The organism is Gemmatimonas sp. (assembly GCF_021298855.1).
Taxonomy (GTDB): domain Bacteria; phylum Gemmatimonadota; class Gemmatimonadetes; order Gemmatimonadales; family Gemmatimonadaceae; genus Gemmatimonas.
In genome coordinates this window covers 1-56,478 of the sequence record NZ_JAJTHI010000023.1, presented here as the reverse complement: position 1 = coordinate 56,478, position 56,478 = coordinate 1, and the positions used below count along the sequence as shown (strand labels likewise).

At 69.4% G+C, this 56,478-nt stretch carries 52 protein-coding genes and 1 pseudogene; 23 read left to right on the top strand and 30 right to left on the bottom strand.

The features are described from left to right. The first annotated feature begins 25 nt into the window (after positions 1-25). The 3 genes from LW840_RS09305 to LW840_RS09295 all read left to right on the top strand — a co-directional run bounded on the left by LW840_RS09305 (position 26) and on the right by LW840_RS09295 (position 2,103). Positions 26-1,348, top strand: coding sequence for a universal stress protein (locus LW840_RS09305; protein WP_291276862.1), 1,323 nt, complete (start codon positions 26-28; stop codon positions 1,346-1,348). A 126-nt stretch (positions 1,349-1,474) separates the two neighbouring features. Then, positions 1,475-1,702 (top strand): type II toxin-antitoxin system Phd/YefM family antitoxin, encoded by a 228-nt coding sequence (locus tag LW840_RS09300; RefSeq protein ID WP_291267275.1) that lies wholly within the window; start codon positions 1,475-1,477, stop codon positions 1,700-1,702. Further along, on the top strand, positions 1,702-2,103 hold the full coding sequence (locus tag LW840_RS09295) for a type II toxin-antitoxin system VapC family toxin (RefSeq protein WP_291267274.1): 402 nt from the start codon (positions 1,702-1,704) through the stop codon (positions 2,101-2,103). Before LW840_RS09300 ends, LW840_RS09295 begins: the two co-directional genes overlap by 1 nt. Before the next feature lie 10 nt (positions 2,104-2,113). Here LW840_RS09295 and LW840_RS09290 read toward each other — a convergent pair whose 3' ends face one another. Next, positions 2,114-3,775, bottom strand: a complete 1,662-nt coding sequence (locus tag LW840_RS09290; protein WP_291276861.1) for a M20/M25/M40 family metallo-hydrolase — start codon at positions 3,773-3,775, stop codon at positions 2,114-2,116. 155 nt (positions 3,776-3,930) lie between these two features. On the opposite strand from LW840_RS09290, the gene LW840_RS09285 reads away from it, so the two are divergent. Next, on the top strand, positions 3,931-4,806 hold the full coding sequence (locus LW840_RS09285) for an alpha/beta hydrolase (RefSeq protein ID WP_291276860.1): 876 nt from the start codon (positions 3,931-3,933) through the stop codon (positions 4,804-4,806). Here LW840_RS09285 and LW840_RS09280 read toward each other — a convergent pair. The 5 genes from LW840_RS09280 to LW840_RS09260 form a co-directional block, all read right to left on the bottom strand. Further along, entirely contained in the window at positions 4,790-5,170 is a 381-nt protein-coding gene (locus tag LW840_RS09280; protein ID WP_291276859.1) for a VOC family protein, read from the bottom strand. The two genes, LW840_RS09285 and LW840_RS09280, sit on opposite strands and share 17 nt — an antisense overlap. Positions 5,171-5,265: 95 nt before the next feature. Then, a complete protein-coding gene (locus LW840_RS09275; RefSeq protein ID WP_291276858.1) occupies positions 5,266-6,030 on the bottom strand; it encodes an AraC family transcriptional regulator in 765 nt (254 codons plus the stop codon). A gap of 82 nt (positions 6,031-6,112) precedes the next feature. Beyond that, positions 6,113-8,332: a hypothetical protein gene (locus LW840_RS09270; RefSeq protein ID WP_291276857.1), complete on the bottom strand. Its 2,220-nt coding sequence runs from the start codon at positions 8,330-8,332 to the stop codon at positions 6,113-6,115. A 370-nt stretch (positions 8,333-8,702) separates the two neighbouring features. After that, positions 8,703-9,017 carry a hypothetical protein gene (locus LW840_RS09265; protein WP_291276856.1) on the bottom strand — a complete coding sequence of 105 codons (315 nt, stop codon included), beginning with the start codon at positions 9,015-9,017 and terminating at the stop codon, positions 8,703-8,705. 186 nt (positions 9,018-9,203) lie between these two features. Continuing rightward, positions 9,204-9,677 (bottom strand): hypothetical protein, encoded by a 474-nt coding sequence (locus LW840_RS09260; RefSeq protein ID WP_291276855.1) that lies wholly within the window; start codon positions 9,675-9,677, stop codon positions 9,204-9,206. A 153-nt stretch (positions 9,678-9,830) separates the two neighbouring features. On the opposite strand from LW840_RS09260, the gene LW840_RS09255 reads away from it, so the two are divergent. Beyond that, positions 9,831-10,616 (top strand): GNAT family N-acetyltransferase, encoded by a 786-nt coding sequence (locus LW840_RS09255; protein ID WP_291276854.1) that lies wholly within the window; start codon positions 9,831-9,833, stop codon positions 10,614-10,616. Between the two features lie 16 nt (positions 10,617-10,632). Here the strand turns inward: LW840_RS09255 and LW840_RS09250 are convergent, their stop codons facing one another. After that, positions 10,633-12,150, bottom strand: coding sequence for an FAD-binding domain-containing protein (locus LW840_RS09250; RefSeq protein WP_291276853.1), 1,518 nt, complete (start codon positions 12,148-12,150; stop codon positions 10,633-10,635). 92 nt (positions 12,151-12,242) lie between these two features. On the opposite strand from LW840_RS09250, the gene LW840_RS09245 reads away from it, so the two are divergent. The 3 genes from LW840_RS09245 to LW840_RS09235 are packed head-to-tail and all read left to right on the top strand — an operon-like array spanning position 12,243 to position 13,432. Then, the gene (locus tag LW840_RS09245; protein WP_291267269.1) at positions 12,243-12,809 is read left to right on the top strand and encodes a hypothetical protein; all 567 of its coding nucleotides are present in this window, start codon (positions 12,243-12,245) and stop codon (positions 12,807-12,809) included. Positions 12,810-12,869: 60 nt separating this feature from the next. Continuing rightward, positions 12,870-13,127 (top strand): type II toxin-antitoxin system prevent-host-death family antitoxin, encoded by a 258-nt coding sequence (locus LW840_RS09240; protein WP_291260645.1) that lies wholly within the window; start codon positions 12,870-12,872, stop codon positions 13,125-13,127. Further along, entirely contained in the window at positions 13,115-13,432 is a 318-nt protein-coding gene (locus LW840_RS09235) for a type II toxin-antitoxin system RelE/ParE family toxin (RefSeq protein WP_291260646.1), read from the top strand. The genes LW840_RS09240 and LW840_RS09235 overlap by 13 nt, the downstream gene beginning before the upstream one ends. Here the strand turns inward: LW840_RS09235 and LW840_RS09230 are convergent. The 4 genes from LW840_RS09230 to LW840_RS09215 all read right to left on the bottom strand — a co-directional run bounded on the left by LW840_RS09230 (position 13,429) and on the right by LW840_RS09215 (position 18,781). Next, positions 13,429-14,577, bottom strand: coding sequence for a hypothetical protein (locus tag LW840_RS09230; protein ID WP_291267267.1), 1,149 nt, complete (start codon positions 14,575-14,577; stop codon positions 13,429-13,431). The genes LW840_RS09235 and LW840_RS09230 overlap by 4 nt on opposite strands. Further along, positions 14,565-14,813, bottom strand: a complete 249-nt coding sequence (locus LW840_RS09225) for a hypothetical protein (RefSeq protein ID WP_291260648.1) — start codon at positions 14,811-14,813, stop codon at positions 14,565-14,567. The genes LW840_RS09230 and LW840_RS09225 overlap by 13 nt, the downstream gene beginning before the upstream one ends. 81 nt (positions 14,814-14,894) lie before the next feature. Beyond that, complete coding sequence (locus LW840_RS09220; protein WP_291273576.1) at positions 14,895-17,135, bottom strand: prolyl oligopeptidase family serine peptidase; 2,241 nt, start codon at positions 17,133-17,135, stop codon at positions 14,895-14,897. After that, positions 17,132-18,781: a DUF885 family protein gene (locus LW840_RS09215; RefSeq protein WP_291273575.1), complete on the bottom strand. Its 1,650-nt coding sequence runs from the start codon at positions 18,779-18,781 to the stop codon at positions 17,132-17,134. The genes LW840_RS09220 and LW840_RS09215 overlap by 4 nt, the downstream gene beginning before the upstream one ends. A 372-nt stretch (positions 18,782-19,153) precedes the next feature. Between LW840_RS09215 and LW840_RS09210 the strand changes: the two genes are divergently transcribed. Further along, on the top strand, positions 19,154-19,969 hold the full coding sequence (locus LW840_RS09210) for a hypothetical protein (RefSeq protein WP_291260651.1): 816 nt from the start codon (positions 19,154-19,156) through the stop codon (positions 19,967-19,969). 24 nt (positions 19,970-19,993) lie between these two features. Here the strand turns inward: LW840_RS09210 and LW840_RS09205 are convergent, their stop codons facing one another. The 5 genes from LW840_RS09205 to LW840_RS09185 all read right to left on the bottom strand — a co-directional run bounded on the left by LW840_RS09205 (position 19,994) and on the right by LW840_RS09185 (position 27,458). After that, complete coding sequence (locus tag LW840_RS09205) at positions 19,994-21,340, bottom strand: divalent metal cation transporter (RefSeq protein ID WP_291273574.1); 1,347 nt, start codon at positions 21,338-21,340, stop codon at positions 19,994-19,996. Between the two features lie 146 nt (positions 21,341-21,486). Further along, entirely contained in the window at positions 21,487-22,587 is a 1,101-nt protein-coding gene (locus LW840_RS09200) for a GGDEF domain-containing protein (RefSeq protein ID WP_291267323.1), read from the bottom strand. A 336-nt stretch (positions 22,588-22,923) separates the two neighbouring features. Continuing rightward, positions 22,924-23,664 (bottom strand): DUF4386 family protein, encoded by a 741-nt coding sequence (locus LW840_RS09195; RefSeq protein WP_291267324.1) that lies wholly within the window; start codon positions 23,662-23,664, stop codon positions 22,924-22,926. 312 nt (positions 23,665-23,976) lie between these two features. Next, complete coding sequence (locus LW840_RS09190; protein ID WP_291276852.1) at positions 23,977-26,427, bottom strand: TonB-dependent receptor plug domain-containing protein; 2,451 nt, start codon at positions 26,425-26,427, stop codon at positions 23,977-23,979. An 11-nt stretch (positions 26,428-26,438) separates the two neighbouring features. Further along, a complete protein-coding gene (locus tag LW840_RS09185) occupies positions 26,439-27,458 on the bottom strand; it encodes a FecR domain-containing protein (RefSeq protein ID WP_291267326.1) in 1,020 nt (339 codons plus the stop codon). A 133-nt stretch (positions 27,459-27,591) separates the two neighbouring features. Between LW840_RS09185 and LW840_RS09180 the strand changes: the two genes are divergently transcribed. From LW840_RS09180 to LW840_RS09170, 3 genes are all read left to right on the top strand, one after another. Next, positions 27,592-28,155 carry an RNA polymerase sigma-70 factor gene (locus tag LW840_RS09180; protein ID WP_291260657.1) on the top strand — a complete coding sequence of 188 codons (564 nt, stop codon included), beginning with the start codon at positions 27,592-27,594 and terminating at the stop codon, positions 28,153-28,155. Between the two features lie 122 nt (positions 28,156-28,277). Further along, complete coding sequence (locus LW840_RS09175) at positions 28,278-29,084, top strand: hypothetical protein (protein ID WP_291267327.1); 807 nt, start codon at positions 28,278-28,280, stop codon at positions 29,082-29,084. A gap of 177 nt (positions 29,085-29,261) precedes the next feature. Continuing rightward, positions 29,262-30,812: a D-aminoacylase gene (locus LW840_RS09170; protein WP_291267328.1), complete on the top strand. Its 1,551-nt coding sequence runs from the start codon at positions 29,262-29,264 to the stop codon at positions 30,810-30,812. A gap of 114 nt (positions 30,813-30,926) precedes the next feature. Here the strand turns inward: LW840_RS09170 and LW840_RS09165 are convergent, their stop codons facing one another. Next, a complete protein-coding gene (locus LW840_RS09165) occupies positions 30,927-32,177 on the bottom strand; it encodes a serpin family protein (RefSeq protein WP_291267329.1) in 1,251 nt (416 codons plus the stop codon). Between the two features lie 321 nt (positions 32,178-32,498). Here LW840_RS09165 and LW840_RS09160 point away from each other — a divergent pair, with 321 nt between their 5' ends. The 3 genes from LW840_RS09160 (at position 32,499) to LW840_RS09150 (ending at position 34,457) form a co-directional block, all read left to right on the top strand. Beyond that, positions 32,499-33,386 (top strand): DUF6544 family protein, encoded by an 888-nt coding sequence (locus LW840_RS09160; protein ID WP_291267330.1) that lies wholly within the window; start codon positions 32,499-32,501, stop codon positions 33,384-33,386. Positions 33,387-33,905: 519 nt separating this feature from the next. Next, positions 33,906-34,079, top strand: coding sequence for a hypothetical protein (locus LW840_RS09155; protein WP_291276851.1), 174 nt, complete (start codon positions 33,906-33,908; stop codon positions 34,077-34,079). Positions 34,080-34,325: 246 nt separating this feature from the next. Next, positions 34,326-34,457: a hypothetical protein gene (locus LW840_RS09150; RefSeq protein ID WP_291267332.1), complete on the top strand. Its 132-nt coding sequence runs from the start codon at positions 34,326-34,328 to the stop codon at positions 34,455-34,457. Between the two features lie 37 nt (positions 34,458-34,494). Here LW840_RS09150 and LW840_RS09145 read toward each other — a convergent pair whose 3' ends face one another. From LW840_RS09145 to paaI, 3 genes are read right to left on the bottom strand one after another with little or no spacing between them, the layout of a single operon-like run. Further along, positions 34,495-35,544, bottom strand: a complete 1,050-nt coding sequence (locus tag LW840_RS09145) for an MBL fold metallo-hydrolase (protein WP_291276850.1) — start codon at positions 35,542-35,544, stop codon at positions 34,495-34,497. 51 nt (positions 35,545-35,595) lie between these two features. Continuing rightward, positions 35,596-36,894 carry a phenylacetate--CoA ligase PaaK gene (paaK, locus tag LW840_RS09140; protein ID WP_291269380.1) on the bottom strand — a complete coding sequence of 433 codons (1,299 nt, stop codon included), beginning with the start codon at positions 36,892-36,894 and terminating at the stop codon, positions 35,596-35,598. After that, complete coding sequence (gene paaI, locus LW840_RS09135; RefSeq protein ID WP_291260664.1) at positions 36,894-37,352, bottom strand: hydroxyphenylacetyl-CoA thioesterase PaaI; 459 nt, start codon at positions 37,350-37,352, stop codon at positions 36,894-36,896. Before paaI ends, paaK begins: the two co-directional genes overlap by 1 nt. Positions 37,353-37,656: 304 nt before the next feature. Here paaI and LW840_RS09130 point away from each other — a divergent pair, with 304 nt between their 5' ends. From LW840_RS09130 to LW840_RS09120, 3 genes are all read left to right on the top strand, one after another. Beyond that, positions 37,657-37,947, top strand: coding sequence for a hypothetical protein (locus LW840_RS09130; protein ID WP_291260665.1), 291 nt, complete (start codon positions 37,657-37,659; stop codon positions 37,945-37,947). A gap of 51 nt (positions 37,948-37,998) precedes the next feature. After that, entirely contained in the window at positions 37,999-38,856 is an 858-nt protein-coding gene (locus LW840_RS09125; protein ID WP_291260666.1) for a sterol desaturase family protein, read from the top strand. Positions 38,857-39,042: 186 nt separating this feature from the next. Continuing rightward, positions 39,043-39,501, top strand: coding sequence for a GyrI-like domain-containing protein (locus LW840_RS09120; protein ID WP_291260667.1), 459 nt, complete (start codon positions 39,043-39,045; stop codon positions 39,499-39,501). 41 nt (positions 39,502-39,542) lie between these two features. On the opposite strand, the gene LW840_RS09115 is transcribed toward LW840_RS09120, so the two are convergent. Then, complete coding sequence (locus tag LW840_RS09115) at positions 39,543-39,968, bottom strand: CBS domain-containing protein (protein WP_291269382.1); 426 nt, start codon at positions 39,966-39,968, stop codon at positions 39,543-39,545. Between the two features lie 308 nt (positions 39,969-40,276). Between LW840_RS09115 and LW840_RS09110 the strand changes: the two genes are divergently transcribed. Together LW840_RS09110 and LW840_RS09105 are read left to right on the top strand one after the other, a co-directional pair. After that, positions 40,277-41,536, top strand: a complete 1,260-nt coding sequence (locus LW840_RS09110) for a hypothetical protein (protein WP_291269383.1) — start codon at positions 40,277-40,279, stop codon at positions 41,534-41,536. Positions 41,537-41,587: 51 nt separating this feature from the next. Beyond that, on the top strand, positions 41,588-41,749 hold the full coding sequence (locus LW840_RS09105) for a hypothetical protein (RefSeq protein WP_291260670.1): 162 nt from the start codon (positions 41,588-41,590) through the stop codon (positions 41,747-41,749). Here LW840_RS09105 and LW840_RS09100 read toward each other — a convergent pair. After that, a complete protein-coding gene (locus LW840_RS09100) occupies positions 41,746-42,831 on the bottom strand; it encodes an IS630 family transposase (protein ID WP_291276849.1) in 1,086 nt (361 codons plus the stop codon). The genes LW840_RS09105 and LW840_RS09100 overlap by 4 nt on opposite strands. 67 nt (positions 42,832-42,898) lie before the next feature. Beyond that, positions 42,899-43,558 (bottom strand): IS630 family transposase, encoded by a 660-nt coding sequence (locus LW840_RS09095; protein ID WP_291276865.1) that lies wholly within the window; start codon positions 43,556-43,558, stop codon positions 42,899-42,901. A 1,013-nt stretch (positions 43,559-44,571) separates the two neighbouring features. On the opposite strand from LW840_RS09095, the gene LW840_RS09090 reads away from it, so the two are divergent. Beyond that, complete coding sequence (locus tag LW840_RS09090; protein ID WP_291269385.1) at positions 44,572-45,315, top strand: hypothetical protein; 744 nt, start codon at positions 44,572-44,574, stop codon at positions 45,313-45,315. A 3-nt stretch (positions 45,316-45,318) separates the two neighbouring features. Here the strand turns inward: LW840_RS09090 and LW840_RS09085 are convergent, their stop codons facing one another. Next, the gene (locus LW840_RS09085; protein ID WP_291269386.1) at positions 45,319-46,161 is read right to left on the bottom strand and encodes a sugar phosphate isomerase/epimerase; all 843 of its coding nucleotides are present in this window, start codon (positions 46,159-46,161) and stop codon (positions 45,319-45,321) included. A 108-nt stretch (positions 46,162-46,269) separates the two neighbouring features. Here LW840_RS09085 and LW840_RS09080 point away from each other — a divergent pair. Then, positions 46,270-47,192: pseudogene (locus tag LW840_RS09080) on the top strand (IS481 family transposase). Between the two features lie 151 nt (positions 47,193-47,343). Here the strand turns inward: LW840_RS09080 and LW840_RS09075 are convergent. The 5 genes from LW840_RS09075 to LW840_RS09055 form a co-directional block, all read right to left on the bottom strand. Next, positions 47,344-48,333, bottom strand: coding sequence for a FecR domain-containing protein (locus tag LW840_RS09075; protein ID WP_291267340.1), 990 nt, complete (start codon positions 48,331-48,333; stop codon positions 47,344-47,346). Positions 48,334-48,341: 8 nt separating this feature from the next. After that, the gene (locus LW840_RS09070) at positions 48,342-48,929 is read right to left on the bottom strand and encodes a sigma-70 family RNA polymerase sigma factor (RefSeq protein WP_291276848.1); all 588 of its coding nucleotides are present in this window, start codon (positions 48,927-48,929) and stop codon (positions 48,342-48,344) included. Then, complete coding sequence (locus tag LW840_RS09065; RefSeq protein WP_291276847.1) at positions 48,929-51,502, bottom strand: TonB-dependent receptor; 2,574 nt, start codon at positions 51,500-51,502, stop codon at positions 48,929-48,931. Before LW840_RS09065 ends, LW840_RS09070 begins: the two co-directional genes overlap by 1 nt. Positions 51,503-52,078: 576 nt before the next feature. Next, positions 52,079-52,729, bottom strand: a complete 651-nt coding sequence (locus LW840_RS09060; protein ID WP_291276846.1) for a hypothetical protein — start codon at positions 52,727-52,729, stop codon at positions 52,079-52,081. Between the two features lie 165 nt (positions 52,730-52,894). Continuing rightward, complete coding sequence (locus LW840_RS09055) at positions 52,895-54,028, bottom strand: serine hydrolase domain-containing protein (protein ID WP_291276845.1); 1,134 nt, start codon at positions 54,026-54,028, stop codon at positions 52,895-52,897. 335 nt (positions 54,029-54,363) lie between these two features. On the opposite strand from LW840_RS09055, the gene LW840_RS09050 reads away from it, so the two are divergent. Then, positions 54,364-55,554 (top strand): LytTR family DNA-binding domain-containing protein, encoded by a 1,191-nt coding sequence (locus LW840_RS09050; RefSeq protein WP_291276844.1) that lies wholly within the window; start codon positions 54,364-54,366, stop codon positions 55,552-55,554. Here LW840_RS09050 and LW840_RS09045 read toward each other — a convergent pair. Continuing rightward, a complete protein-coding gene (locus LW840_RS09045; RefSeq protein WP_291276843.1) occupies positions 55,501-56,178 on the bottom strand; it encodes an outer membrane beta-barrel protein in 678 nt (225 codons plus the stop codon). The genes LW840_RS09050 and LW840_RS09045 overlap by 54 nt on opposite strands. Between the last annotated feature and the right edge of the window lie 300 nt (positions 56,179-56,478).

Genomic DNA, 56,478 nt, shown 5'->3' with positions numbered 1-56,478 from the left:
AGATCCCTACCCAGGAGAAACACGCATGCGTGCCACTGAGACCGCTTCCCCGTTCACGGCGCCGATGGAGTTGCTGGGACCGCTTTCGCCGGTGCAGCCACCCCACGGCCCGGTACTGATTGCCAGTGACGCCTCGGACGCCTCCGACGCCACGTTCCCGGTGGCGCGGCTGCTGGCGGTGCATACGGGGGCGTCCATCGAGGTGATGAGTGCCGTGCAACCCACATCCGTTCCCATGTACGCGTTCGACGCGATGCCCACGCTGGGGCTGACGACAGCCGAACTCGTTGCCCAACGCACCACGCAGGTGCGCGGGCAGCTGGCGCGGCTGGTGCCCGACATGGCCGAACGGGCCGTGTGGCCCGTGACGGTCCGCAGTGGCGAGCCCGTGGGGGAGATCGTTCAGCGGGCGCGGGAGCTCGACGCGCGCGTCATCGTGGTGGGGCGTGGTCGCCACGGCATGCTCGAGCGTACCATGGGCGGCGAGTCGGTGCTGCGTCTGCTGCAGCGTGGGGAGACGCCGGTGCTGGCCGTTGACCCTGGCCTCGAGCGACTGCCCCGTCGTGTGGTGATTGCGACCGACTTCAGCGCCTTCAGCGTGTATGCGGCGCAGGTGGCCCTCCCCCTCTGCGCGCCCGACGCCACGGTGGAGCTGGTGCACGTGGCCCCGAATCTGACAGAGCACGCCCCGGGGTTGGGGGATTTCGCCAACGAGTACCGCACGCAGGTGCAGGCGAGTTTCCGTGCCATCATCGACCGGTTGGCGCAGCGGGAGATGACCTTCGAAACGACGCTGCTCGAGGGGAACGTGTCGACGCGTCTCATGGAGCATCTGGAGCGCCACCCGGCCGACCTCATCGTGACGGCCACGCATGGCTACGGCTTTCTGCGTCGCGTGATGCTGGGCAGTGTGGCCGCCGTGCTGGTGCGATCGGCGCCGTGCTCGGTGCTGTGCGTGCCGGGAACGGCGCACACGCACGCGGCCGCGCGGGCGCAGACGCCGGTGCCGTCCGACCAGACCCGGGCAATTCCGCTGGACACCCTCGACGCGCAACTGGCCGCGTTCACCGAGCGCCATCGTGGGCATGCCTGCACGGTCGAGGTGCAGCGGCGGGATATCGGGACGCATGCCCTTGGCCATCACCTCGTGCTCGCGGGGATGAGCTACGAAGCCGCGGGGCGCATACTCACGATGTCATTCGGCCCGTCGGAGGAGCCCGGGAATCACCTCTCCCATCAGGTGCCGGGGTGCGAGCAGGTGGTGGTGGTGTCCGACGCCTCGGGCCGCGAGCGGCGGCTGGTGGTGAAACAGGGTGGGGGCGTGACGGAGCTGCAACTCGAGACGTGAGGGGTGCGGAGCCCCGATCAGCTCCCCTCACGTTCCTCGTGGCTCGGCCGGCAGCGTCATGTACGGGCGGACACTGGCGCCGCCTGAAGTTGACCTGTCTGTATGGTCAAGGTATATTGACCAATTATGCCGACCATTCCCATTTCCGAGGCCAAATCCAAGCTGGCGGCGCTGGTGCGCGAGGTCGCGGCGTCGGGGGAGGGGTATGTGATCAGCGTCAACGGGCACCCCATGGCCGAGCTGCGGCCGTTCGTGCCCGTACCAACGCCGGGGCGCTTCAAGGAGGCCATTCACTTCAGTGACGACGCCTTCGCGCCCATGTCCGACGAGGATGCCGACGCCGCGGGGCTCTGATGGCTCCCGATACGCCGCTCCTGCTCGACACCGTCGCGTTCATTTTCTGGCACGCCGATAGCCCGCGCCTGTCGCCGTTGGCGCGCCAGCTCCTGTTGGAAGCGCCGCAGCGCCCGGTGTACGTGAGCGCCGCCAGCGCGTTCGAGATTGCCACCAAGGTGCGCCTGGGCAAGCTCACGGTACCGCCGGCCATGCTCAACGACTTCGCGTATGTCGTGGAAGCGGACGGCTTTCGACTGCTGGATGTCGATGCGGCATCGGCCGTACGCGCGGGGCAGTTGGCCAGTGCGCATCGCGACCCTTTCGACCGCCTGATCGGCGCGCAGGCGGTTGCGCTGGGCGGCGTCGTGGTGACCAACGACGCCGCCTTTGCTGCGCTTGGCGTGGAAGTGTGCTGGTAAATCGCCGGCGTCAGCGGGCCGACTGCGCCGCGCTCTTCGTGGGGCCGGGGCAGGCAGGCCAGGGGCGCGGGGTGCCATCCTGCGCTATCCCCTGCGGAATCAGATCGCGCGGGAACGTCTGCGAGTCTTCCGACGCCATGTACGCCAGCATAGCGATGAGCGTGGCGTTGTTGCGCAGATCTTCGGGCACGATCTTGTCGTACGTGTCACGGTTCGTGTGCCACGTGGTGTTGCTGTAGTCCCAGCTGAGCGCCCCCGTGCCAATGCCGGGCGCCTTGTGACAGACGAAGGTGGTGTGGTCGGTGCCGCTGGGGCCGCCGAACAGGGTGTTGCCGCCCAGACGCACCCACTGCGTGATCTCGGCCGGCATCTCGCTCATGTAGCGCGACAGGAACGCGCCCGCGTGCACGAACGGACCGGGGCTGATGGATGAAATGCGCCCCGTACCGTTGTCCTGATTGAAGAGCATCTGCATGCCCGCCAGCACTTCCGGGTGCATCTCGGCGTACGCCTTGGAGCCGTTGAGTCCCTGCTCCTCCGAGTTCCAGAGGCCGATCACGATGGTGCGCTTGGGCTTCGGGTATACGGTCTTGAGGATGCGCATGGCCTCGATCATGGTGAGCGAGCCGGTCGCGTTGTCGGTGGCGCCCGAGCCGCCGGTGAACGAATCGAAGTGCCCCGACAGCACCACGTATTCGTTGGGCAGCGTGGTGCCCTTCAGCTCGGCAATCACATTGCCCACCGGGCGCTCCGGGCCCTTTTCGGCGTCGATCATGAGGCGGATTTTCGGCCCCTGATTGTTGGTGGCCAGGCGGTACAGCAGCCCCATGTCCTCGCACCCCACGTCGACGGTGGGAATTTCCTGCGAGGCCGAGCCGAACACCTTGTTGATGCCCGGGAACTGCGAAAAGTTGGTCGTGAGCGCGCCCAGCACGCCGGCCTGCTTGAGCCTGGCCTGAATGGCGCGTGGCCCGCCGCCGGCCAGTACCCGCTGACTGTACGAGGCACTCAGCGCGTTCTGCTCAAGGCGCAGCCGGTCACGCGACTCCACGGTGCCGAACTCCGCCCACTGCGACGGCATGCGGCAGGAGAGCTGCGGGGCATTGAGCAGCACGAACTTGCCGCGGGCCGACGGCACCCACGCGGTGAACTGCTCGGGCGTGGTGACGTTCTCGGGGATCACGATGACATCGCCCTCGATCCACTTGCCCTTCGTGCCGGGGGTCCAGCCCATGGCGGTGACTTCGAGTCCGCGCACGCGCGGGAAGCGCAGTTCGGCAAAGGCGGCGCCGTTCTTCCAGCTGTTCCAGGTGCCGTAGTTCTCGATGCGGGCCTGGAGCCCCCAGTTCGTGAAGGTGCTCACCATGTACGCCTGCGCGCGGTCGGCGTCGGTGGAGCCGGTGAGGCGCGGCCCGATGGAGTCGAGCAACACCTGCGCGATCTTCATGACCTGGGAGCGCTGCATCCCCTCCTCATGGATCTGCTGAATCATCGCGTTGGTGGGCGGCGTGGCACGCACGTAGGGCGCGTTGGCCCGGTCCACCGGCCGTGCCTGCGGATTCGTGGGGGGGAGCGTGGGGCCCTGCGGGGCCCCGCCACGGCCGCCCTGGGCGAGCGCCGTGGTGGCATAGGCGGCGGTGAGTGCGCCAAGGAGCAGCGAGTGTCGAAGCATATGTCCGTGTGGAGAAGGCGAAGAGGCGGTGGTGCCAGCTGAGAGTTTACGCGGCCGCGCGGGGATGCGCTGGCGCGTTAACCGTCCCGGTATCCGTTCGTCTTTCTCCTGAGAGGTCTCCTGTGGCGTTCACTCGTGGTGCGGTGAGGTGCGTGGTGGTTGATCGCTTCGCGCGGCTGGCGGTGGTGTGCGTGAGCGTGGCCGTGGCTGGCTGCGACAGTGCCAATGTGGTCCAAGTCGACACCCTGCCGCGGAAGACCCGCTACGTGGACACCGTGTTCAGCGCGGTGGCGACGCAAACGGGGGTCCCGTACGGCGCTTCGGTGCCGTTCGGCAGTACCAGCGCGGCCCCCTTGCTGCTCGACCTGTACCAGCCGGAAGGCGATACGGCTTCGGCGCGCCCGGTGCTCGTGTGGATTCACGGCGGCGGGTTCGTGTCGGGTACGCGCACCGACGGCCAGATTCCGCGGCTCGCGCGTTCGCTCGCGCTGCGCGGGTATGTGAGTGTGTCCATCAGCTACCGGCTGCGGAACGGCGTCACCTTCAACGCCGATCCGGCTGGCGGCATTCGTGACGCGGTGCATGATGCGCGGGCGGCCGTGCGGTGGGTGCGCGCGAATGCCCGCACCTTCCGTTTCGACCCCACACGCATTGGCTTCGTGGGCAGCTCGGCGGGTGGCATTACGGCGCTGTTCAGCAGCTACGACCAGTCGCTTGGCGAGGGCGCGAGCGGCAATCCCGGTTTTCCCTCCACGGTGAAGACCGTCGTGAACTTCTGGGGCAGCCTCCCGCAGGCGGCCGACAGCGTCATGCAGGCCGGTGAGCCGCCGCTGCTCATCTTCCACGGCACCGAAGACACCACCGTGCCGTACGCGGAGGCGCTGCAGCTGGTGGCGCGCGCCACCCAGGTGGGTATACCGCATCGTCTCGTCACCCTCACCGGTCAGGGGCACGCGGCGTGGAACAACGTGCCCCTGTTCGAAGCCGAGCTGACGCAGTTTCTGAATCAGCGGCTCATTCCCTCGAGTTGATCCCGAACATGTTCCCTTCGGTGTCCATGCACAGCGTGACCCAGCCGAACTCCCCAATGGAGAACTTGGGGCGTACAACCGTACCCCCCGCCGTGGTCACACGCGCCTGTTCCACGGCGCAGTCCTGCACGCTGAAGTACAACAGGGTACCGCCCACGCCCGGACGCGCGTGCGGCGCCTTCACGAGGGCGCCCGCCGCCCCATACGCCTGCATGCTCGCGGGAAATCCCCGCATGATCGTTTCGCCGGTCGGGTCGCCAATCGGCTCCAGCGTCTGCTGGAACACCGTCTCGTAGAAGGTCACGGCCCGGTCCAGGTCGTCCACGTACAGGTCGAACCAGCCGATCGCATTCGTTGTCTGCATCTGTCACTCCAAAGGGTTCAGGTGGAGTGAGGAGCCTAATGATCGGGAGACGCGCGGTCTTGTAGAAATCGGACGCGCCGAAAACTGCCGCGCGATCAGCCGCCGAATCGTTTGCGGTATTGCACCGGGGTATAACCGGTGGCCTGCCGGAAGGCATGGATGTAGTGCGCCTGATCGGCGTACAGGTCGAGATAGTGCTGTCGGAAGGACTGCTGCACCCGCAGCACCTTGAGCAGGTCGTGTGGCGCGAAGCCCGTCTGCCGCTTGAGAGTGCGCTGCAGCTGTCGGGGAGAGAGGCCAACCAGCGCGGCCATGTCGGCGACGGTGCTGATGGCATCCAGCCGGGAGAGAATGCGCGCCGTAAGGGGATTGGGTACCACGAGTCCCTCGGCCACACACCATCGCACCAGCTGAGCCAGATGGTGCGTCATGGCGCCGAAGGTGAGACCCGCGAGCCGCTGGTTCGTGTCCACCAGCGGGAGCGCCCCCATGTACGGCGTACCCACGTAGCGGTTGACCAGTTCATCCCTGTTGCCCTGCCACGTGCCCGGATACAGCTGCACGCCGACACAGTGGAAGACCGTTCCCAGATTGAGGGTGGTGGCCGAGGTGTGCAGTGCCGTGACACCGGCGATGGTGGGCGCCAGTCGATTGAACAGCAGGTTCACGCACGCGTCGGGGAGGGCGTGATACAGGAAGTCCTGCGGGAGGTCGGTGACGGTACGCAGCTCCCAGAAGCAGTGCACCATGCCCGCCAGATCGGGCGGGGGCGGCAGCTCGGTGTAGCGTACGGCATCACTGCGAACGCTGAAGCCGTCGGGAACCGGGGTGTACATGGTCGTGGGCGTCGTCTTGGACATTCCCCGGCAATTTGCCGTGATCACGTGTCTCCACAACCCGGTACCGACCGCCAGACCGCTGGAACGACCGCCAGAACGACCGCTAGAAGGACCGCTCGATCGACAGCGACAACCGCGTTCGCGACACCGGATACAGCGCCCGGGCCACATCCGCGCGAACGAGTCCATCGAGCGCACGAAGCCCAAGCCCCACGTCGCTGAGCGGCCGGTACCCACCGCGCCAGCCGTTGCGCTCCCCTGCCCATCCCACATCGGCGAAGAGCACGGGGCGAAGGAGCGGCATCCCGCGACTCACCTCGGCGCGGGCAAGCCAGAACGCGTCGCCGCCAGCGGTGCCGAACGAGAGCCCCGGCAGCGTGCGGGTGCCGCCCACATACCACCGGCGTTGCGGCGGCAGTTGCCCTACCGAGGTACCTCCGGACAGCTGCACACTCCCTGCGAATGCGCCGAGTGATCGCGCGAGTGAGAGCTGCATCATTGCGCGGCCGTACCCCTGACGCGCCCTGGAGTCCGTCACTGCACCCTCCACCTGCACGACACTCGTGAGCGTGAGCCCGTTCGCATGGCCAAGGGTGCGCGCACTACTGACGCCCAGTCCCGCGAACCCCGCACCCAACGCCGTGACATTGCTGTCGCGCATCGGCCGCCCGAGCGACCACGTGGCGTTCGTGCCGGTTGCCTGCTGCCGTTCGGCGAACAGCCGCCACGTCAGTCGCGTGTCCGACGTGAGCGGCGCGCGCACATACGACAGATCGAGCCCGGCCCGGCGATAGTAGTAGCCCTCATCACGACCGAAGAGCAGCGCCCCCAGTGCGCTGCCCGCGGACAGCGGCGCGTCGTCGCCAACAGCCGCGAGCTCGCGATAACCGCCCAACGTCCACGTGTGTTGCAGATCGCTCCGTTGCACCTCCGCTCTGGCATTCGGCATGCGATCGGCCACCCCCACGCGCCCGGTGAGGTTGACGGCATAGCCCGCGCCCAGCTGTTGCCGCACGGCCGCGCCAACACTCATTCCCTCCACCCGATTGTAGCGGAGCAGTCCAGGGCCGACATGCACCGTGGGACGCTGTGGGGCGAACACCGGCTGCACTCCCAGCGACATGACCTGAGCCACCAGCTGCGCCCGCGCCCGTACGCCGAAGACGTCGGCCGAGTCGGATCCGTCCGCCGGTGGTAACGCGCTGGAGGTCGCCAACCGGGCGCGATCACATGGCACGCGCGTGAGGACCGGCGTGAGCCCGTCCGCGGCGAAGCGGGTTTCCGTGAAGAACGCGCTCGTATCGCAGGCTGGATGCGTTGCGCGCAACGAGTCGATCAGCCCCGCGCGTACCGAGTCTCGTCTTGCGCGCTGCGCCGCCGCGATCGAGTCACGTCGCGGTTGATTGCGCACCGTCAGCGGTTCTTCCGGTGGCACGATGATGGGCGGCATGCCCGCGAGCGAGTCGGCGCCGTTCACCGCGTCGTATCGAAAACTCTCCTCCAGACGGTACGGCAGACGCGCGACACTCACCTGAACCACGCCTTCAGCGTAGCGGGCGCGCGGAAGCCAGAATTGACCGGCATACAATCCATATTCGAGCGTCACCGCCTGCATCTGTCCGCGAACCCCGGGAAGGAGAGGGCGTATGGCGCGCGGTATCGCCCCGAGCAACTCCTTCGCCGCCGTCGAGTCGACGTCACGCAGATTGAGCCAGAAGTCGAAGGGCGCGGCGAATCGAAACGCCGCGCGCACGAGCGTGCCCCGCGCCTCGTCGAACCAGAGTGAACCCACCACTACATTCCACGCCGGCCGGCGTGGCCGCACGCGCACTTCGCGAAGGTGAATGACCGACGAACCCGTGCGGATGCTCGCCGTGTCGCCACTCGCATACACATAGTACGCCTCGGCGCCCTCGACCATGGGATGCACCATCTCGCGATCGTCCACTTCCCCTGTCACGACGTCGTTGCCAACCCACAGTTCATCGCGCCCCGGATAGTAGGGAATGGAGGCCGACATCGACGCCTCGCCGTTGTCGAGTGCATCCCGGGGGATCAGGCCGCTCGACGTCCGTGCCCCTTGCACATCGACCACCACGCCGCGCGCGCGTTGCCAGCGCACACGGGAGGCACTTTCGTAGGTCACGATGTTGCGCGCGCGCCCCTTGTCGGCGAACCCCACGCCGATCGAGTAGCGCTGCAGTGCACGGACATCGTAACCGAGGAGCGCCGAGTCCTGGCGGAGACGCGCCACGCGCGCGCCCAGCAGCATGGTGCGGGCTGCCTCATCACGGAACGCCGTTGCGCGGTGTGCGTCTGTCATCGCAATGCGGCGCGGCGCTCCCGGGCGCTTTGCGCCGCTGCCAACGGTGCCGATGTTGAGCGACGTAATGCCGGAGCAGACCGTATCCGGCGACGCACCGACAGGAAGTTTTCTTGGATCGCAGGGTCTGGGACCCGTGCTGACGCTGATCTGCAGGAGCACGGCGAGGGCAGCGAGCATGTCCGGCGGTCGAGGGGATGCGCGCGCGGATGGTGGCGAGCGCAGGAGAGGGTCCCGGCGTTCGACCCTCGTTCATTGCGAAGGGTTGCTCATGTGCTGGCAGCGCTTGCGCGCTGCACATGCAGGAGCTGCCCAATTCGGCGTTCGACACACCAGTTCGGGGGCCGCGTACGGGACTACGGTGCCCCGTCTACCACGGAGCACCCGCGATGGTCACGACCTGATCGTACTCGAGCAGCATCACCGACCCCTCGCAGCGAAGGCCCGCGACAGCAGACGGCGTGAGTTCCGCCGCGAAACCACCGGTGGCCAGGTACACGTGGGTGGGAGTGAAGCGGTGCACACGGGCCAAACGCGCCACCTCGGCCGTGGGCTCCACCCCGGGCCTGAAGAGCACGATGTAGCGCGGGCCCAGTTGCGGGCTCGGCGTGCCGTGGAGTGGCGCCGGGTTCGTGCAGGCCGGCGTGAGCTCGCGACGCGGCGTTTCGCTGGGGGCGGTGGACACGTCGCCGCCGCACGCGGTCAGCACACCTGCTGCCAGCAGGCCGCTGGCCGCGCGGAGCAATTGCGGGGGGCGGGCCCCCCGTGTTCGCCGAGGTATCGCGTGGGCATGTCGCATGAGAGGTACTCCGTTCGGACCGGGTGGAGGTTTCACGATTCCACCGGCTGTACCCCATCGATGCGTGGCCTGTCACTTCGCGCGCGTGCCCGTCACGGCGGCCGGCGGCATGTCCATTTCCATCCCTTCGATCACCCGCTTCACCGAGCCGGTCAGCGCGGTGCCGTTCACCTGCAGGGTCCACGTGCCGATGGACCGCTGCTTCCGCTCTTCGCCATTCATGTTGAGCGTGGCCTCGGAGATCTGCGTGAACACCGCCCCCGTCGCCGTGGCGCGTCCGCCGATCGTGAACGGCGGACGGGTGAGCGGTTGATTGTCGCTGCGGCTGGTTGCCGTGAGCGTGGCCAGCAGCGAGTCGCCGGAGACGACGACCGTCATGGTGCCCTTGGCGATCACGGCGGTGGCTTCGCCGTTGATGATCTGCCGGCCCATCTCCCACTCCACATTCCAGGTGCCCACGATGGGCGCTGGCTGGGCCGGGAGCGAGGCGGCGGCGGCGGGAATGGCGACGGCGACGGCCAGAAGGGTGGGGAGGAACAGGCGCATTAAGGTGGGTCGGTGGAGGAGGGAAGGAATCAGGAATACCCCCTTGGTCACGGGGGCAGGGACGAAGGGTTGCCCGCGGGGAGTGCCCGGGGCGACAGCGGGCGGGATACCTTTCCCTGCCTCCGCGGTTTGCAACCCCACCGACATCGCCCAATGCCCGCTCGCTGGAATGATATCTTCGATCGCAACCTCATGGACGCCATCCGTGAGTTCGGTCGCTGGCAGGATGGCACCATGATCATGGAAGAGGATGGCGTGCTGCTCGTGTCGGGTGGCACGGAGTTCCCCATCGGCTTTTCCAACTGTGTGGCACGCACCGATCCGGATACCGATCCGGCGCTGGTGATCGAGCGCGCCGAGGAGTTCTTCCGGCCGCTCGGGCGCGGGTTCACGGTCTGGGTGCGCGATCATGTCGATGCGGACATCGCCGCCTATCTGCAGGAGCGTGGCGTGCGCGCGAGCAGTCAGTCCCCGTGGATGTTCCTCACGAGGCGCCCGCTAGACACAGCGGTACCCGAGGGGGTGGAGGTGCGCATCACCGCCGCGGCGCCGGATCTGCCCGTCATTCAGTCCATTGTTGCCGATGCCTTCGGGGCCACGGGGATGCCGCGCGAGGAAGCGGACAGCCTGTTTGCGCATCCGCGGCGTGTGTTTTCGCCGGTGACGCGTTTTGCGCTGGCCACCGTAAATGGTGAGCCGGCCGCCACGGCCATGGTGCTGCTCACGGGCGGCATGGGCGGCATCTACTGGGTGGGCACGCAGCCGCGCTTCGCCCGGCGCGGGCTTGGCACGCTGTGCACTGTGGCCGTGGCCAACGCGGCCTTCGAGCTGGGCAAGCCCATGGTGGGACTGCACTCGACGCCCATGGGGCAGGCGGTGTATGAGCGCATGGGCTTCGAGGGCTCGCCCTCCGGCCACCGCTGGTACGTGATGGCCTGAGCCCCGAGGCCCGTGGTTATCGGCGCCGGTGCAACGGGTCCTTGCGCGAGCCGTGCTGGCGATAGACCCGCGCCGCGTCCGCTCGCGCTGCCGCCGTCTCGCGTGCGGCGAAGATGCGCGCCTTGGCCTCGCGGTAGGCGGCGGTGTGCTCCACGATGGGCAGCGGATAGTCGCGACCAATGCGGACGCCAGCCATGCTGGCTACCAGTGGCGGCATATCGTGGGGCGCGTGCAGGAAGTCTGTGGGTACCGCGCGCAATTCGGGGACCCACGCGCGTACGAAGTGGCCCGCCGGGTCGTGCTCCAGCGCCTGCTTGTAGGGATTGTAGATGCGGATGCTGTTGATGCCCGTGGTTCCCGACTGCATCTGAAACTGCGAGTAATGGATGCCGGGCTCGTAATCGAGGAAGTGCGGCGCCAGCGCCACGGCGGTCTGCTGCCACGGGAGCCACAGGTGATATGAGGCGAACGAGACGAGCATGGCGCGCATGCGGAAGTTGAGCCACCCCTGCGCCCGGAGTGCCCGCATGCACGCATCGACCAACGGATAGCCGGTCCGCCCGTGCAGCCACGCCTCGAGCCGTTCGGGATCGGCCACGGCAGGGCGCAGGTCGTCGTAGACCGACGAGAAGTTGCGGTGCTCGATGGCCGGCTCACTTTCGAGTTTCTGCATGAAGTGCTCGCGCCACGCGAGACGGGCGACGAACGACGTGATGGAGGCGCGCCAGCGCTCGTCGCGGTCGAGCGGGCCGCTCACCTCCGACAGCCGCTGCTGTGCGGCCTGCCACGCCTGTCGGCCGGACAGCGTCCCGAAGGCCAGATGGGGGCTGATCCGGGAGCAGGCGCGAAACGCCGAAACGGGTGACGACATCTCCCGCCGGTACTGTTCACCACGCTCGTACAGGAAGGTGCGCAGGAGCGCGCGCGCCGCGCGCTCACCCCCCGGCGTGTCATGCGCGCGTCCTGCCGCACACTGGACCCGCAGCGCGTCGGCTGTCGGCACCTCACCGCTCGCGGGCGCGGTATCCGGAGCGTCCGTCCAGGGCAGGGGGGCAAAGCGGGACGGTGGGTTGGCAACCGGAGCGCGCACCACCGACTCCCAATGTTCCGCCCATCCATCACGAGACGCGAGTCGGCGAACCACCCCACCCTGCGGCACCTCGTGCAGCGGTATGCCCGTCGTTCGGGCCCACGCGCGCACGCGGCGGTCACGAGCATAGGTCCGCGCATTGCCGGTCTCCTCGTGTGCCCAGATGGCGGTGGCGCGGAGCTCATGGCAGACCTGCTCGAGCACGTCAGGGCACTCGCCCACCCGCACCAGCAGCTCCCCGCCGCGCCGACGCAGGCGCGTGCGCAGCTCCGTGAGGCACTCCCGCACGAACACGAGGTGCTGGGCGTCGTAATCGGCCGCCTGCACGATGGACGGCTCGAAGACGAACAGGCCAACAACCGGTCCCGTACGCGCGGCTCGTGTCAACGGCGTATGATCATGCAGGCGCAGGTCGCGCTTGAACCAGACAAGTTGCACAGACACAGCGGGCAAACGCGGCACCGCCTGATCCAGTTCACGGCGGTGCACCCCCTGCGGTATCCTCCAACTTCCTGCCAAACACAAGCCCCATCATCATGTCCCGCTCTCTGCGTCTGGCGCTGTGCGCCGCCTCGCTGTGGATCACCCCCGCCCTCGCCGCCGCGCAAGCCGCCGCACCCCGTGATACGGCCCGCTCGGCACCGGCCGCACGCCCCGCCGATGTGGAAAGCATCGATGCGATCATGCGGGCGGTCTACGATGTCATTTCGGGGCCGGCCGGCCAGCCGCGTGACTGGAACCGTTTCCGTTCGCTCATGGCGCCCGGCGCGCGCCTCATTCCCACGGGCAAGCGGGCGGATGGGGCGGGGGTGCTGCGCGTATGGACGGCGGAGGAGTACATCGCCAACGCCGGCGTGCAGCTCGAGCGCAGCGGGTTCTTCGAGCGCGAGATCGGCCGCAAGATGGAGCGCTACGGCAACGTGGTGCACCTCATGAGCGCCTACGATTCGAAGCGCGCGCTCAGTGATCCGGCGCCCTTCGCCCGCGGCGTGAACTCGTTCCAGCTCTTCTTCGACGGCACGCGGTGGTGGGTGGTGACGATCTACTGGGAAGCCGAGACCCCCGGCAATCCCATTCCGCCAGCGCTGCTCTTCGCGAAGTAGCCACGTACGGCATTGGCGATCGTCTTGCGGGGGGGCAGTAGTGCCACTTAAGTATCACTCATGCGCACGGAACTGGTGACGACGCTGAAGCGTCAGGCAACCGAGCTGCTGGCCGAGCTCGAGCGTGACAAGGAGCCCATCCTGATTACCCAGCATGGGCTCCCCAGTGCGTATCTGGTCGATGTGGAATCGTACCATCGACAGCAGGAGCGCATGGCGATTCTCGAGGGGATCGCGCGCGGAGAAATGGCGGTCGCGGATGACCGCGTCGTTTCGCACGAGGAGGCGAAAGCGCGGCTCGCCAGGTGGCTGAGATAGTCTGGACGGAGCCGGCGCTCGCAGACCTGGAAGCGATTGCCGACTACATCGCCATTGAGAGTCGGCACGCCGCATCAGCCTTGGTGCAGCGGATCGTCGCCCACGTCGAGCAGCTCGCCACGCATCCGGACAGCGGCAGCCGCCCGCGCGAGTTTGCCCGCAGTACGCGCTATCGGCAGATCGTCGAACCGCCGTGTCGCATCTTCTATCGCGTAGACGGCGAGCGTGTGCTCATCCTTCACGTCATGCGTTCAGAACGAAAGCTGCGCGCATCCCGACTGTCACGCCAAGGACGTTCAGGCTAGTTCGTGGTGCCTCGCCGCGGCGGTTCGAACAGCTGCCGCTCCGGGGCCTTCTCGAGTCGCGGCGGTTCCGGTGGCGGTGTGGCCCCGCGCGCGGCCATGGGGGTGAGCCACGAGGACAGCCACCAGCGATACTGCGGGTCCCGGTGCAGCACGAGAAAGCGCGGGCCGGCACCGGCCATGGCCGATGCGGTGAAGGGCAGCATGGCGCTCTGCAGATAGCGCCCCTGCTCGTCGTAGTAGTCCACCAGTCGCCCCTGCTGGTCGGAGATCGTCCCCAGCAGCACCACGAATCCGCCGTCCACGATGGAGGCGTCCACCACATAGGGCTGTCGTGGGGCGCTCGCCGGATCACCGGACTCACCGATGCGCCGGCGCCCGGTGTCGCCTGGTGGGCGCAGTGGTTCCACGCGCGGCGCCGCCTGCGGACTGTCGAGCGCTGGGGCACTCACGATGAACACGTTGCGCTGGGTGATGAGCAGACACCGCCGCACGTCGCCACTGCCGAAGCGCAGGCGCGCGCCCGTTTCGCCGACGATGCGATGCCGGCCCGTGAGCGCGTCATCGGCGGCGTTCGCCGTAAGCGTGAACGCCTCGAGCACACGGCGCGGCCCCAGCTGCCGGACGTGCAACAGCGTGGCCGGCGCCACCGTGCACAGGCGTCCGCTGCCGCCGCGCAGCAATGGCAGGTCGCGGCGAAACACGTAGCCGCCGATCGACTCGCGCACGAGGGTGCTGGTGGCGCTGTCCACCACGTCCACCTGACCGTCGTTGGTGACGCGCGACAGGTCGGTGGGCGCGACGATGTCGCGTGGCACCTCCGCGTGCAGGACGGAGTCCACCCGCGCCGGTCGCGTGGACAGCAGCATGCCCTTGCCGTGCAGCTCGAACTGCGAGATGCGCGCGGGAGCGTCCTGCAGCAGCGCCACGGTGGTGCGGCTGGCGCGGAACACCCGCGGCACCATCGTGCTGTCGGTGTGCGGGGTGATGTCGGTTCGCCACTCCTCACGCTTGGCCGGATACACCGTGCGCGCGTTCATGGCGGGGCGCAGCGCGTCCGGCGCCTCGTCGGTGGCGTCCTCCGTGCCCGAACAGCCGCCGAGCGCCAGCAGGAGCGCGGCGCCGCGGCACCGGACTACTGCCCGCACACGTTCCAGCGCACCACGGTGTCGTCGTTGCAGCGGTAGGTGCAGAAGCCGCAGCTGTTGCCGCCGATGTTGGCGCAGGCGCCGTAGCCCGGCACCCGCGCGAACTGCGGGCAGCCGCGGCGGCGCTGTGTTTCGAGGGCCGAGGGAACGAGGAGCAGGGCCAGCGGCCACAGGTACGCGCGCTGCAGGAGACGCGGCAGCCGAACACGGCCGGCGAACTTCGTGGGGAAGGGCATGGCAGTGAACTACCGCCCACCTGCGGCGTCGGCAAGTCCATCACCGACGCCGAGCACGAATCGCGCCTCGAACGGTGGCCGTCAGCGCGCCGGCGCTCCATTCGGCGCAAGATGCCGGTCGAAGAAGTCGAGCATGCGCTGGAAGGCGTACCGCGTCTGGTACCGCGGCCCCAAGTCCCAGCCGTGCGGCGCGTCGGGCAAGGTCACCAGCTCCACGTCGCGCCCCATCTGCATGAGGTATTGCAGCAGCCACACGGAGTCGCGATAGAGCACCACCACGTCGCGCATGCCGTGCACCAGCATGAGGGCGTCCTTGAGGCCGGCCGCCTTGGTGGACGACGAGGCGCGGGCGTACTCGGCCGGCCGCTGCTGCGGGGTGTCCATCACGCGCTGTTCGCCCGTGAGCGCGTGCAGCACGTTGGTGGCCGGCGCCGCGGCGATGCCGGCCCGGTACACCCCGGGCTTGGTGAACAGCGACATGCTGGTGAGCAGCCCGCCGTAGCTGCTCCCCCAGATGCCCACGCGCGACGCGTCGGCAATGCCCTGCGCGACGAGCCACTCCACGCCGCTGTGGATGTCCTCCACGTCGATGCCGCCGTAGTCCAGCCGGATGCGGCGGCGAAAGGCGGTGCCATGGCCGGAGCTGCCGGCCACGTCGAGCGCAAACACCACGTACCCCTTCTCCAGCAGCACGCGGTCGAAGCCCCAGAGCGGGTGCGCGTTGCGCCCGCCCCACTGGTTGCGCACGGTGTTGCTGTAGATGGAGCCCACCACCACGGGCCAGCGCCGGCTGGGGGTGTAGTTGGGGGGGAGCAGCAGCCGGCCGTGCACCGTGGCGCCGTCAGCGCGGCTGGTGAAGGTCACGTAGCGCGGCGCCGGCCACGTGTAGGCGGCAAACTCGGGGCGCGGCGACGTGGTCAGGCGCTGTTCGCTCGCTGCGCCGGGGCGCGCCACGGCGAGGTCGGTTACGAACAGATCGGGGGGCACCGTGTCGCTGGAAAAGAGCACGGCGGCCAGCTGGCCGTTGGGGGACACCACGGGCGTGTGCGTGCCGGGGCGCGTGGACAGGCGCACCGGCGCTCCGCCGCGCAGCGGCACGCGATACAGGTGCCGCTCTTCCGCGCGCCCCTCGTTGGCCACCACGATCAGGCCGCGCGGCGTGACGGTGAAGCCGAACACCGCCCACGGCCCGCTGGTGATGGCGCGCGGCGCGCCGCCTTCCGCGGTGCCTGCGGCATCCACCTGCCATACGTGGTAATCGTGCGCCCGATCGCTCGTGAAGTACACGCTGCGCCCATCGGGCGCCCACGCCGCCCGCCACTCGGCGGACACATTGTTGGCCTCCTGCTCGCGCACGAGCAGGCGCGTGGCGCCGGTGGCCACGTCGGCCACGAGCAGGCGCCGGTCCTTCACGAACACGTCGCTCTTGTCGATCAGCAGCGATTCGCCGCGCGGCGAGAAGGCATAGGTGAAGACAATGTCGGTGGGCTCGCCGCCCAGTTCGAGCCAGCGCGGCGGGCCCCCGGTGAGTGCCACGAGCCCCAGGCGGCGGTGCTCCGAGGGTTCACCGGGGAGGGCGCGGCGCACCGGCGTGGCGATGGCTTCGTCGGGGAGATAGTCGGGAATGAGCCGCGTGCGGATGGGCGTGCGGTCGGTCTCGATGATCGCAAGCGTCTGGCCGCTGGGGGCCCACGTGAAGTCTTCCACCCCCACGCCGGACCGGGCGAGCGTGGTGAGCCGCTGCGGTGTGCCCAGCGTGTCACCGCGCAGATCGGCCACCCAGAGATCGCCGTCGCGCAGAAAGGCCACACGCGCGCCCAACGGATCGAAGGTGGGGCGCTGCACCGCGCCCGGTGGTGTGACCAGTCGCACCGGCGCCTCGCCCGGCGTCACGAACCACAGGCCACCCTGGTGGGCGTACAGCAGTCGCCGTGAGTCCGGGTGCCAGCTGATGCTGCGTATGCCCTCGTCGAGTTCGGCGGCAATGGCGGTGCGCTGCTCGCCGTACGAAGGGCCGGGGTTCCGGGGAACTTCCGGACGCGGCAAACGCGTCACGCGCTGCGGGCGCAGCGGTTGCCCGGGGACCACGCGCGCCACGAACACGTCGAGGAAGGGCATGCCCTCGTCGTTCCAGAGAAAGGCGAGCGTGCGGCCGTCTGGCGACCAGGTCATGCCGCGCGGCTCCGTGCCAATGAGCGACGGCAGCGAATAGAAGCGGTCGATGCTGTAGTCGGGGGTCGGCGCCGGCTGCGCATGGCCGACGTGCGCGGCGGTGGTCAGCAGGAGCGCCGCACCGCCGACCCATACCAGACGCGCGATCACGGCAGCACCCCCAGCGCGCGCAGCTCATCATCGAGGCCGGTGAGCTCCCACCGAATGAGCGCTATGGGAATGGGCCCCGCGGCAAGGAAGGCGTCGTGGAAGGCGCCGAGGTCGAACGCATTGCCAAGCTGGCGCTGGCGATCGGCGAGCAGCTGCTCCAGCTGCGCCTTGCCAATGGTGTAGTTCATGCCGTAGGCCGGACGTCGCAGGTAGATGGCCAGGTCGTAGCGCGCGAGGTTCTCCTCCATGAGCGGCACTTCACGCACGAGGTACGTGATTGCGTCGTCGAGCGTCCACTCACCCGTCTGCATGCGCAGCTCGGCATGAATGCGCGCGGCGCGCTTGAGCTGCGCGATCCAGAACAGCTCACGCCCCTTGGGCCGGTCGTCCAGCAGACCGGTGTGCAGGTACATCTCCTCGATGTAGAAGGCCCATCCCTCGGCGCGTGTGCCATCGCTGAAGGCGCGGCGGATGGGGCGCGGATGGCGCCGCTGCAGCGCGCCGTCGAAACGGTGGCCGGGGATGGACGCGTGCACGTGGTTGTTGAGCGGATCGCGATACGTGAGCTCCTCCCAGAAGTGCCGGGCGCCGCCCCACGCGCTGCGATCGATGAAGAAGGCGTCGGTGTCGTACTGCGGCGGAATGTCGGTGGGAATCGTGAGCAGCTTCTCGCGCTGCGTGAAGGTGCGAATGTGCGTCTCCGCCTCGCGGGTGCGACGCTCATGTTCTTCGGCGGTGGTGACCGGCACGATGGGTGGCAGCGCGCGATACTTGTGCCGGTCGAACGCCAGCAGCGAGCGGGCGCGGGCGATCTCGCGCTCGCCAATGAGCCGCACCTGCTCCACGTTCAGCGGCACGAGGCGCACGTGGCGCAGGTACCAGGCGTAGTCGTCGAGCCCGATGTGCGCGGGCGCCGTCATGCGCGGGCGTTCGGTGGCGAGCCAGCCGGCAAATGCGCGCAGTGCGGTGAGCGAGGAATCGGCGAGTGGGACGAGCGTCGGCTCGTGCTGCACGAGGCGCGCGCGCAGGTCTTCGTACCAGCCAATGATGCCGGCCGGCGGCGGGTCGCGACGGGGCTCGCCCTGATTGACGCCATCGGAGCGGGTGAGATGGAAGTGCGCAATGCCGGCCAGCTCACCGGCCGGTTCGGTGAGGTGCCGGCGCGCGGCTGCGAGGGTGCGGGGCACGGCGCGCAGCTGTTGCGTGAGGCGCGTGCGCCCCTCGGCGGTGAGTGGCACCCCGGTGTAGGGGGTGCGCGCAAGCAGGTCGACCCAGTGGCCCGGATCGCGCGCCCACGGGCGCAGCACGCGCAGCTCGAAGTCGAAGGCCTCGAGCTGCGTGCGCACGAGGATGTAGTCGACCCGGTCGGCCACCGACCAGCGGCCCGCCTTGAGCGCGGCGTGGCGGGCGCGGAGGGCGTCGAGGCCGGCGCGCCACCGGCTGAGCGCCTCGGGGGAGTAGACCGGCACGCCGCCCTCCATTGGCGGCTGGCGCAGCGTGCGCAGCGCCTCGGCGAGCTGCACGAGGCTGTCACGCTGGGCGTCGCTCTGGGCGGCAGCGGTGCCGCGAGGAAGGGCGGTGGCGGCAACGAGGAGGGCGAGCGCGCGCAGATGGCGGCGCGGGCGGAACGGGAGGAGTGAGCGCATCCTCCAACTTGGCGCGCGGCGGCGAGCGCGGCGAGCCGGCCGGCATCGCCGCGCCGCACGATGCGCGTGGCAGCGTCGTGCGGTGCGCGATATGCGGTGCGCGATCTGCGGTGCGCGATCTGCGGTGCGCGATCTGCGGTGCGCGATCTGCGGTGCGCGATCTGCGGTGCGCGATATGCGCGCAGATCCTCGCCCCGGCCCATGATGCTGCCGGTGTGCTCGGCCAGGTCCTTGCCCCCGGTGCCATCGCTGCGGCGGCCCCGGTGTGGGGACTGCCCGGGCCGTGACCATTGGCAATGTGGTGAGCGACCGGCGAAGTTACCCGCTCGCGATCTGGTAGCGCAGGCCTCCCCCACCCCCACCCGCTGTCACGTGATCGCCCGCGCCCTCGCCCTCGCACTCCTCACGCACGCTCCGGTCGCCCTCATTGCTCAGAGCGCCCGCACCATCCCCGGGTTCGGAATGGGCTATGTGCCGCCCGCCGGGTGGACCCTCGCCGGCGCCGATGGCCGGGTCGAGGCGTGGGGGCGAACCGGGGCGTCCGGCGCGCTGATCGTGTATGGCGGGGCCTACTCCCGCGGTGACCTGGCGATCGCCGACGGCTTCACCGTGCTCCAGGGGGTCCGGCTGGATGAGAAGGCGTCCACTCTGCTGGAGCCCCCAGCGGCCCGACGGGTGGGTGGCCTCGACGTGTGGACCACCGCCGCCCGTGTGCGGGCCGAGAGCGGCGAAACGGTCATCCTGCGCATCCTCGCCCGTCCGTCCGGCAGCGGTACCATGCTGGGCGTGGTGAGCCTGGCTGCGCCAGCCGAGGATGCCGCTTTCCGTGCCGCCGCCGAACGACTGGTGACCACGGTGCGCCCGGGGACGCCGGTCACCGATAAGGCCGCAGCCGGTGCGCTCGCCGGCGCCTGGCGGCGACAGGAGTCGAACATGTCGTCGACCGGGGGCTACGTGAGCGAGGAAGGGTGGGACCTCGCCGCCGACGGTACGTTCGTGCACTGGACGACCAGCACCGTCTCGCTCCCCGGCGCCGCCGTCGAGCCCACCCGCACCCGCAACACCGGCCGCTGGGAGGTGATCGGCGGCGCGCTGGTCGTTACCGCAGCCGATGGCCGCATAACGCTTCCGCTGCGGCGGCAAGGGCGCGAGGTCTACATTGCCGGCAGCCGGTTCCTGAAGCGCTGAGGGGGCCGGCCACGCGGTCCGGCGTTACCGCAGCCAGCTCCAGCCCAGCGCGCCGATGCAGGCAAGGATCAAGGTGATGCTGATCCACCCACCGGCTCTCACCCACCGTGTCGATCGCGACGCACCCATCAGCGCACGATCGGACGACAGCAGTTGCAGCGCGACGACATGCAGCGGCAGCACCACCGCATTCACCACCTGACTGGAATAGATCAGCGGAATGAGGGGCAGATCCGGCAGCGAGACGATGCTCACCGCGGCCACGGTCAAGCCGATGAAAGCGGCATAGAACCACTGAAAGTGGTGCGAGTCGAGATCGAGTGATGCCGGCTCACCCACCCCCTCCGCGATCGAGTAAGCCGTGGCGATCGGCACGATCGCCGCGGCCAGCAGCGAGGCGCCCAGCAAGCCGGCGCCAAACAGCACGGTCGCGAATCTCCCGGCGAGCGGTCGCAAGGCCAGTGCGGCGTCACCTGCATTCTCGATGTGTACGCCGGCCGCGTTGAGGGTGGCCGCACAGGCCACCGCAATGGCGAGCCCGATGACCCCGGTCAGCACCGAGCCGATGATCACGTCGATCCGGGCGAGCCGCAGCTTGTCCATCGTGATCTTCTTGTCTACGGCGTAACTCTGGATGAACGCGAGCCCCCACGGGGCGAGCGTCGTGCCGAGGGTCGCCGCCACCGCCACCCAGCCAGCCGGGGTCTCCGGCATTCGCGGAATCACGGACGAGTGCATCACCGCCGACCAGTCCGGTCCGGCGAGAAACCCGTCGACGATGTAAAGGGTGAGGGTCGAGGAGATGACCAGCAACACGCGCTCGACCCGATGGAATGAGCCGAGCACGACCACCAGCGAGATCAGAATACCGGCCAATGGAGCGCTGATCCAGGACGGAATGCCGATCAGCCCACCCGCCGCCGAGATGCCCGCGTATTCCGCGCAGATCGTACCGAAGTTGGCGGCCAGCAGGCCGGTTACGGCGGCGTATCCCGCGCCGTGTCCCCATCGCTGACGAATGATGCCGACGAACCCTTGTCCGGTGGCCGCCCCGATCCGCACCGCCATCAGGTGAAACTGAATCAACAGAATGGTGGAGGCCGGAATGATCCACAGGAGCCGGTAGCCGAAGTCGGCCCCAAGCATCGAGTAGGTCGTGATCCCGGCCGGATCATCGTCGGAGAGGCCGGCCAGAAGACCGGGCCCGAGCACGGCGAAGAACGCCACCAGTGCGGACCTGCCGGATCGCTGCACATCGGCAAACCGGAACGCCGTGCCGCGCTGGTGGTGCGCGACGGCGTGTGGGGGGGCGCCTGAGCGCTCGCGGCGGGTACGCGCGCCACGGGCCGCGCGACGATGGAATGACGTCACCTGCAAAGCATAGCGACCGCCTCGCGATTTGGCGGTACGCACGGTCCGGCCACATGCCGGACGCGCGAGCGGATCGACCTCGCGGATCTGCCGGATGAGCCGGGTTCCCCGCCGGACCGGACTGGTCGGCGGTCCCCAACGGCCCGTCAGACGCTCACAGGCTGGATCTGCTCTGCGGGCGCTGTCAAACCGGAAACGATGACCCGGTTGCGTCCTTGGCGTTTGGCCAGGTAGAGCGCGGCGTCGACCCGCCTCGCCCAGGCTTCCGGGGTATCGCCTACGATATGGTTGGCCACGCCGACGCTCACCGTGATGCACTGGCCTGCCGGCATTTCGGCCTGCTCGATGCGCTTTCGCAGGACCTCCGCCAGTGCCGCAGCCTCGGTTGCCCCGCACCCCGGCAGCAGCAGCGCGAACTCCTCCCCCCCGATTCGAAACAGCATGTCGTCGCGACGCTTGCGCGCCTTGATGAGCGCGGCCACGCGACGCAGGACCTCATCGCCGACGGCGTGGCCGTAGGTGTCATTCACGCGCTTGAAGTGATCGACGTCGAGCGTGAGCAGCGTGCAGGTCTGTCCCTGGGCGGCGGTCAGTTCGATGCGGGCCAGTTCCTCATCGAAGCGCCGGCGGTTGTATGCGCCCGTCAGGGCATCGGTGACGGCCTGATCCTGGAGGGCCTGCTGCAGGTCATCGATGACGTTGAGCACCACGTTGATCATCCCCAGCGTGAGCGCGAGCGTGGCGGCCAGCCGGGCCGCGAGTGCCCCTCCCAGGCTGTCGTACGCGATCAGGGAAACAGCGACCACGATCACGCTGCTCACGCCCAAGGCCCGGCCGCGCGGCAGGATGAAGTAGCAGATGAACAGGGTGGGATAGGCCCACAAAGCGCCGTTGATGCCTTGGAAGGCGAGCGACGCAAAGACCACGACCATCAGAATCATCGCCAAGGCGAGATGCGGAACCGGCGGCGGCAGGTTGCGGCTGGCAGCCCGGCCGTCGACAAAGAGCACCACCTGGGCAATGGCGATGACCACCGCGAGCCCCCATCGCCCATACAGCAGGTGGGTCATCGTGAAGGGCAGCAACAGCAACGCCGCAGGCAGGCTGAGGGCAGCCACGATGCGCGTCCGATACGGCGTCAGCGATTCGGAGTCGAGCCGGAACCAACGTCTGATGCGAGTCGTGGACTTCACGGGAATGGTCTCGCTGATGCCCTCACGCGCGTAGCGCTCGCGCTGGGCATTCACGCGGGTCGTCTCCTGGTTTCGCGCACGGGCGGCGCCTTGGGGCGTGGCAGGGTTCCGGAGCGCCGACGGCGGCGACGGGAGAGGAATTCCAAACGGGGGCGGTCGGCTGCCCGTCGAGTGTACGGCACGATCGCCGACTTTGCCAGCGCCGCGCGATGGGGCGGCGGGGTGCCAGCCGTCTCGCCCACGCCCCCTGGTGATTGGTACACCAGCCATGGCCCCGCCTCAGGACGTGCCCCTGGGGTGCGATGTGCGCGACGACCCGGGCCGGAACCGATGCGCGCCCAACGTCGGCCCCGGGCGATCCCCGGTGTCCCACCGGCACGCTCCTCGCCCTTATGTGGGGCGGGGCCAGGCGCGCCACACGAACAGCCCCCCCAGCGCCATGAACCAGAGCTGAATCCCGGTGGTGGACAGCACGATGGACACCGGAGGCGTCATGCCGAACAGTTCGAGGCCGGGCAAGGCGACGAGCGCGCCGGCCGCGAGCCCCGCCACCCCCGCCCAGGCCGGTAACCGCCGATCGCGCAGGATCAGCAGGCTGGTTGCCATGGCCCAGATCGCGGCAAAGGTCGCCACGCCGAGCGCTTCGCCGATGGCGCCGCCCCAGGCATTGATGGCGGCCTGCGTGGCTTCGATGGCGCCGCGACCTTCCGCCGACAGCCCCGGGGCAGCGTGGGCCTCGGCCAGGACCACACTACCCGTCAGCCAGCGCAGGATACCGATCGCCCGCGCGAGTGCCGAGACCGCGGCGGCCCCGATCGCCGTGAGTCCCAGCGCGCCGAGGGGGCCGGGACGGGCGGCCAACCGAACGGTCACGACGCCAGTGATGAGGAAGAGCAGCGAGTAGCCGAGGTACAGGCCGTATCCCAGTCGAACGCTGCTCAGCTGCTCCCGCAGCAGCGGCAGCATTTGCGCCGGCGAGAAATCCAGACTGGCTGGCCATTGGATGGCGCCGCCCAGTACGGCCATTGGCGCGAAGATACTGATGCCCTGCACCAGCAGGATCAGGCCGGCGATCAGATACTGGCGCTGGGACGTCTGGGCATCGTCACTGAGGGCGTCGCGAAGTGGCACGGGAATCTCCGAGGATGGTGAACCGGGGGCACCGGCCAGCGAGCCAGAGGCCCCGCCGTTGCTGGGGGATCGCCCATGAGGTTCCAGGGAGCGTGCGACGCTGGGGGGCGACAGGCCGCGCTACCTGGTGTGCCGGGAATAGGGCAGGGTGACCAGCTTGAAGACAGGAAGTAACACTGTAATCAAAAAGAGCAGTAATATCAAATAGTCCACCAATATCGCGGGCAACCACGGTTTACGAAGACGCTCGCCGAGCGCCGGACCGCCGCCACGGTGTGCGATGCGGCCCGCTCGGGGCCGCCGCGTACTGCTTCACCAGCGGCCGATTTCCACGGACATCGCACGCCCAGGCCCCACCAGAATCGCACTGCCATCGACCCGCTGCACGTTGGTGAGGTTTTCCCCGCGCAGGCGCCACCGCCAGCCCTTGATTGGCGGCCCGGCGAAGCTCGCGTGCCATCGGGTGAGCGCCGCCACGGGGCGCGGGCCTCCGCTGCAGGCCACGGTCCGGTCGGCGGCGCAGTCCCACAGCACGGACGACCACGATCCGATCGTCTGCTGCGCGATGGTGAGGTCGCCACCATGCAGGCGTGTCGTCCACGCGAGGGCCCACGACGCCTGGGGCGCCTCGAGCGGAATCGCGCCTACCCGGAGCGGCCCGCGATAGGTGGAGTCGAGCGTCACCACGCGCGACCGCGAGAGACTGCCGTTTGCCCGCCCTTGCCCCCACCGGGTCGTCAGCACGCCATCTGCCTCCACACCGCGGGCCACGACCGCGCCGACCGAACGGAACTGGACCACACGGCGAACGAGCCCCGCCTCGGCCTCGGATTGTCCGGTCGCCACGAGCTGAACGAAGCCGTCGGTCCGCTGGCGAAATGCCGTCATCCCCAGCTTCCCGCTTCCCCCGATGATCCCATCAATTCCCACCTCCGTTGCCCGCTGACGCTCGCCCTGCAACGACGGATTGGCGCGCTGTGCGTACACTGATGTGGTGCGCGCCGCACTCATTCCCGGAGACGGAGCCCGCGCGCTTGCCCCGAACGCGGCGCGACTGCGCCACATCGTACGGCCGAGCGTCGGTAACGAAACCTCGATGCCGGCGGAGGGGAGCCACAGCGGCAGCGATCGCACGCCGAGCGCATCGTTCCATTCCCCACGCATGCTCGCCGACCAGCGCACGCGTTTGGTGTCGCCCCGGACGCTGACGGCACCACCGGCGAGCGACTGCGTGATGGAACCATCGCCGAGCGAGTTGGTGAGCGTCGAACTGTCGGGGGCGCTGCGTGTCAGGTGAGACGCGTCGCCGACCAGCTGCAGGGTCAGAGCCCGGTGGGGCAGCGGCACATCGCTGCGGTAGCGTGCCGTCCATCGCGTCACCGGCCCAGGCCATGCCCCGCGAATACTGTCCTGCTGAGACACGCGTCGTGCGTTCACGGTGGCCTCACGTTCGGAGCGCGCCACCGCAATCTGCAGGGCATGCCCGCTGTGCCCGGTCCCCCAACGCAGGGCGAGTCCCGCATGGGCGTCCCGTACCGCCTCTTCATCGAGCGCCGCGACGCGCGCGGTACCGCGCTGTGCGGATGGCGCGGGCTCGGTCCAACGCGGATCGATCGACAGTACTTGTCGCCCGCGCGCCGCGCGCGCGTTGAGATCCATACGCCACCGGGTTGCCGCGACCACTGCCGACCACGACCCACCGGCGACGGTCGTTGGCGTTTCACCCACCGGCACCCCGGTACGCAGCGCAAACCCCGTGGCGCCAAGCGAGTACCGCACCACAGTGGAATCGGTGCCGCCAGTCGCCACGCGCTGCGCCTGGTGGGGCCGCGCCTCATGCCGCCAGGCACCGCTCGCGCCAACATCGGTGGACATGAGTGCCCCGCGTTGCAGGCGGGATCCCGCCGCCCCCACGCGCAGCGACATCGGGAACGTGCGCTCGCCGTCGTTGGCAACTGCTCCCTGCAGGGCACGGGTCGTGAGACTCAGCACGCCGTCCAGGGCATCCGTGCCGTACCGCGCGGCGCCGGCGGCGCCAGGCTGCCATTGGACCTGCGCAATGCCGCGCAGGTCCAGCCCGAGCACCGAGGCCGGATCGGCCGCCTCGATGCCGTCAACGAAGATCTTCACGCCGGGGCCACCGTCTCCTCCCCGCCCACGCACGCTGGCGACACGGAGTGCGCCGCCACCGCGGTCCCACACCGCCAGCCCGGGCAGTGCGGAGCGCAGGACCTCCCCCATCGACGCCGCACCGCTCGCCAGCAGACTGTCGCCATTCAGCAGGACCACTCGGGAGCCGGCACCGGCAAGGACGCCCAGCAGCGAAGGGGACGCGGCGTCGGCGTCGGCCTGCACGCGCTGCAGCGGCAGTGGCTGGGGCGGTCGGGCATCGGCTCCCCGGTCGTCGGTCTGGTTCATCGGGGCAAGGATGAGCAGGCGTTCCTTCACGATCACACGCAGGTTGGTCTCCACGAGGATCACCGCGAGTGCCGCGTGCGCGTCGAAGACGCCGCACACGACCGAGACGAGTCGCCGAGGCAGTTGCTCGTCGCTGTACGACAGCCGCCAGCCTGCGCGCTCGGCCACCCGCCGCACCGCCTCGGCGAGGGGAACGCGCACGAGACGCAACGCCCCGCCCGAACCGGCCGGCGCGGTCGACCGACAGACGTCCTGGCGCACCGACGCTGCCGGCACCAACGCCGCCGTCGCCGGCGCCTCGCCCGCGACTGCGGAGCTCCCCAGCAGCGCGACGAGTGGAAGCACCAGGGGGTTCATCACCTGGGCCGCTCGCTCAGCCTCCACCCGAGCGTCGTGGCGCGTCCCTGTCCACCGATGGTGGCGGCCAGTACCTCGACCATCACGTCGGGTGGCTCCCCATCGAACGTGACCGTGACGCGTCGGCGCGCCAACGACGCATCCACCTCGATGGCCCTGCCGCTCCAGCGGCTGAGGCGGCTGACCACGTCGCCGAGCGGCTCATTGTCGAACACCAGCCGCCCGTCTGTCCACGACGTGGCCTGGCGGGCGACTTCCGGACCGTGTGGCTCCACGAGACCGGCGGCCGTCACCAGGCCGCCGGTGCCTGCCCGCACCGTGTCACGACGCGCGCCCACGACCACGGCGCCCTCGACCACGGTGACCAGCACGGCGCTGCTGCGCTCCCGAACCACGAACGCGGTGCTGAGATCCTCGACCATCACGTCACGAACGCGCACCCGGAAGGGCGCGGCGCCGCGCGTCACCGTGAACAGCGCCTCACCCGTCAATTCCACCTGCCGATGTGCGTGCCCGAAGTCGGCAGCGCTGCGGAGCGTACTTCCCGGCGCGAGCGTCACCTGCGAGCCGTCAGCCAACGTCACCGTCATGGGCGCGTCACCCCCCTTCGCGACGAGCACCATCGGACCCGTCGGGTGTGGCACCGAGGCGGACGCCGATTGCCGCCACCACCCGACACCGACCAGCACGCCAACCAGCGCCGCCGCGGCAAACAGACGGGGGCGAACGCGGACGCCACCGCGCGCCGCCATTACGACGTGAGGAGATGGCGCATCGCCCGCGCGGGCCTCGGCAAACCGCCGCATCGCGGCCTCGGTGTTCCACTCCACCGGTCCCATGGCGCCAAGACCGTTTGCCGCCGACCAGGCGTACGCCGCGTCCGCAAGCATCGCGGCGCCTTCCGGTGTTGACGACAGCCACTCGCGCACCCGAGCCGTTTCGTCGGCATCGAGCCCGCCCGCTACCACGCGCGTGGCCTGCAGCCAGCGCAGATCGTCGTCGGCGGTGCAGTCGGACATAGGCACTCGGTGAGGCACTGGTTCAGTGAAGTGGTACCCTCCCGCGGGCGAAGCCGCGGACGGGCACGGGACGTCTCCTGATCCTTAACAACACGCGTGTTCATTTGTACCCTGACACGATATCCTTGCGCGCATGCATCCCCCTGATCGCCCCCCCGCGCGGCCCCCGGCGTTTGACGACTCCGCCCTGCGCGACGCGTTCGACGGCGTCGTCCGCGCCCTCTATCCGCGGCTCGCGGCGGCGGTCCACCAGGTGGTGCGTGATCCGGTGGCCGCCGAGGACATCGTGCACGATGCCCTTCTCGCCACGTGGCGCAACCGCACGGCCGTCGACATACCAGACGGATTGCCGGCCTACCTGTATCAGGCCTGTCGCAATCGCGCCCTCAATTACGTGCGAGACCGACGGCGTCAGGACGGGACCATGGTGAAGGATCCGGAACGCGCCGAGCAGGTGGCCACGCGCACGGCAGGGGTGGAGGACGAGGTGATTGCCACCGAGTTGCAGCGTGCACTGCAGCAGGCGCTCGCGCGGCTGGCCCCCGGTGCCCGTGAGGTCTTCCTCCTCAGTCGGGCGCGCGGGCTCACGTACAACGAAATTGCCAAGATACTGGACGTGTCCGTGAAGACGGTGGAAACCCAGATGAGTCGCGCCCTGCGGGCACTCCGGGAGCAGCTCAGCCCCTGGCGCGACTAGCGGCGCCCCGGATGGTTGTCAGGGGACCCGCGCCCCGTGGTGTGATTCATGGCAGACGTCAGCGCTGACGACTTCGCGCAGCCACATGCGCTGCACACGATGACCTTCCAGTGGAGTACGCCATGTTCACGTTTTTCACGACGCAGCGCCGGGTGGCGGCGTTCGGTGCGGCATCCGCCTTCCTCGCTGTGGTGACCACCGCTTGCACCGACTCGTCGCCGCTGGCACCGACCGGCGGCCGTGACGCCTCGCTTGCCGCACAGGTGGCGGCCAACGACAGTCTCATCAGAAGCGCGTCGGCGGCCACCCGTCGCGACAGCGCCGGACCGGGCACCGCCTCAGGGACGCCCACTGTGGGTCCAGGGTTCGCGTTTCCCGCCTCACTGGCGCTCAGCACCGCGCAGCAGAATCAGATCGCGGCCCTGCAGGCGGCCTTCGACCAGCAGACCGCCAAGGACGCGGCCGATTACAACGCCATTCTCATCGAGGCGCGCAATGCCCGCGCGGCCGGTGCCTCGGCCGCCAGCATCGACGCCATCATCGCCAAGGGATCGGCCATCGCACAGCGACTGCAGGCCGCACAGGCGGCGCTGCAGGCCGCCATCGAGGCAGTGCTCACACCGGCCCAGCGCGAATGGCTCGCGCGGTGCGCGTCGCCGCTCAGCCTCACGGCGACCCAGACCCAGCAGATCGCCGATCTCGAGCGGGCCTTCGAACAGGCCATGGCGGCCGACCTGAAGGCCATCTCCGATGCGCTCGACAAGATCCTCGCCCTGCGCGCGAGCAGCACCGCCAGCAGCGCTGTCGAGTCGCAGATCCGCGCCATTCTCGATGGCGTGACCCCGGCGCGCGAACGCCTGCGGGCAGCGCAACAGAAGCTTGCCGCCGATATCGCCATGATCACGGGGACATCCTCGTGCGCGAGTTGACGGCTCCGGCCGGATCCGCCGACGCCCTGCGGCGCAGTACGCATGGTCGTGGCGCCTCTCGCCGCTCCGCTCGTTGGTGACCGGACGTCCGCCGGACGCGAACGGCGGGAATCCGTACAGGGGTAGTGCTTCGGCCACCGGCGCCGTACCCTAGGGCACACGCTCTCCCCTACGGTCATGACTTCGCTCTCGCGTCCCCTGCTGGCCTCGCGCCCGGCGTCGCTCGGTGCCACCGCCCTGCTGTCGCTGCTGCTCACCGGCATGGCCGGACCGGCCACCCCTCAGCCCCCGCGCCAGCCGCCTGCACCCCCGGCGTCCTTTGTCATTACCGGCGCGCAGATCGCCGACGGCACCGGCGCTCCGCTGCGTGCCGCCAGCGTGCGCGTGCAGGGCGACACCATTGCCGCCGTGGGCAACGTGACGCCCCGCCCCGGTGAACCGGTCATCGATGGCACCGGCATGGTACTGGCCCCCGGCTTCATCGACACGCACAACCATTCGTCATCGGGGCTCGAGGTGGAGCCCGCCGCGGTGTCGCAGGTGTCGCAAGGCATCACCACCGTGGCGGTGGGCCCCGATGGCAGCTCACCGTGGCCCGTCGGCGAATACCTGCAGCGGCTGCGCACCAGGCCGCCCACCGTGAACGTGGTGACCTTCGCGGGACACGCCACCATTCGCCGCGAGGTCATTGGCTACGACTACAAGCGCAAGGCCACGCCCGCCGAAGTGGCGCGCATGGCGGCGTTGGTCACGCAGGCGATGAACGAGGGCGCCTTCGGCCTGAGCTCGGGGCTCGAGTACGAAGTGGGGAGCTACTCGGCCACCGACGAGGTGGTCACCATGGCGCGCGCCGCCGGGGCCAAGGGGGGCATCTACATCTCGCACATCCGCGACGAAGCCGATCTGGCCATGGACGCCATGCGCGAGGCCATTGCCATTGGCGAGCAGGGTCAGGTACCGGTGCAGATCACGCACATCAAGTTGGGCACCGTGGGCGTGTGGGGGCAGGCCAACGAGGCGATCGCCATGGTGGACGCCGCGCGCCGGCGCGGGGTGGATGTGACCGCCGACGCGTACCCGTATCTCGCGTGGCAGTCCACGCCGCGCGTGCTCATTCCCAACAAGCGCTACACCGACTCGGCCAGCGTGCGTCGCGGGCTGGATGACATTGGCGGTGCGAAGAACGTGCAGATCACCCGCTGGGGGGCGCACCCCGAGTTCGTGGGGAAGCGGCTCGACGAGGCGGCCCGCCGCCTGGGGGTGAGCGACATCGAGGCCTACATCCGCTTTCAGGGGGATGAGGAATCGGGGATGATTGGCCACGCCATGACCGAGGCGGACCTGCGCGCGTTCTACCGGCAGCCGTGGGTCATGGTGGCGAGTGACGGGGGCATTGCCAACAACCATCCGCGCGGCGCGGGCACCTTTCCGCGGGTACTGGGGCGCCTCGTGCGCGAGCAGCAGTGGATGACGCTGACCGAGGCGATTCACAAGATGTCGGGCATGCCGGCGGCACGATTGGGGCTGCGTGACCGTGGCACCCTCGCGCCGGGGATGAAGGCCGACCTCGTGCTCTTCGATCCGGCCACCGTGATCGATCGCGCCACCTTCGAGCAGCCGCGCGCGCTGTCCACCGGCATGCAGCGCGTGTGGGTGAACGGCGCGCTCGTGTGGACAGGCACGGCGGTTACCGAGGCACGACCGGGGCGGGTGCTGGCGCGGCCGTAACCGCGGCACGGGGGCCCCTACCCACAGGGGGCGGGAACCGGTACCGACCGATTCCCGCCCCTGGCATGCGGTGCGCGAGGACGCGCCGCGCCGGTCAGTACGCCGGGTGCTGTGTCAACCGCGCGGGTCGTGGACGACGCCGATGAAGAGCACCGTGCCCGTGAAGCGCTCACGGATCATGAACACGAACGGACGGTCGAACTCGTAGATCGGGGGCAGGCTCACCGGCACGATGCCGACGGCCGTCGCGCCGCCGGCCCGCGCGCCACGCTCGGTCACCGCGATCGATACCCCGTGCTGCACGAAGCCGATCTTCGTCCGGACGTTCGTCACGAGCCGCGGGAACTCCGCCGCATCGCTGAAGGCCTGCGCCATGCCGAGCGCCATCAGATCCCCGTTCAGTTGGCGCGACGCCCGCAGCGTGAAGCGTGGGAGGCCCAGGAACGCCAGCGTTTGCGGCTCCAGCGAACGCACGACACTCCCCACGAACGCCGTATCCAGACGCTGAATCACGGCATCGACCCCCCCGGTCGTCGGCATCAGCAGCAGCATGCTGTAGGCGCTGTTCCCGAACGGCAGCTCGGCGGCCACGCCGGTGCGGCCGGCTCCGAGGTCGATCGACGACTTGACGCTGAATCCACCCGTGCGCCGCATCATCGGCGTGGTGACCGGCACGCCGGACGCCAGGGTGAACGTCCCATCGAGGCGCGTGTTGCTCACGTCGAAGCGATCGCGCCAGGCGCCGTCGAAATAGACCGCATTGACCAGCATCATCTGCAGATCCTCGGGCGGCGCCTGCTCCAGCAGCGTCGGGATCAGGCCACGGGTGCTGCGCTGGACCCACGTGTTGACCGAGTCGCGCATGACCGACGCCGTGGCCACCGACTGCACCGGGGCCGAGAAGAACTCCCGCGCCTCCCGCACGAAGCTGGTGTCGGGCACCGCGCTCGTTCGTGTCCAGATGCCGTTGCCGATCGACACCGTGACGGTGGAGTCGAGCGTGGGCAGCAGCGCGAGCAGACTCTTGTAGGCGGCATTGATTTCCGCACGCGAGCGCCCGCCCCACCCGAGGACCTGCTGCATCTGGGTGAACGTGGTCCCGGCCGCGCCGTTCATGGTCATGCCGAGGGCCACCTGCACACTCAGCGGCGAGAGCAGGAGGTTGCGTGCCTGGCCGGAGGCCGCGCTGGGGGACGCGGCCTGCTTGAGCAGCGTGTAGGCAAACGCGTTGACGCCGGCCACGCCCTGCTGCTCCGTGGCGGTGAGCGTGCGCGGGAGGGCCGTCAGCGAGTCGGCCTTGCCGGCCGGTTCCGGGCCGGCCGCCGACCCGTCGCCGCACGCTGCCGCGGCGCTCAGCAACGTCACGGCGGCCAGATACCGCCAATGGGGGGGCCGACCGACGGCCGCATGGATTGTCCGGGATATCGTCATGATGAAAGCGGGTGAGGAGTGACCCTGCAGGCGACCAACCGGCGCGCCGCGTTTCCTTGCTGCTCTACCCGGTCGCCATCGCTGGCGTCACCGAAAGATCCCGATGGCGCCCGCACCGGGACGTGAACGCGCCAGCGAGCCGTGTCATCCACCGGTCACGAACCGAACGTCCCGTCGGGCCGGACCGGCCCTGCCCTACACAGCGATCAGGTGAACCCCGATGGGCGGGCGCCGGAGTTCCGGCATCTTCACGGGGTGTCCTCATTGCTCCGCCTCCGTCCCCGCTTCGCCGCTGCCGCCATGCTCGCGCTCACCATCGGCTGTACGCCGCTCACCGACCGCTTCGACGAGGCGGTGGCGACCGCGGCGGCGAGTCAGCCCGACACACCGCCAACGGTCGTCACCGAGGCCGATCTCACCCCCCTCCCCGCACCGGTCGGCCGTTGGCTGCGCCGCGTGGGCGTGGTTGGCCGGCCGCGCGTGCGCAACTTCGTGGTGGACATGCACGCCCAGCTCAATCGCGGCCCCGACGAACCGTGGATGGAGACACCGGTCCTGCAGGTCAGCTTCGTCGCCAACCCCACGCGCCTCTTCCTGCTGCGCACGCGCATGAAGGGGCTGCCGGTAACGGGGCTGCACGCCTACACGGACGATGGCGCGCGCATGCAGATCCGCGTGGCCGGGCTGGTGGACATGGTGGACGAATCGGGGGACGCGTTCACGCGCGCCGAAACCGTCACCATGCTCAACGACGTCTGCATCATGGCGCCGGGGGCACTGCTCGACGAGCGCTTCACCTGGCGCGCACTCACCGACACGAGCGCCGTGGTCACGTTCACCACCGGCGCGCATCGGGTGTCGGCCACGCTCGTCTTCGACGCCAACGATGACCTCGTGGACTTCGCCAGCGACGACCGGCACGCGCTCCCCGACGACGGTGAACGGTGGACGACGCCGCTGCGCGGGCACCGCGACGTGGACGGTCTCCGCCTGCCGCGCGAGGGCGACGCCATCTGGCACTACGCCAACAAGCCGGCGTGGCGCTACGGGCGTTTCACGATCCTCCGGCTGCAGTACAACGTGCCGGATGTCGATCTGCCGCGGGCGGCGGCGATCGGGGCCCACGAGGCGACGGCGCGATAGGCGCGCACGGCACGCCGACTCGCCCCCGCGATGATGCCGCCCGCGGACGGCGAGGCGGTGGCAGCCGTCAGGACACCCGGTTTCCGCACGCGCGGTCTGACGCGCGCCCCCCGACGCTGCGTTGCGCGTCAACGCCCCCCGCTACGCCGCCTTCCTCGCGCGTCGGCGGGTGCCGGCGGTGGTGCTCGACGTGACCCACTTCGGCGGCGTGGGAGGCGCGGAACGCCTCCTCCACGGGGTGCTGCAGGCCATGCCCGAGGTGCGGTTCCTGGTGTTCTGCCGCACCATCCTCCCCACGGGATACCGCTTCGCGGGGCCCAATGTGCTCCTCAATCCGTGGTGGCTGCTCCGCGCCAGCCGCGTCGCGCTGCTGCTGCACGTGTCCGGGGTGCAGGGCGCGCCAGTGGATCCCGCACCGCGTCTGCTTCCTGATCGATCCGCGCACCCCCATCCCGGCGGCGGCGACCGAGGTGATCGTGGAGTCGGACACCGCGCGACGCCAGCTCCCCGCCCCATAGGATGCCCGCGCCACGGTGGGGTTCCCTCGGGCGCGGGCAGTTCGACGAGGTGGCCAGCGAGCCGGTGGACGGGCTTCCACTCACCTTCGCGCTCACCGTCTTCAACCCCTATGGTGCGGTGAGGGGGTTCGACCGCCTGCTTGAGGCGCTTCCGGGGTCCCGGTGCCGCTGGTGATGGCCTGCGACGACACCACGATGCCCTTCGAGGACGACCCGCAGCGCCATGCGGGCCCCGGGTTCATCGTGTGCCGCAAGCTGCGCCCGGGGCAGATCAAGCACCTGTACGAGCGGGCGTCGGCGTACATCTGTTTCTCGCGCTTCGAGGGGTTCGCCTTCGCGGGCCTCGACGCCTACCTGATGGAGCTGCCGGTGTTCTCCGGCGAGTTCGGGATCGTCACGGTCATCAAGGACCAGCCCGGGGGTGCACCGGTTTGCCGACATCCCCGAGCTGGTGGCGACCTTCACCACCGCGTCACCCGTGGCGCCACGGGAGAAGCGGTTCCCCGCGTACGACCTGCCAACCCGGCTCCGCGCGCTCCTCGCCACCACCTAGGCGCGCCGGAGGGCGCGGTGCCGGAGGGCGCGGTCGGTCACGGCCACGCCGTCAGCCCCGACCCGCCGCGCGTGCGGTCTCCCGCCTGGCCGTCCAGCAGCGGCTGCGCCGTGAGGATCGACACGCCGCCAATGGTGAACGTCAGCCGCCCCCCCGACTCGCGCACCGCGGGGGCCACGCGGCCGGTGCGCACGGTGCGCACGGCGTCCAGCGCCGCCCCCAGCCGGTCGGGCGCCACCTGCGCCGAATTGTGCGCGGGGAGCAGCTGGCGCAATCCCGGCGCCAGTGCCGCCAGCCGCGCCATGGACCGGTCGTACGCGTCCAGGTCGGTCTCCGGCACGAACAGCCAGATGGGGCCGTCGTAGTACGAGTCGCCGGTGAACAGGAGGCCGTTGGCGCGGTCCAGCAGCGCGGTGGCATCGGGGGTGTGCCCGGGGACGTGCAACACCTCCAGCGTGCGCCCCCCCAGGTCGATCGTGTCCCCGTCGCGCACGGTGGCCGTGGCGCTCCACGGGCGCGTGCGGAACGCCGCCGTGTCCAGCCCTGCTGGGGCGCCGCTGCAGAAGGCGTCCGCCGCCACCTCGGTGGCCAGCTCCGCGTGCGGGAACCCCGCCATGTTGGCCCGCGTGTACGGCGTCTCCACCGCCAGGATGCGGTCGAACTCCCAGTTCCCCCCCGCGTGGTCGTAGTGGGTGTGCGAGTTGAGCACCGTCACCGGCAACCGCGTGAGCCGCTCCACCAGCGGGCGGAGCGGTACCATCCCCAGCCCGGTGTCGAAGAGCAGCGCCTGGCGCGTCCCCACGATCAGGTACGAGACCGCCTCCTGGAACTGCTGCGGCTCGATGAAGGCGTACACGCCAGGCGCGGCCTCGACGATGTCGAACCAGTCGCTGGCGATCGGCGCCCGCGGCAGCGCGCGGTTCGCGGCGCGCGGGATCTTGCCGCACCACCCCTGCAGCGTGGCGGTCGCCGGCGGCGGTACCGGCGCGGGAGGCCCTTCGGCCGGCGCGGGCGCGTCGGCGCGGGGGGCGCACCCCGCGCCCGCCAGCACGACACCGAGGATCAGCAGCGAAGGGGCGTGGCGCATGCGCCCAACCTCCCGCCGGCGCCGCGGGAAGTCAATCGTGACGGCAACGCCCTACCGCGGGCGCCGGTCCACCACGCGCCGCGCCTTCCCCGCCGAGCGCTCCAGTGCCCCGGGGGCCAGCACCACCACCTGCGCGGTCACGCCGCACAGCGTCTTGATCCGCCCCTGCAGCACGGCCCCCACCGCGTCGCAGTCGGCCCCGCCCGCCTCCGGCCTCAGTTCGCACCGCACCAGCAGCTGGTCCAGCAGCCCCTCGCGCGATACCTCCAGCTGGTAGTGTCCCGACAGCGCCCCCTGCTGCAGCACCAGCTCCTCCACCTGCGACGGGAACAGGTTCACGCCGCGGATGATGAGCATGTCGTCGCTGCGCCCGCCAATGCGCCCCAACCGCCGCATGCTGCGCGCCGTGGGTGGCAGCAGTCGCGTGAGGTCGCGCGTGCGGTAGCGCACCAGCGGCATCGCCTCGCGCGTGAGCGTGGTGAACACCAGCTCCCCGTCACTCCCGTCGGGAAGCACCGCCCCGGAGTCGGGATCGATGATCTCCGGGTAGAAGTGGTCCTCCCACACCACGGGACCGTCCTTGGTTTCCACGCACTCGCACGCCACGCCGGGTCCCATGACCTCCGACAGCCCGTAGATGTCCACCGCATCGATCCCTGCGGCCTGCTCGAGGTCGCGCCGCATCGCCTCGGTCCACGGCTCGGCGCCAAACACTCCCGTGCGCAGCGACAGGGCTGCCGGGTCCTTCCCCTGACGCCGCACCTCCTCGATGAGCACCTGCATGTAGCTGGGCGTCACCATGATGAGGTCGGGACGGAAATCCTCGATGAGCTGCACCTGCTTCTCCGTCTGCCCGCCGCCCATGGGCACCACCGTGCACCCGAGCCGCTCGGCGCCGTAGTGGGCCCCCAGCCCGCCGGTGAACAGCCCGTAGCCGTACGCCACGTGTACCAGATCCCCCGCGCGCGCGCCCGCCGCGTGCAGGCTGCGCGCCACCAGGTCGGCCCACCGGTCGATGTCCCCTGCGGTGTACCCCACCACCGTGGGGCGCCCCGTGGTCCCCGACGACGCGTGCACCCGCGCCAGCTGTGCGCGCGGCACCGCCAGGAAGCCGAACGGGTACTCCTCGCGCAGGTCGGCCTTGGTGGTGAAGGGGAACCGCGACAGGTCGGCCAGCGTGCGGCACTCCGACGGATGCACCCCGGCCGCGTCGAAGGCGCGCCGGTAGTGCGGCACGCGGTCGTAGGCGTGCTGCAGCGTTGCGCGCAGCCGCGCCAGCTGCAGCGCCGCCAGCTCGTCGCGGCTGGCCCGCTCGATCGGCTCCAGCGCCGAGGGGTCCGCCCCCGCCATTACGCCGCCCCCGGCGGCGGCCCCATGGGCACGCCTGGTACCAGCGGTGTCCCCTTCATGGTGCGCGAGCGCCCGCGAAACGCTGCCACCCGCTCCCCGCGCTGGTTGGACACGGCCACGTCGTACACACCACTGCGTCCTCCCTTGTGCACCTCCACGGCGTGGGCGGTGAGCACATCGCCCAGCCGCGCCGCCGCCAGCAGGTTGACGTCGAAGCCCGCCGCGACGGTCACCTCGTTGTAGGCGTTGCAGGCAAAGGCGAAGGCGCTGTCCGCCAGCGTCGCCACCAGCCCGCCATGCGCCACCCCGTGCCCGTTCACCATCTCCGCGCGCACGGTCATGGTCACGGTGGCGGTGCCGGGTCCCACCGCTACCACCGCCATCCCCAGCCACTGCGAGGCGTGGTCCCCCTGCCACATGGCGTCACGGCACGCCTCGGCCACCTCCTGCGGCGTCATCGCGGGCCCCGGACGGCGGCATCACCAGCTTGCGCCGCACCGCCTTGCAGTGCGCCGCACGGCGGTGCCGGTCGCACGGGAGAAGGACGCGGTGGGCGTGCTGGACGTCGAAGAATGTCCGCGAGGGGCATGGGCGGAGAGCAGGCGGCGAGATGGCGAGGCACGGCGACGCGGTCGAATATACGGTCGGTCCCGAGGCCGGTCGCGGCGCCTCGGCGCGTCCGCCACACCGGCGACCTCCAGAGGTAACATACGGCTGGACGCTGACCCCCGGGGGGTGGCGCACGGCTCGATCCGTCCATCCATGACGCCGCCCGAGGGCAACATGAGTTCACTGCGCAATGTCTGGAAACCGGCGGTGGCCATCCTGATGGCTTTCCTGATCGGACGGGTGGTCTTCTCCACCGATTGCGCCGCCGTGGATTGTGCGGCCACGTATTCGCCAACGGTGTGGCCTGATCTCTTCCACCGGCACTGCTGCGCCGGTCCGACGTTCGCGCACTTTCTGCTCGCGGTCACCGGGCTGCTCGTCGGCGCGGCGGTGCTGTGGGCAACCATCCATCTGGCCAGCAGGCGGCGGGCGCCGTCCCATTGATCCCCGGCCGCCGCGCTTGCCACCTGGCGATCCCGGGGCCCACCATTCGGGATGCACCCCGACCAACAGCTCGTTCAGCTCCTCGCCGTCGTCTCCATCTTCCTCGTCTTCGGTATCGGCGAGGTGCTGATCGGGAAGTTCTTCGCCCCGGAGGCCGGGCGAGAGGACAACCGCCTCGACGTGGCGGTGGGCATCATGTTCCCGATCGTGTCCGGGAGCGTCTTCGCGGCCGGTCGCGCGCTGTGCGCGTGGCTGTTTCCCGACCTGCGCGACGCCTGGGCCGACTGGCCGCTCTGGGCCATGATCCTCACGCTGCTCGTGGCCGACGACTTCACCCAGTACTGGTGGCATCGGCTGTCGCACACCAGCGTGCTGTGGCCGCTGCACCGCGCGCACCACTCGGCGTCGTACATGAGCGTGCGCGTGGTGTACCGCAACAACCTGTTCTACTACGCCATGATGCCGGGGCTCTGGCTCGGCGGCGCGCTGCTCTATCTGGGCTTCGGCTGGACGTTCGTGTGGTACAGCGTGGTCAAACTCTGCGTCATCATCGGCGCCCACTCGGCGGTGCGCTGGGATCAGTGGCTGTACCGGTACCGTGTGCTGCACCCGCTCGCGTGGGTGCTGGAGCGCACCATCTCCACGCCGGCCACGCATTACGCGCACCATGCCCTCACGCAGGACGACGGCATTGGCCTGTACCAGGGGAACTACGGCAACCTGCTCTTCCTCTGGGACATCCTGCTCGGCACGTCCCGCATCACCCGGCAGTATCCGCCGGCGTACGGCCTCAAGGACGACCGGCGGCACGGGCAGGAGCGGTGGTACCACCAGCTGTTCTATCCACTCCTGCGCTCGAAGCGGGCAGAGACGGTGCTGGGGTACGAGAAGCACCTGCCGGTGGACTGACCGCGGCGGCGGAGTCGGGTCCTTCCAGCGCGTCACCGACGTAACCCCGGCGCGGTCCGGGGAAACCCTGATGGTTGCGCCTTCGCGGCGCACGAGATTCGTAAGTGCGAGGGCGCGGCTGGCCGTTGTGGCCGCCCAAGGGGCCGATCGGGGCGACGCCCGGCGCCGAGCGCCGGAGGAGTGACGATGACGTATCCGTGTGCCATGCAGGAACGCGCCGCCCAGCCGGCGCTGGTCGTACGGCGGCGGGCGCCGCTGGCGCAGCTCTCAGCGGTGCTGGGGCCGGCGTGGGGGGCGATCATGGCCCAGGCGGCGGCGCAGGGGGCGAGCCCGGCCGGGCCGCCGTTTGTGGCGTACCACAACATGGACTGGCAGGATCTGGACCTCGAGATCGGCATGCCCTTCGCCACGGCGCTGCGCGGCGCCGGCGACGTGCAGGCCACGACGCTGCCGGCCGGTCCGGCCGCGGTATGCGCCTACACGGGGCCCTACGACCACATCGGGGCCGCGCACGACGCCTTGCAGCAGTGGCTGGTGGCCCAGAGCCGGCAGCCGGTGGGCCCGGCATACGAGTTCTACCTGAACGATCCCGTCACCACGGCCCCGGCGGCGTTGCGCACCAACGTGCTGCGGATGGTGCGATAGGGCGGGGCACTGGCCGGCCCACCGGAGCGCACGCCGACCGCCTACCCGAGCGCGGGCCGTGGGGCCAGCGCGGCGTCCGGCAACTCCTCGACGATATGCAGCAGGTCCGCCTCCGTCACGATGCCCACGAGGTGCTGGTCCTCGAGCACCGGGAGGCACCCGATTCTCAGGGACCGCATGAGGTGAGCCGCGCGCTGCACCCGTTCGTCCGGCCTGATCGTGGCCGTGGGCGCCTGCATGATCTGGCGCACTTCGATGGTGGCGTTGTGCTGCATGCGCTCGACCTCGCTGATCCGGACCTGCAGGGTTGAAACGGCGGCGCGCATGAGATCCCGATGGCTGACAACGCCGACCAGCCGCCCATGGTCATCCACCACCGGGACATGCCGCACATGTGCCCACTTCATGATCTCTTCGACAGCGCGCAGGTGCTTGCCCGCTTGGATGGTGAACACCTTGGTGGTCATGATGTCTCTGACGCGCACGGAGAGCTCCCTGCCTGGCGGGAATTGGTCGAACCGGGGGCGAACCGCCCTAACCTATCACAAGGCCCGTGGTCCTCACACGCGGCGCCGGCATGGTCGGCGGCAGCCTGGGGTATGGACGGACCGCACGAGGCGTTCAGCCCGCCCTGCAGCCCGGTTACGGGGAGCCGGGCACACGCGTCGAGTGTGTAGCGATCGCGCCGGAAACGCCTCGATGGCCGGGGCGTCCCGCTCACGCGGACGGCGCGCCGCACGTGTCGCACGATGCAACACACGACGCCCCCCACGACATGAATGCCGTCGTTTCGCTGGAAGAACTGGAAAGGAGCTGGCAACGCATCGACGCGTTGATCGCGGTGCGCAATTGGCTCAATGGCGCGATCCTTCTGCTCCTCGTGCTGCTACGGCACTGGGGCTACCGGGACCTCGCGTGGGCCCTCTGGACCAACCTCGTCTGGACCAGCGGCGCCATCCTGGCCGCGAGTATCGTCATGCAGCTCGCAGGCATCGATCGTTCCGGTCACCGGATCGGCTCCTGGCTCCAGCTGGTGATGGGCACGGTGGGTGTCGTGATCGGCAGCAGCATTCTGGGGTTGCTGCTCAGCGTGTTTGCGGCGCACGACCCGGCACGATTGCTTGGCCCCAACGGCTTCATCAATGCGGACACGCTGGAGGTGCTCCGGCACACGACGGTCCGCTATGCCCCCATCCTCTTGCTGGCCGTGGTCGACCTCGTGTTCGCGGTGCGGATGAGCAGACAGGCGCGGGTATCCCCCGCATCGTACCTGGGCGATCATGTGGTCAAGATGATTGGCGCTCTGGTCGTCGGTGGTCTCGTCGGCATCGCGCTGGCCCGGCTCTTCTCCACGCGGATGGCGGAAATCGGGCTCGGCGTGTTCTTGCTGATCTGGTTCATTTTCCCGTGGCGCATCTTCGCCAGGGATACCATTCAGGACCAACGCGCCGAAGGACGGCCGGCGCTCTATGCGGGACGGCGGCTGCCGCTCATGTTCACGGAGCGTGCTGGCCCCGCGGTGGTGGCCATTACCCTCGTGCTTGCGCTGATGTTCGGCGCCTGCGGGTTGGGCCTGCTCAACTTTGGCCTGCGTCAGTTCGGTACGCACGGGGTGGCCCTCCAACCGGCGATCCTCGTGCTCATGAGCCTGCCCGTCTGTGGCGTTTTCGTGTTCCTGGCGCTGGTGTCCTTCACCCTGGCCGCTTCGGTCAAGCGGGTGACCGTCACCGCCGAGGGGGTGGCGGTCAGTGAGCGAGGCTGGGTGATGGCAGACGACAGGTCGTGGCGAGGACGGCTGGCGGCGACGTTCCGCTCGAGCCACTGGCGGGCGGCGCCAGGCGACTACACCCGGATCGAGCAGCAGCTGCAGCCCCACAGGAGCTCCGATGGACCGGACTACGACGAGCATCGGCTGGTGCTGAAACACCGTGGCGATGCGCTCAGGGACGTCGTGCTCTATCGTGCGTTCCATGCCCGGCACATCGACACGGTGAAGACCTACTATGCAGACCTGCTGCGAGTGGCGGCGTGCTAGTGTTCCACCCTGCACTCCTGCGCCTCCACGCGCCCGAATGAGGCTCTGCCCATGAAGACGCTGCTGGTACTCGTCACCTCCACGCTCGGCAGCGCCGTGGGGTGGTGGCTCGGGACGCCCGGAGGGCTGTTCGGGAGCTTCGTGCTCAGCGTCGTTGGCCTGGGTGTCGGCATCTGGTACGGGGCCCGACTCGCGGAACGGTTCGCCCCCTAGTGTGCTGAGCCAGAAGTTCGTTGACAGAACCGCTTGACGCTGTCGAGGATCTCGTCGGACGTCTTCGTCCAGACGAACGGCTTCGGATCCTTGTTGGTGTGCGCGATGTAGGCCATGATCGCGTCCTCCAGCGCGTCGGTGCTGCGATGCGCGCCGCGCTTGAGCTGCTTCCGCGTCAGCTCCCCGAACCAGCGTTCCACCATGTTGATCCATGACGCGCTGGTTGGGGTGAAATGCACGTGGAAGCGAGGACGCTTGGCCAGCCACCGCCGAATGGTCGCGGTCTTGTGGGTGCCGTAGTTGTCGAGGATCAGATGCACGTCGAGATCTGCAGGGACACGGCGGTCGATCTGATCGAGGAACTTACGGAACTCTTGGGACCGATGGCGCGCTTCACAGCGCCCGATGATCTCGCCGGTCTTCGCATCCAAGGCCGCGAAGAGGGACACCGTGCCATGGCGCACGTAATCGTGTGTGCGCCGCTCGACCTGGCCCGGCTTTATCGGCAGCAGCGGCTGCGTCCGGTCCAGCGCTTGGATCTGCGACTTCTCATCGACGCACAACACGAGCGCGCGGTCGGGTGGGTCGAGGTACAAGCCGACAATGTCGCGCACCTTCTCGATGAACTGCGGATCGGTCGACAGCTTGAAGGTCTCGACCCGATGCGGCTGTAGTCCGAAGGCCCGCCACATGCGACTGACCGTGCTCTGGCTCAAGCCGAGCTTCCGCGCCAGCGAGCGCGTGCTCCAGTGCGTCGCATCCTTCGGCCGCGATTCGAGCGTGGTGCGAATCGCCGTCTCGACCTCGGCATCCGAAATCCTTCGCGGCGCGCCAACGCGCGGCTCATCCAACAGCCCGGCGATCCGCTGACGGAGAAAGCGCCGGCGCCACTTGCCCACGGTGGGAATCACGACGCCCAGCCTCTCGGCAATCGCCGTGTTGGTCGCGCCGGTGCTGGCCGCCAAGACGATGCGGGCCCGCAACGCCATCGCTTGCGCGGTGCGCCGCCGGCGCGTCCACTCGTGCAACGTCGCACGCTCGTCGTCACTCAGGATCACCGGGGGCAGCTTCGCAGAAGGCATCGCATCTCCAAGGTACTGGAGATACGCACCGCCGGCAGTATTCGTTGCTGCGAACTTCTGACTCACCCTAGGTGTAAATGACAAGGCTGACTGATCGGCGCTGGGAGAGGATCGGGCGCACGGGCGTCTTGCCTCGTGGCGCGAAGCCGCGGCCCCGCGGATCGCTCGTACTGAGGCTTGTTTCATCGCCCCAGTAGATCTCCTCACCCTCGGCGGCCGCCTGCCGCTTGATCCGCGGACACTCGGTCTTGAGCCACGCGGCGATGGCCTCAGGCCGCTGCTCGTAGGCGCGCGTGATCGGCTCCTGCGCCGTGAAGCCCCACCGCGCGAGGTAATGCCCCATGGTCCGCACCGGCAACGTGAATCCGTACTTCCGCTCGATCCATTGCCCGACGGCGGCGCGGGTCCACAAGGCGAAGGGCAGCTTCAACTGATCGGGCGTCGTATCTGTACTGGCCCGCTGTACCGCCTGCTCTTGCTTGGCCGTCAGGCGAGGATGCGCCCCCACGGCGGGCCCGCGCTTCTGCGCGGCGAGGGCGTCGGCGCCGCCGTCCTGATAGCGATCCCGCCACTTCGAGACGGTCATGTAGTGCACCCCCAGCGCCCGACCGATTTCGCTGAAGCTGCTGCCGGCTTCGCGCATCGTCATCGCGATCCGCCGCTTCTCGGCTTGCACCCCCGGCTTCAGGGTCCGCGCATCAGGGTGCGTCATGATCGAAGACAGCATCACGACGCCGACCTGTCAACTAAACTGTAGCCATGTATACAAGTCGAACTTAGCCGTCGACTCTGTTGAGGTCGCTGTGGCGCGCTCGATTCCATGATCGCTGAAGTTGAGGACTCTGCGGCTTGACAAGCCAAACGCTCGCTCAACAGCTTCTCGATGCAACTGCCCAATTGTGTTCGTCGAGTGCTTTCAATCAAGGAGGGGAGACGGATGAGTCGTTTCAGACTTGTGCTGCTCACCGGTGGAATGTTGTCGTTTGGGCGAGCCGCACTTGCCCAATGCGCAGTCTGCACGCTTTCGGTGGCCGAGATCCCGAACTGCGCCTGGGGGCCATATCGCAGCGGTGCCGAAGGTTGTGACTCCGACGGAATCAACTACTGCTACGTGTGGGGGGCGTGCGGCGGCGGTTTTGCACGGCTCGCCGCGCCAATCATCATGCAGCACTGGCGGTTCGTGGCGGCCGGATCGCCGACAAGGGAAGAGTCGGGGGTGATTTCCAACTCCACGTTTGATCAGCGGGTGAGCCCGACTAGCTGCGGCGAAAGGGTGAGAGGAGTGAGCTCAGCGCTGTCCGCCGGAGAATGAGCCACTTGGCGTTTTCTCCGTTTCTCCGATTGTACATCGGTGTCACAGGGGCTGCTGCGCTCTCTCTGTCAGCTCAAACTGCCCCTGCGCCACTCACAGTTTCTGCGCCTCGGGTGATCGTGCGCGGCGCGACTACGGACATGGACCTTCGCTGGCAACCACTTGCCGCAATCAGCGCGAGCAGTCGAGTGGCACTCTCTGATGGGATGTCGTACGTTGGCGTCATTGGAGCAGACGGACGAGTCCAACGCGTTGGGAGAAACGGTGCCGGGCCCGGCGAAATTCAGCTGGCGAGCGCGATTGGATGGATCGGCGACACCCTGTGGGTGATCGACGGGCGCCTTCGTCGCACGACGTACTTCGTAGCTGGCGCTGCACGGCGCACCATACCGTTCGTGGGAGGCCGTCGCGGCGCGCAACTCCTCGACATGCCCGTCGCCGTCACCCCTCGTGGCGCATTGCTGCCCAGCATGGAGGACGGTCAGGCGAGCGCCATGTACCGAGCGCGGCGTTGGTCGCTCTTCGTGGCATCGCCAGACGGAGCACAGGTGCGCGACTCGTTGTTCGACCTCGTGGATCCTTCTGGACCACTGACGATCAGTCGCGGCGGAGGAACGATGGTCATGCGCCAGCCTCTCTCGTATCGCACGCTCGTCGGCTGGTCTGGCGATGGCTCGTGGATTGCCCGAGCCGATCGCGGGAGCACGTCCGAGACGCCAGTCGGCGCCTCAGCGCCGCGACTCTCGCTCCGGGACGCGCGCGGGCGAGTACGGTACGACGTGCCGCTTCCCTTCACTCCCCGAGCACTTCCTGCTCCGGACGTCGCGCAGCTCGTGGACTCCGCGGTTGCCACGCTCAACAAGAATCCACGCATCCCTCCGACGACGCGTGAAGACTATCGACGCGCGCTGTTCGTGCCTGCGCGGGTTCCTGCCGTCTCGCAGCTGTTGGTTCGAGGCGACGGAAGTGTGTTACTGAAGCCGTGGCCCGGAGCGAACGGGCAAGTGGACTACCTGCTGTTCGACATCAACGGGACCGTACGGCACTCGATACGACTTCCTCAAGGTGTACGTATGCTCGCCGCCGACAGCACACAGATTATCGCGACCGTCGAGAACAGCGATGGGGACGTGGACATCGTGGCATTCGACCTGCTTCAGCGCCAGCGATAGCTCTCACCACGTGAGCCCACGCAGATACTCCAGGTTCTCCTTCGCACTCACCAACTCGTCACCACTTCCCTCCTGCTCCACGAAACACGGCTTCTTGTCGAGCTCCGGCACCGCGGAGAGGAACGTCTTGAGGTCGAACACGCCCCTCGCGAGTTCGGTGTCCTTCGTGCGATCGGCGATGACGTTCTTGAGGTGAAAGCTCCAGCAGCGTGCGCGATGCCGCTGCAGAAAATCGAGCGGGTCACCGCCGCCCATGAGCATGTTTCCCACGTCGAGCTGAAAGCGCACGAGTTTGGGGTCAGTTTCGGCGAGGAACACCTCGATGGGCTTCTGCCCCATCACGGGCTTTTCGTGATTCGGCTCGTTGTGCAGCGCAATCCATAAGCCATACCGACGCGCCACTTCACCCGCGTTGTTGAAGCGCGTGGCCCACAGCTTCACCGCCTCGATGCTTCTGTTCGCTTCGCTCGGCAGCCCCGGCGCAATGAGATAGGTCATGCCGAGCTCCTTCACTTCGGCGCACCGCTGCTCCCACTCGGTGAGAATGGTGTCCGGCGCCATGTGCGCCGACGGCGCTTTGAGCCCCGTGGCCTCGAGGCTCGCCTTCACTTCCTTGATGCTCTGCCCGAAGTTCTTGAAGCTCCAGAGTAGCTCCACATCGGTGTAGCCGATCTTCGCCAGCGCTTCGAGCGTCTTCTCGGGATTGGCTTTCATCGCGCCGCGCACCGCATAGAGCTCGATGCCGATGCGATTGAGCTTGCCGACCGGTGTGCCGAGCGCGGAGAGCGGGACGTGGCGGCGGGCCAGGGCGGCGGCCGCGGAGGCGAGGAAGGAGCGACGGTGCATGATGGGTAGCATACGGCCTACCTGTAAATGACAAGGAGGTTCTTCACAGGGGATAATGGCTGCAAGCTGAGGTTGTCGAGTCCATCACTCTCAACCATCAGAGCCCCCATGAACATCCACAAGTTGCCCCGTCTCACCCCGTTTCGGCGAGAGGCACTGGTCCAGCGGGTCCGCGCGGGCGTGCCCGTCGCGGTGGTCGCGCGCGAGGCCGGCGTGTCTCGCCAAACAGTCTACAAGTGGTGTCGCCGGGCGAGCGAGGCCGCGCCGGATGCGCTGCAAGACCGCGCGCCGACGCCGCATCACTCGCCGAACCGGTTGCCACGGTATCGGCGTCGGCAGACAGAGAAGCGGCGCCGGCAGCGCTGGAGCAGTCGGCGAATCGCGCAGTAGGACGCTCTGCCGATCTCCACGGTGGTGACGGAGATTCGCCGGCTCGGCTTGAACCGCCTCGCGGCGCTGGAGCCGCCACGCCCGGTCGTGCGCTACGAACGCGAGCGCCCGGGCGAGCTGGTGCACCTCGATATCAAGAAGCTCGGGAAGATCGGGCGGGTGGGACATCGCATTCACGGCAATCGCCGCACGCGCGTGACCGGCATCGGCTGGGAGTACACGCATGTGGCCCTCGACGATCACTCGCGGCTCGCCTACGCCGAAGTGCTCGCCGATGAAACGGCCGAGACCACGGCGGGCTTTCTCCAGCGCGCCGTGGCCTGGTTCGCCGCGCAGGGCATCACGGTCGAGCGGCTCCTGACTGACAATGGACCCGCCTATCGCTCACACCACTTCGCCCACGTGGCCCTCGCCCTCGGGATCAGCCAACGCTTCACCCAAGCCTATCGGCCCCAAACCAACGGCAAGGCGGAGCGCTTCATTCGCACGCTGCTCACCGAATGGGCCTGTGCCACGGCCTACGGCCGCTCCGCCCGACGCACCGCCGCCTTACCGATCTACCTGACCCACAAAACTTTCATCGTCGTCACAGCGCCCTCAACGACGCACCACCAGCTTCACGCCTGCCCATCGCGGTGTGAACAACGTCTTTGTCATCTACACCTGGGGCGCCGCTCGTTCCCGCACGCCGGTGAGGCGGCGTCGGCGCGGTGCTCCGGTCGCCGCGTCACCGCACCGGCAGATGCCGTTGGCCATCGATCGCCAGTCGGCGACGTGGAAACCGGATACGGGCTACTTCTCACGCATCACCAGCGAGTCGCCCCGCGCCTGGAGATCGAGCGCCAGCGCCAACTGGGGTGCCGCCGCCCGCAGGGCCCCGACGCGCAACGTGATCGTCACCCGTCGCGACGCGAGCGCCGGGTCGACGATCAGCGGTTGCCCCCAGCGCGCGAGTTCTCGCGCCACCTGCGACAACGGCTGATCGCGAAAGACCAGTATGCCATCGCGCCAGGCGCCTGCGCTCGCGATATCCGTCGCCCGTTCGCGCGTCACGACGCCCGCCCGAATCGAGGCCAGATCGCCGGCCGACAGCTCCACCACCGCATGGTGCGCCGCGCTGCGTACCGCCACGCGTCCATGTCGCACCCAAACCATCGCTGTCGCCTCCTCGGCATACGCCGCCACGTCGAAACCGGTCCCCAGCACGCGCACCGTGCCGAACGCCGTGCGTACCTCGAAGGGGCGCGTCGAATCGGCGGTCACCTCGAACGACGCACGCCCCACCAGCTCCACTTCCCGACGATCACGCTGCGCCGCGTAGGTCAGTGACGACGCCGCCGCCAGAGTGACCACCGTGCCATCAGCGAGCGTGGCCCGCCGCACGGTTCCAATCGGCGCCTCGATCCACGTCCGTGTGACCGCCTCGGGCATCATGCGTTGGTTGCGCCACCCACGCGACACCACCCCCAACAGCGCCACGGCCACCACCGCCGCCGCCGCTCCCAGTCGCCACCGGAATGGCGCGATCACCGGAGCACTGGCGTCGCGACGCGCCGCGACCACCGGAGCACTGGCCGCGCGCCGCGCCGCGACCTGCTGCCACGCACGCTCCACGTCCCACGTCACCTCGGGACGGTCCGCATCCACCGTTGCCCGCAGCGACGCAAGCCACGCGGCGCGGTCGGCGTCATTGCGCACCCACGCGGCGAGCCGCGCGTGATCGTCGGGCGAGGCCTCGAGCGCCAGCACCCGATCGAGCGCACCGACCAGGTCGGGCGACATGTCCCCTCTCATCGGTCGTCCTCCGCCGGTACCACGCGACGCAGTGCGGCCAGCCCGCGCGTGATGAGGCGCTCCACGCCCTTGGGCGAAATACCGAGCACGGTCGCGATCTCCGCATACGAGCGCCGTTCGAACCACCGGAGCTGCATCGCCGCCCGGCAGCGTGGTGGCAACGCCGTCATGGCACGCTGCACGTGGGCGAGCATCTGCGTGCGATCACCGTGCGCCGAATCGTCACCGGCCGGTTCATGGGCGATGTGCGAGATCACCTGTTGCTCGGTCAGATCGCGGCGCACCCGATCGATCACCCGATGCCGGACCGCCGTGCGCAGGTAGGCCCCCACATCATCCACGGCCGCGAGCGCACCACGCCGCTCCCACAGCCGCAAGAAGACATCCTGCACCACTTCCTCCGACTCGGCATCGTTGCGCAACATGCGGTGCGCTACCATGCAGAGCGCCGCATAGTGTGTCCGGAAGAGCGTGGCGTACGCCTCCTCGTCGCCCGCGCGCATGCGCCGCCAGAGCGGTGGCTCGGTCGGCAGCGGCACTACCGCCTCACCGTGTTCGCGCGCAAACCACCAGCGCGTCGCCACTATCGTTCCCACGAGAGCCCCGCCGTGGGAATGCGCGGCACGAAGGCGATCGGCTCGCGGCGCCATTGCAGGGGGTCCACCGCCTGAATGGCCGCCGCGATCCCGAGCGGGTTCTGTCGCCCGAGCAGGTTGAAGACATCGGCGAAGACCGTCCACTGCCCGCTCCGCGTCTGGTAGCGTCGGAAGAGTCGCAGATCGACTCGCACATAGGTCGGCAGCCGCTCGCTGTTGTAGGCCCCATACGTTGGCGTGGCCAGGAGGCGCGGGCGCCCGTTGACGACGAAGGTATCGGCGCGCACACCGACTGGTGTCAACGGCCACCCCTGACGCATCACGATGCCCAGGCTGCCACGCCACCGACGATCGGTGGTTCGCACCGACAGGTCCATCGACGCCGCATGCCGCTGATCGACGTCGCGCGGTACGAGACGCCCCCCGATCCGGTCGGCGATCTGACTGAGCGCGTACCAGCCGCTCCATTCGAAGCGACCGCCACCGGCGCTCGCCACCGAGAGCTCGACACCGCGCGCCAGGCCGTCCGTCGGATCGACGCGCAGGGTGGTGAAGCGCAGGTCGCGCGTGATGTCGATGTCGGGCAGCAGCTGTGCGTAGCGCGGCGCAACGGACGTCAGGATGCGCTGATAGACATCGACCCGTGCGGCAAGCCTGCCCGGCAACTCACGATCGACGCCGATCGCCAGATGACGGGCTCGCTCCGGCACGGCCCACTCGCGTACGCCTTCTTCCACCGGCAGACCGTCGAGCGCCTGCGGCTGCGCGTACGCTCCCGCCGCTGCCCGCACCGAGGTCGACGGGTCGACCTGCCACGCGAGATTGACGCGCGGCTGCCAGGCCACCGGACCGCGCCAGCTCCATCGGTCCACGCGCCCGCCGACTTCCGCCACCAGCCGGCCGACCTGCATGCGCGGCGCCAGCCACGCCCCGGTCCACAGCCCTGCCGTGTCGATCACCGCGCTGGCCGTGTCCGCCTTGCGCTCGAAACCGAACAACGTCGCACGCGTGGGGCGAATCCGGCCGTAGTCGTACGCCGCGCCCTGTCGCTGCACATCGGTCCCGAACCGCACCTGCACTCGGTGCGACGCCGCCCACGTCCAACTCGAGCGGAGCGACCCCACCTCGAGTTCGCGACGATCAGCGATGCGGCCAATGGAGACCTGCCCCGTTCCGCCATCCGCGTTGCGCCGACGCACATCCTGCGACAGGCCGACTACGGTCTGTCCCTGCAGCCGCTCTCCGCTGTGCTGCCAGCTGGTCCAGCCGTACCGACTGCCATAGCGCGAGCGAAACGGCGGCGCGTCGAACTGTACGTCCTGCGTCGTGAAGTCGGTCGAACCCAACAGCGACACCGTCACCACATCACGCGACGAGGCATGCCAGCGGCCGCGCACGAAGCCGTCCCCGTAGCCGACGGCGAAGGGCGCCTCGGCATTGGTGAGATCGAGGACGAGATCGAGATAGCCGCGCCGAAGACTCGCCATCCAGGACCAGCGGCCGTCGCGCGTCCGTGCGCCGGCGAGCCCTCGCAACCACGTGGCGCTGAGCCCCGCCGAGAACAGTCGCTCGCCGGGGGCGAGCGGACGCGAGGTGATCGACATGACGCCGGTGAGGCGCTCGCCATACTCGCTGGTGAAGCTGCCGGGGACGAGATCGACCCCGCCCGTGGCGTGCACATCGAGAATCGAGAGGCCGGAGCCGATGTCCTTGAGGTGGTACGGTTCGCGCAACTGCATCCCGTCGAGCATCACCAGTAGCTCATCGCTGCGCGCGCCGCGCACATTGAGTCCGGCCGAGAAGTCGCTGGCCGCAACACCGGGCAGCCGGTTCACCGCACGAAAGAGATCCTCGCCAATCTGCGGGCGCGAGGCCACCTCCTCGCGCGTGAGGCTCTGCGCCACGTGCACCCCCGACTCCAGCGCGCGGCTGGTCCCCGGCGTGACCACGACTTCCGTGAGCCGCGGCGCCGCGCGGGCGAGTCGGACCACTTCGGTGTCACCCGTATCGAGCGTGTCCACCACACTCACGAAACCGAGCGCCCGCACCGTGATCGGCAGTGGCCCATCCCCCACCGCACCGAGCACGGCCTGCCCCGTGCGATCGGTCCGCGCACTCCGCGAGAGCCGCGTCACCAGTACCTCCGCGCCCACCACGGGGAGCTGCGTTCGGGTATCGATCACGCGAACGCGGCGCACGCCCCCGCCTACCCGACGGATGATGATCGTGGACGACGCCGAGTCGACGAGCGCCGTGAGCGCGGTGCCGGCCAGCGCGCGGGCCATGGCGCGCCGGAGAGAAAGTCCACCACCCAGCGTCACCGTGTCAGCGAGGCCCGCGACCGCCGGATCGAAGGCAACCGTGGCGCCGAGCAGCACGGCGAGCCGCTCGACGTGCCTCGCGCGCGTGGTGCGAACGGTGGTGTCGATGCGCCTGGCATCGAGTCGCGACCAGCGCGACCGCTCGACCTCCACGTACGTCGGCGGCGCGGGTTGGGCCGCGAGCAGGGAGATCGCGGGGAGGGTGGCGAGGAGCAGGGCAATGCGGCGTGTGGCGGGCATGTGTCGGAAAGATGGTGACACGATACCGGACGGCGCGGTTGCGCCAATCCCCACATTGTCGGCACGAGCCCCGCCGGCGGGGCACACGGTATCCAGTCACACCGTCGTCTCGGCCGGCAACCCGGCCACCGGCTTGCGGAATCGGGAGGTCGAGTTCGTCGAGGTCGTGTGGGTGTTTTTCGAGTCGCGGGTGCCCCGAGGTCTGGAGGCCCCGTCGCCAGCGCGCGCATGCGGCGCGTGTTGGACGACCCGACGCTCATGCCGCGCAACGACACACCTTTCGGGACGGTGGACGGGGCAACGGTGGCGCCCACGGTCCATCCTGGCGAGACCGGCTGTTCATCGTGGACGGAACCAACCGCATCCGACCCTCGTCCGACCCTCGTCTGCCGCGGTCACGAGGGCTATCGTGCTCCCGCCCACGACCCCGGCGAGCTCCCCTGACGGTGGTCGACGTGCTCACCCCGCTCGACGCCGAACGCGACGAGCGAGGGATGCGCCATCGGGACGGGTTGGGGTCTCCACCGCCGGCCGGCGGACCCACACGACCTGCGCCCCCGACGTCGCAGCCCTGGGCTATCGCCCGATGGTGATGCGCACCCCGCCGCCCACGTATCGCTGCGCGCCGGTGGCCGCGAGGAGCTCCGCCCCCAGCCCTACCAGACCGCGCACGCGATACTCGGCGGACGCGGACACTGCCACGCCACCCGTGGTGAGGCTTCCGCCATCGCCGTTGGGCGCCTCGTCGCACCTCGCGCCGGTACAGAGCCCGCGGAAGGTCAGGAAGGAATCCGGGACCCGTTCGCGGGAGACGAGGGTTGGCCCAGCCGCGAGGGTAAGCGTGCGGCGGGCGCTGTGGGTGGCGATTCCGGCGGTCAGCATCCCCACGTACGCCCAGCGGTCGTCGAGCACGTCGAACGCCGACAGGAACCGACCGGCCACGACCGCACGACCGCGGAAGCCTTCCACCCCCGCGCCGAATGCGAGGTTGATTGCCTCCTGGGCAGGGTTCACGACCGGGCGACGCGTACTGCCTGCCGTGTACGAAAACGCCGGCAGATGCATGTACAGCACCCCCGCGCCACCGGTCACCCGCACGGTTGGCGTCGCCGCTGGTGGTGCCGCCAGTGGCGGTGCCACGGCGGCGCGGTCCTGCGCCCAAACGGTGTCGGGCCCGGCGGCGAACAGCAGCGCGACCGCGGTGGTACGGACTCGGCAGCGGGACACTGGGCAGAACGGGTGCATGACTCCTCCGAGGAGTGAGGAATGCAGCATGCACGTTCCCGGATCGGCCGGCATCAGGCAGTTCCCTGACGGGCGGCGGCGGGTGCAGCCCCCGCCATTGCGCCGCTGACGGTGCGGTGACCGGCCGATGTCACCGCCGTCACGGCGTCACGGCGATGCCACCGTGGCCGCTACGCTCACCAGCGCGCCGGCAATGAGCGTCACCGGTGCCGGGTTCTCGTTCGCGATCAGCACCACCGTGAAGCGCCGCGCCGTGTCGAATGCGGCCACCGACGAAAAGCCGCGGATCTCCCCCGTGTGCGACCACACGGGGCGGCCGACGAGCTGTCGACGCACGATGCCCAGCCCGTACCCTTCGGGTCCCACCGTGGTCATCATGGCCGAGAGCGACGCGGGGCCCACCAGCTGACCGGTCATCAGCCCCTGCCACCAGCGGGCCAACGCCTCTGGGGTGGCGAAATAGGCCCCGGCGGCCCACGCGGCACTGTAGGTCGACGCGCGCACGTCCATCACGTTGACGGTGCCCCCACTCCAGCCGCCCGGTAGCGGGCCTGTGGGCGCTTCGTATTGATCGAGGAACGGGGTGGTGACCCCGATGGGATTGAGGAGCGTCTCGCGCACCAGCTGGTGCAGCGGGCGCCCGCCGGCGGCCTCGGCCACCAGCCCCGCCAGCTGGTAATTGGTGTTGGAGTAGCTCCACCCCGTGCCCCGCGGGAACAGCGGCGGGCGCAGCAGTCCGAGCATCCGTTGCGGGGTCCAGCGCGCGTTCACATCGGCAAGGATGGAATCGCGGTAGCCGGGCGCGTTGGTGACATCGAAGACGCCGCTGCTGTGATTGAGCAGCTGGCGGACGGTGATGGCCGGATCCACATGCGGGATGCGCGGGAGCCAGCGGCCAACGGAATCGTCCAACGACAGACGCCCCTGTTCGGCGAGACGGACCAGCAGGGTGGCCGTGATGCTCTTGCTGATGCTGCCGATGCCGAGCCGCATGGTGGTGTCCAGGGGCACACCGGGTACGGAGAACCCGGCCACGCCACGCCAGATCCGTCCGTCGGCGAGGACCACGGCCGCCGAGGCCCCGCGCAGCGGGACGGCCCGCACGGCACTGTCGAGCGTGCGTTGCAACTGCGCCATCCAGATGGCGTCCCCAGTGCTGACCGGGGGCGCAGGCACCGACGGAGGCGCCGCAGTGGGCGCCGCTCCGGAACAGGCGATGGGCCCGAGGCCGGCGGCCAGCAGTCGCGCGCCGATCAATACGGGAAAGGAACGAGCAGACATGGGGCCGGTTTCCGAAGCAGGTAGGAAATGGCCACGCGCAGCGCATCCGCGCGCGGCCCTGCCAGGAGACAGACGTGCCAGGGGCGCGCGCGTTAACGAAGGCGGCCACTGCCCTCCACCCGCCGTGTACCCGTGGCGCGATGTGTCACGGTCCCGGCTCGTCGGAACCGACACCGGCCCCGTTCCGTATAGCCCCGGCACGCCGTGGCACGGTCGCCACGCACGCGACTGCTCGCGACCGCGCGCCACCGCTCCGCCGCGCGTCCCGGGTGTACGCGCTCCGCCGCGTCCTGCTCCAGGGCCCGCCGGTCTCCACCTTGATTTCCCCTGCACACGTGACCCCTGAACGACCGCTGGCGGGACGGCAGAGCGCAGCCACCGACAGCCTCCCGCGCTACCTGCTGGTCGTGGGCCTGGTCTTTCTGGCCGTCGTGATGACGATGAAGCCGGACGTGGGGTTCCGGGCGCCGGCCGCCGTGCTGCTGCTGTTCTGGACGTTGCAGATCGGTGTCGGGCTGCTTGTCCTCCAGGCCACGCTCCACCTGCTGACGCGCCTGATGGGCGCGAGTCGCGTGCCAAGCTGGGCGCTGGTGGTGTTGTCCGGTGTGCTCGGTTCGGTCCTGCTGGCCCCGGCGTACTGGGGCATTGGCGAGGGCCTGATGATTCGCTGGTGGGGCGTTGCCGTCCTCCCGGACGAGGAGGGCATCGCGCCGGACCATGTCAGCATTGGCCACGACATGCTGGCCGAATACGGCGACATCGTGGGCCCGGTCACGACCGCGTGGGTGCTCATCTGCCTGCCACGGCTGCACTGGATGGTGGCCCCCCTGCTGTATGGGAGCGCGCCGGGCGAGACGGCGACGACGGCGGTCGTTCATGGCCCCTCGCCGGTCGACATCGCGCCTGCCGCGCCCGCTGCGCTTGTCCAGCCTGCCGAGCCCGCTGTGCCCGCTGCGACTGTCCAGCCTGTCCAGCCTGTCCAGCCTGTCGCGCTCATCGCGGCAGACCCCCGGTGGCGCCCCGCGGAGCCCGCCCCCGCCGCCGGCGCCTCCACAGCCGGCGCCTCCACAGCCGGCGCCTCCACAGCCGGCGCCCCAGCGGCCGGGGTGAGCGCGAGCACCGCGGCTGCGGTGCCCACGCCCCGGGGGTGGCGGGAACGCCTGCCCCCGGAAATCGGCCGTGATGTGATCGCCGTGGCCTCCGAACTGCAGTACCTGCGGGTGTGGACACCGCGCGGGTGCGCGCTGATTGTCGGGGCGCTCGCCGACGTCGAGCTCGAGGACGCGTCGCACGGCCTGCGGGTGCATCGCTCGTGGTGGGTGGCCGCCAACCACGTGAGCAGTGTGCGACGCACCACCAGCGGGGCCGTGTGTGTCATGAGCAATGGCCGGAGGGTTCCGGTGAGCCGTCGCCGTCGCGCCGAGGTCCTCGCGCGCTTCGGCGACGGCGCCCGGTACATCGTGCCGGTGGCGTCAGAACCCGTACCGCACCCCGACCTGCACCGAAAGCGGGTTGTAGCGCGGTGACTGGACGCTGCCGCCGCTGTTCCCCGTCGCGTTGTCGGCGGACACGGCCCCGGCGCGGAGCCAGCGTGCGTCGGTGATCAGCCGCCAGGTGGGCGAGAGCGCGTACTCGACGCCGCCCATCAGCTGCGGGACCAGCAGGCCGCTCGCGGAGTAGGCCCGCGAGCCCCCGTTCGACGCCGGCTTGAGGTCGAGATCGACCTCCAGCACCACGCCAAGGCCGGCGCCCACGTACGGCGTCCAGGCACGGGTCGAGGGGAAGCGGCGGACGCCGTTGACCAGCAGGATGTTCGAGGCGTAATCGCCGTCCCGTGCCAGGGTCGTGGTGCCCTGACGCAGGGACGTGAGCGCATGGCTGCGGTAGTTCCACTCCACTTCTGCGGCCCAGCCATTGCCGAAGCGGTAGCCGACATCGCCTCCGCCGCCGAGGCCGCGGCCGAACTTCGCCTGCACCCCGGCGCCCGCCCCCCGGGCGCCGGACTCGGTGAAGGTGGAGGCGCCGATCCGGCTGACCTGTCCATAGGCCGTAACGTACACGCCCTTCGGCTCCGCCTGCGCGAGGGCGGCGGCGGGCAGGCAACTCGTGAGCAACAGAACAGCTGATCGGGTAACGCGAAACACGGACATGAGCGAAAACGAGAAAAGGTTCAGGATGCCGCCACCGCGGCGTGTCGGCGGCGGAAGAATCCAGTGCCCGGGTTGCCCTCACAATTGCCGCGGTCACGGACGGTCGATTGGCTGAACGAATGGCCGGGGGCGACGGCGCGGTCGACCGCACGCGATGTACGAGCGGTTGCACACGGTGCACGAGCGGTCGCAGGCACGCCTGAGCGGGGGGGGCGGCCTGTGGTTGTGGTCGCCCGTTCCCGCCGTCACCCCCTTCGCCGACCCCGGGCGAAACCGGCCCGCCATCCCAGTCGTACCAAC

What these genes read in the sequence shown, in the direction of transcription:
- LW840_RS09100 (WP_291276849.1), bottom strand. Translation starts at nt 42,831, where the DNA reads ATGCCTTCTGCGAAGCTGCCCCCGGTGATCCTGAGTGACGACGAGCGT.
- LW840_RS09145 (WP_291276850.1), bottom strand. Translation starts at nt 35,544, where the DNA reads ATGCGCCACGCCCCTTCGCTGCTGATCCTCGGTGTCGTGCTGGCGGGC.
- LW840_RS09090 (WP_291269385.1), top strand. Translation starts at nt 44,572, where the DNA reads ATGCCCGTCGCCGTCACCCCTCGTGGCGCATTGCTGCCCAGCATGGAG.
- LW840_RS09045 (WP_291276843.1), bottom strand. Translation starts at nt 56,178, where the DNA reads ATGTCCGTGTTTCGCGTTACCCGATCAGCTGTTCTGTTGCTCACGAGT.
- LW840_RS09300 (WP_291267275.1), top strand. Translation starts at nt 1,475, where the DNA reads ATGCCGACCATTCCCATTTCCGAGGCCAAATCCAAGCTGGCGGCGCTG.
- LW840_RS09120 (WP_291260667.1), top strand. Translation starts at nt 39,043, where the DNA reads ATGACGTATCCGTGTGCCATGCAGGAACGCGCCGCCCAGCCGGCGCTG.
- LW840_RS09115 (WP_291269382.1), bottom strand. Translation starts at nt 39,968, where the DNA reads ATGACCACCAAGGTGTTCACCATCCAAGCGGGCAAGCACCTGCGCGCT.
- LW840_RS09055 (WP_291276845.1), bottom strand. Translation starts at nt 54,028, where the DNA reads ATGTCTGCTCGTTCCTTTCCCGTATTGATCGGCGCGCGACTGCTGGCC.
- LW840_RS09125 (WP_291260666.1), top strand. Translation starts at nt 37,999, where the DNA reads ATGCACCCCGACCAACAGCTCGTTCAGCTCCTCGCCGTCGTCTCCATC.
- LW840_RS09065 (WP_291276847.1), bottom strand. Translation starts at nt 51,502, where the DNA reads ATGCCCGCCACACGCCGCATTGCCCTGCTCCTCGCCACCCTCCCCGCG.
- LW840_RS09085 (WP_291269386.1), bottom strand. Translation starts at nt 46,161, where the DNA reads ATGCACCGTCGCTCCTTCCTCGCCTCCGCGGCCGCCGCCCTGGCCCGC.
- LW840_RS09110 (WP_291269383.1), top strand. Translation starts at nt 40,277, where the DNA reads ATGAATGCCGTCGTTTCGCTGGAAGAACTGGAAAGGAGCTGGCAACGC.
- LW840_RS09185 (WP_291267326.1), bottom strand. Translation starts at nt 27,458, where the DNA reads ATGTCCGACTGCACCGCCGACGACGATCTGCGCTGGCTGCAGGCCACG.
- LW840_RS09175 (WP_291267327.1), top strand. Translation starts at nt 28,278, where the DNA reads ATGTTCACGTTTTTCACGACGCAGCGCCGGGTGGCGGCGTTCGGTGCG.
- LW840_RS09270 (WP_291276857.1), bottom strand. Translation starts at nt 8,332, where the DNA reads ATGACAGACGCACACCGCGCAACGGCGTTCCGTGATGAGGCAGCCCGC.
- LW840_RS09105 (WP_291260670.1), top strand. Translation starts at nt 41,588, where the DNA reads ATGAAGACGCTGCTGGTACTCGTCACCTCCACGCTCGGCAGCGCCGTG.
- LW840_RS09280 (WP_291276859.1), bottom strand. Translation starts at nt 5,170, where the DNA reads ATGCAGACAACGAATGCGATCGGCTGGTTCGACCTGTACGTGGACGAC.
- LW840_RS09215 (WP_291273575.1), bottom strand. Translation starts at nt 18,781, where the DNA reads ATGCGCTCACTCCTCCCGTTCCGCCCGCGCCGCCATCTGCGCGCGCTC.
- LW840_RS09075 (WP_291267340.1), bottom strand. Translation starts at nt 48,333, where the DNA reads ATGTCGCCCGACCTGGTCGGTGCGCTCGATCGGGTGCTGGCGCTCGAG.
- paaK (WP_291269380.1), bottom strand. Translation starts at nt 36,894, where the DNA reads ATGGCGGGGGCGGACCCCTCGGCGCTGGAGCCGATCGAGCGGGCCAGC.
- LW840_RS09155 (WP_291276851.1), top strand. Translation starts at nt 33,906, where the DNA reads ATGCCCGCGCCACGGTGGGGTTCCCTCGGGCGCGGGCAGTTCGACGAG.
- LW840_RS09240 (WP_291260645.1), top strand. Translation starts at nt 12,870, where the DNA reads ATGCGCACGGAACTGGTGACGACGCTGAAGCGTCAGGCAACCGAGCTG.
- LW840_RS09255 (WP_291276854.1), top strand. Translation starts at nt 9,831, where the DNA reads ATGCCCGCTCGCTGGAATGATATCTTCGATCGCAACCTCATGGACGCC.
- LW840_RS09305 (WP_291276862.1), top strand. Translation starts at nt 26, where the DNA reads ATGCGTGCCACTGAGACCGCTTCCCCGTTCACGGCGCCGATGGAGTTG.
- LW840_RS09130 (WP_291260665.1), top strand. Translation starts at nt 37,657, where the DNA reads ATGACGCCGCCCGAGGGCAACATGAGTTCACTGCGCAATGTCTGGAAA.
- LW840_RS09170 (WP_291267328.1), top strand. Translation starts at nt 29,262, where the DNA reads ATGACTTCGCTCTCGCGTCCCCTGCTGGCCTCGCGCCCGGCGTCGCTC.
- LW840_RS09295 (WP_291267274.1), top strand. Translation starts at nt 1,702, where the DNA reads ATGGCTCCCGATACGCCGCTCCTGCTCGACACCGTCGCGTTCATTTTC.
- paaI (WP_291260664.1), bottom strand. Translation starts at nt 37,352, where the DNA reads ATGACGCCGCAGGAGGTGGCCGAGGCGTGCCGTGACGCCATGTGGCAG.
- LW840_RS09290 (WP_291276861.1), bottom strand. Translation starts at nt 3,775, where the DNA reads ATGCTTCGACACTCGCTGCTCCTTGGCGCACTCACCGCCGCCTATGCC.
- LW840_RS09245 (WP_291267269.1), top strand. Translation starts at nt 12,243, where the DNA reads ATGTCCCGCTCTCTGCGTCTGGCGCTGTGCGCCGCCTCGCTGTGGATC.
- LW840_RS09275 (WP_291276858.1), bottom strand. Translation starts at nt 6,030, where the DNA reads ATGTCCAAGACGACGCCCACGACCATGTACACCCCGGTTCCCGACGGC.
- LW840_RS09225 (WP_291260648.1), bottom strand. Translation starts at nt 14,813, where the DNA reads ATGCCCTTCCCCACGAAGTTCGCCGGCCGTGTTCGGCTGCCGCGTCTC.
- LW840_RS09180 (WP_291260657.1), top strand. Translation starts at nt 27,592, where the DNA reads ATGCATCCCCCTGATCGCCCCCCCGCGCGGCCCCCGGCGTTTGACGAC.
- LW840_RS09095 (WP_291276865.1), bottom strand. Translation starts at nt 43,558, where the DNA reads ATGCTGTCTTCGATCATGACGCACCCTGATGCGCGGACCCTGAAGCCG.
- LW840_RS09260 (WP_291276855.1), bottom strand. Translation starts at nt 9,677, where the DNA reads ATGCGCCTGTTCCTCCCCACCCTTCTGGCCGTCGCCGTCGCCATTCCC.